The organism is Kitasatospora sp. NPDC127035 (assembly GCF_042726075.1).
In the GTDB taxonomy this organism is placed as follows: domain Bacteria; phylum Actinomycetota; class Actinomycetes; order Streptomycetales; family Streptomycetaceae; genus Kitasatospora.
Window position 1 is genome coordinate 10844 of the sequence record NZ_JBHXDN010000016.1, and the last position, 57146, is coordinate 67989.

The 57146-nt window shown below is 73.4% G+C and carries 49 protein-coding genes (1 of these 49 cut by a window edge); 17 read left to right on the plus strand and 32 right to left on the minus strand.

Annotation, left to right across the window (positions count from 1 at the left end):
* Window positions 1-231 precede the first annotated feature (231 nt).
* Together ACFWIC_RS13800 and ACFWIC_RS13805 are read left to right on the plus strand one after the other, a co-directional pair.
* Window positions 232-1083, plus strand: coding sequence for an HAD family hydrolase (locus tag ACFWIC_RS13800; RefSeq protein ID WP_380518371.1), 852 nt, complete (start codon window positions 232-234; stop codon window positions 1081-1083).
* Between the two features lie 254 nt (window positions 1084-1337).
* Window positions 1338-3122, plus strand: coding sequence for an LCP family protein (locus ACFWIC_RS13805; RefSeq protein ID WP_380518374.1), 1785 nt, complete (start codon window positions 1338-1340; stop codon window positions 3120-3122).
* Between the two features lie 122 nt (window positions 3123-3244).
* Here the strand turns inward: ACFWIC_RS13805 and ACFWIC_RS13810 are convergent, their stop codons facing one another.
* The gene (locus ACFWIC_RS13810; RefSeq protein ID WP_329949685.1) at window positions 3245-4009 is read right to left on the minus strand and encodes a sporulation protein; all 765 of its coding nucleotides are present in this window, start codon (window positions 4007-4009) and stop codon (window positions 3245-3247) included.
* Window positions 4010-4295: 286 nt separating this feature from the next.
* Between ACFWIC_RS13810 and ACFWIC_RS13815 the strand changes: the two genes are divergently transcribed.
* The 3 genes from ACFWIC_RS13815 to ACFWIC_RS13825 all read left to right on the plus strand — a co-directional run bounded on the left by ACFWIC_RS13815 (window position 4296) and on the right by ACFWIC_RS13825 (window position 7380).
* Complete coding sequence (locus tag ACFWIC_RS13815; RefSeq protein ID WP_380518377.1) at window positions 4296-4991, plus strand: hypothetical protein; 696 nt, start codon at window positions 4296-4298, stop codon at window positions 4989-4991.
* A gap of 216 nt (window positions 4992-5207) precedes the next feature.
* Window positions 5208-5948, plus strand: a complete 741-nt coding sequence (locus ACFWIC_RS13820) for a FadR/GntR family transcriptional regulator (protein WP_329884694.1) — start codon at window positions 5208-5210, stop codon at window positions 5946-5948.
* A 124-nt stretch (window positions 5949-6072) separates the two neighbouring features.
* The gene (locus ACFWIC_RS13825) at window positions 6073-7380 is read left to right on the plus strand and encodes a CynX/NimT family MFS transporter (protein WP_380518381.1); all 1308 of its coding nucleotides are present in this window, start codon (window positions 6073-6075) and stop codon (window positions 7378-7380) included.
* A gap of 133 nt (window positions 7381-7513) precedes the next feature.
* Here the strand turns inward: ACFWIC_RS13825 and ACFWIC_RS13830 are convergent, their stop codons facing one another.
* From ACFWIC_RS13830 to ACFWIC_RS13850, 5 genes are all read right to left on the minus strand, one after another.
* Window positions 7514-8230: an ABC transporter permease gene (locus ACFWIC_RS13830; protein ID WP_329949681.1), complete on the minus strand. Its 717-nt coding sequence runs from the start codon at window positions 8228-8230 to the stop codon at window positions 7514-7516.
* Between the two features lie 125 nt (window positions 8231-8355).
* Window positions 8356-9273: an ABC transporter ATP-binding protein gene (locus tag ACFWIC_RS13835; protein WP_329949680.1), complete on the minus strand. Its 918-nt coding sequence runs from the start codon at window positions 9271-9273 to the stop codon at window positions 8356-8358.
* Between the two features lie 25 nt (window positions 9274-9298).
* Entirely contained in the window at window positions 9299-10204 is a 906-nt protein-coding gene (locus ACFWIC_RS13840; protein ID WP_329949679.1) for an ABC-2 transporter permease, read from the minus strand.
* Entirely contained in the window at window positions 10188-11222 is a 1035-nt protein-coding gene (locus ACFWIC_RS13845; protein WP_380518386.1) for an ABC transporter ATP-binding protein, read from the minus strand. Before ACFWIC_RS13845 ends, ACFWIC_RS13840 begins: the two co-directional genes overlap by 17 nt.
* A 189-nt stretch (window positions 11223-11411) precedes the next feature.
* A complete protein-coding gene (locus ACFWIC_RS13850; RefSeq protein WP_380518389.1) occupies window positions 11412-12299 on the minus strand; it encodes an LLM class flavin-dependent oxidoreductase in 888 nt (295 codons plus the stop codon).
* Between the two features lie 62 nt (window positions 12300-12361).
* On the opposite strand from ACFWIC_RS13850, the gene ACFWIC_RS13855 reads away from it, so the two are divergent.
* The 5 genes from ACFWIC_RS13855 to ACFWIC_RS13875 all read left to right on the plus strand — a co-directional run bounded on the left by ACFWIC_RS13855 (window position 12362) and on the right by ACFWIC_RS13875 (window position 15445).
* Entirely contained in the window at window positions 12362-12610 is a 249-nt protein-coding gene (locus ACFWIC_RS13855) for a hypothetical protein (RefSeq protein WP_380518392.1), read from the plus strand.
* Window positions 12607-13008: a DNA-binding protein gene (locus ACFWIC_RS13860; protein ID WP_380518394.1), complete on the plus strand. Its 402-nt coding sequence runs from the start codon at window positions 12607-12609 to the stop codon at window positions 13006-13008. Before ACFWIC_RS13855 ends, ACFWIC_RS13860 begins: the two co-directional genes overlap by 4 nt.
* A 120-nt stretch (window positions 13009-13128) precedes the next feature.
* On the plus strand, window positions 13129-13410 hold the full coding sequence (locus ACFWIC_RS13865) for a hypothetical protein (protein ID WP_329949674.1): 282 nt from the start codon (window positions 13129-13131) through the stop codon (window positions 13408-13410).
* A complete protein-coding gene (locus ACFWIC_RS13870) occupies window positions 13407-13799 on the plus strand; it encodes a PIN domain-containing protein (protein ID WP_380518397.1) in 393 nt (130 codons plus the stop codon). Before ACFWIC_RS13865 ends, ACFWIC_RS13870 begins: the two co-directional genes overlap by 4 nt.
* Before the next feature lie 293 nt (window positions 13800-14092).
* Window positions 14093-15445 (plus strand): hypothetical protein, encoded by a 1353-nt coding sequence (locus ACFWIC_RS13875; RefSeq protein ID WP_380518399.1) that lies wholly within the window; start codon window positions 14093-14095, stop codon window positions 15443-15445.
* A 66-nt stretch (window positions 15446-15511) separates the two neighbouring features.
* Here the strand turns inward: ACFWIC_RS13875 and ACFWIC_RS13880 are convergent, their stop codons facing one another.
* Window positions 15512-15688: a hypothetical protein gene (locus ACFWIC_RS13880; RefSeq protein ID WP_329884706.1), complete on the minus strand. Its 177-nt coding sequence runs from the start codon at window positions 15686-15688 to the stop codon at window positions 15512-15514.
* Window positions 15689-15856: 168 nt separating this feature from the next.
* Between ACFWIC_RS13880 and ACFWIC_RS13885 the strand changes: the two genes are divergently transcribed.
* From ACFWIC_RS13885 to ACFWIC_RS13895, 3 genes are all read left to right on the plus strand, one after another.
* Window positions 15857-16312: a hypothetical protein gene (locus ACFWIC_RS13885; protein WP_380354484.1), complete on the plus strand. Its 456-nt coding sequence runs from the start codon at window positions 15857-15859 to the stop codon at window positions 16310-16312.
* 81 nt (window positions 16313-16393) lie between these two features.
* Window positions 16394-17383: a hypothetical protein gene (locus ACFWIC_RS13890; RefSeq protein WP_380518402.1), complete on the plus strand. Its 990-nt coding sequence runs from the start codon at window positions 16394-16396 to the stop codon at window positions 17381-17383.
* 155 nt (window positions 17384-17538) lie between these two features.
* Window positions 17539-18372, plus strand: coding sequence for a Cof-type HAD-IIB family hydrolase (locus ACFWIC_RS13895; protein ID WP_329884709.1), 834 nt, complete (start codon window positions 17539-17541; stop codon window positions 18370-18372).
* A 209-nt stretch (window positions 18373-18581) separates the two neighbouring features.
* Here the strand turns inward: ACFWIC_RS13895 and ACFWIC_RS13900 are convergent, their stop codons facing one another.
* The 17 genes from ACFWIC_RS13900 to ACFWIC_RS13980 all read right to left on the minus strand — a co-directional run bounded on the left by ACFWIC_RS13900 (window position 18582) and on the right by ACFWIC_RS13980 (window position 43584).
* Window positions 18582-19358, minus strand: a complete 777-nt coding sequence (locus ACFWIC_RS13900; RefSeq protein WP_329884993.1) for a phosphate ABC transporter ATP-binding protein — start codon at window positions 19356-19358, stop codon at window positions 18582-18584.
* Between the two features lie 200 nt (window positions 19359-19558).
* Entirely contained in the window at window positions 19559-20503 is a 945-nt protein-coding gene (locus ACFWIC_RS13905) for a class E sortase (protein WP_329949669.1), read from the minus strand.
* The gene (locus ACFWIC_RS13910; protein WP_329949668.1) at window positions 20500-22434 is read right to left on the minus strand and encodes a phosphate ABC transporter substrate-binding protein PstS; all 1935 of its coding nucleotides are present in this window, start codon (window positions 22432-22434) and stop codon (window positions 20500-20502) included. Before ACFWIC_RS13910 ends, ACFWIC_RS13905 begins: the two co-directional genes overlap by 4 nt.
* A 38-nt stretch (window positions 22435-22472) precedes the next feature.
* A complete protein-coding gene (pstA, locus tag ACFWIC_RS13915; protein ID WP_380354477.1) occupies window positions 22473-23720 on the minus strand; it encodes a phosphate ABC transporter permease PstA in 1248 nt (415 codons plus the stop codon).
* A gap of 143 nt (window positions 23721-23863) precedes the next feature.
* Window positions 23864-24883, minus strand: a complete 1020-nt coding sequence (gene pstC / locus ACFWIC_RS13920) for a phosphate ABC transporter permease subunit PstC (RefSeq protein WP_329884713.1) — start codon at window positions 24881-24883, stop codon at window positions 23864-23866.
* Window positions 24884-25048: 165 nt separating this feature from the next.
* Window positions 25049-27727, minus strand: coding sequence for a hypothetical protein (locus tag ACFWIC_RS13925; RefSeq protein WP_380518406.1), 2679 nt, complete (start codon window positions 27725-27727; stop codon window positions 25049-25051).
* 334 nt (window positions 27728-28061) lie between these two features.
* On the minus strand, window positions 28062-28661 hold the full coding sequence (locus tag ACFWIC_RS13930) for a hypothetical protein (protein ID WP_329949665.1): 600 nt from the start codon (window positions 28659-28661) through the stop codon (window positions 28062-28064).
* A 182-nt stretch (window positions 28662-28843) separates the two neighbouring features.
* Window positions 28844-29890, minus strand: a complete 1047-nt coding sequence (locus ACFWIC_RS13935; RefSeq protein WP_380518409.1) for a substrate-binding domain-containing protein — start codon at window positions 29888-29890, stop codon at window positions 28844-28846.
* A gap of 113 nt (window positions 29891-30003) precedes the next feature.
* Window positions 30004-31068 carry a substrate-binding domain-containing protein gene (locus tag ACFWIC_RS13940; RefSeq protein ID WP_329949663.1) on the minus strand — a complete coding sequence of 355 codons (1065 nt, stop codon included), beginning with the start codon at window positions 31066-31068 and terminating at the stop codon, window positions 30004-30006.
* Window positions 31069-31544: 476 nt separating this feature from the next.
* Window positions 31545-31952: a hypothetical protein gene (locus ACFWIC_RS13945; protein ID WP_329949662.1), complete on the minus strand. Its 408-nt coding sequence runs from the start codon at window positions 31950-31952 to the stop codon at window positions 31545-31547.
* Complete coding sequence (locus ACFWIC_RS13950) at window positions 31942-32355, minus strand: DUF1508 domain-containing protein (RefSeq protein ID WP_380518411.1); 414 nt, start codon at window positions 32353-32355, stop codon at window positions 31942-31944. The genes ACFWIC_RS13945 and ACFWIC_RS13950 overlap by 11 nt, the downstream gene beginning before the upstream one ends.
* 221 nt (window positions 32356-32576) lie before the next feature.
* Window positions 32577-34256, minus strand: coding sequence for a GAF domain-containing protein (locus ACFWIC_RS13955; RefSeq protein ID WP_329884994.1), 1680 nt, complete (start codon window positions 34254-34256; stop codon window positions 32577-32579).
* Window positions 34257-34574: 318 nt separating this feature from the next.
* Window positions 34575-38084 carry a thiol reductant ABC exporter subunit CydD gene (gene cydD, locus ACFWIC_RS13960; RefSeq protein WP_380518414.1) on the minus strand — a complete coding sequence of 1170 codons (3510 nt, stop codon included), beginning with the start codon at window positions 38082-38084 and terminating at the stop codon, window positions 34575-34577.
* A 4-nt stretch (window positions 38085-38088) separates the two neighbouring features.
* Window positions 38089-39114: a cytochrome d ubiquinol oxidase subunit II gene (gene cydB / locus ACFWIC_RS13965; protein WP_380518416.1), complete on the minus strand. Its 1026-nt coding sequence runs from the start codon at window positions 39112-39114 to the stop codon at window positions 38089-38091.
* A gap of 124 nt (window positions 39115-39238) precedes the next feature.
* On the minus strand, window positions 39239-40783 hold the full coding sequence (locus tag ACFWIC_RS13970) for a cytochrome ubiquinol oxidase subunit I (protein ID WP_329949659.1): 1545 nt from the start codon (window positions 40781-40783) through the stop codon (window positions 39239-39241).
* Between the two features lie 369 nt (window positions 40784-41152).
* A complete protein-coding gene (locus ACFWIC_RS13975) occupies window positions 41153-42544 on the minus strand; it encodes an oxygenase MpaB family protein (protein ID WP_380360765.1) in 1392 nt (463 codons plus the stop codon).
* 146 nt (window positions 42545-42690) lie between these two features.
* Window positions 42691-43584 (minus strand): oxidoreductase, encoded by an 894-nt coding sequence (locus tag ACFWIC_RS13980; protein ID WP_329949657.1) that lies wholly within the window; start codon window positions 43582-43584, stop codon window positions 42691-42693.
* A 57-nt stretch (window positions 43585-43641) separates the two neighbouring features.
* On the opposite strand from ACFWIC_RS13980, the gene ACFWIC_RS13985 reads away from it, so the two are divergent.
* The gene (locus ACFWIC_RS13985; protein ID WP_380518421.1) at window positions 43642-44322 is read left to right on the plus strand and encodes a DNA-binding response regulator; all 681 of its coding nucleotides are present in this window, start codon (window positions 43642-43644) and stop codon (window positions 44320-44322) included.
* Here the strand turns inward: ACFWIC_RS13985 and ACFWIC_RS13990 are convergent.
* The 8 genes from ACFWIC_RS13990 to hisC form a co-directional block, all read right to left on the minus strand.
* On the minus strand, window positions 44300-44911 hold the full coding sequence (locus ACFWIC_RS13990) for a Uma2 family endonuclease (protein ID WP_329949655.1): 612 nt from the start codon (window positions 44909-44911) through the stop codon (window positions 44300-44302). The genes ACFWIC_RS13985 and ACFWIC_RS13990 overlap by 23 nt on opposite strands.
* Before the next feature lie 127 nt (window positions 44912-45038).
* Window positions 45039-46592, minus strand: a complete 1554-nt coding sequence (locus tag ACFWIC_RS13995) for a HAMP domain-containing sensor histidine kinase (protein ID WP_329884727.1) — start codon at window positions 46590-46592, stop codon at window positions 45039-45041.
* Between the two features lie 15 nt (window positions 46593-46607).
* The gene (locus ACFWIC_RS14000; protein ID WP_329884728.1) at window positions 46608-47387 is read right to left on the minus strand and encodes a response regulator transcription factor; all 780 of its coding nucleotides are present in this window, start codon (window positions 47385-47387) and stop codon (window positions 46608-46610) included.
* Between the two features lie 290 nt (window positions 47388-47677).
* Window positions 47678-48346: a hypothetical protein gene (locus tag ACFWIC_RS14005; protein ID WP_380518425.1), complete on the minus strand. Its 669-nt coding sequence runs from the start codon at window positions 48344-48346 to the stop codon at window positions 47678-47680.
* Window positions 48347-48362: 16 nt separating this feature from the next.
* On the minus strand, window positions 48363-49574 hold the full coding sequence (locus ACFWIC_RS14010) for an ABC transporter permease (protein ID WP_355398894.1): 1212 nt from the start codon (window positions 49572-49574) through the stop codon (window positions 48363-48365).
* Window positions 49571-50374, minus strand: coding sequence for an ABC transporter ATP-binding protein (locus tag ACFWIC_RS14015; protein ID WP_329949652.1), 804 nt, complete (start codon window positions 50372-50374; stop codon window positions 49571-49573). The genes ACFWIC_RS14010 and ACFWIC_RS14015 overlap by 4 nt, the downstream gene beginning before the upstream one ends.
* Window positions 50374-51867 carry an efflux RND transporter periplasmic adaptor subunit gene (locus ACFWIC_RS14020; protein ID WP_380518428.1) on the minus strand — a complete coding sequence of 498 codons (1494 nt, stop codon included), beginning with the start codon at window positions 51865-51867 and terminating at the stop codon, window positions 50374-50376. The genes ACFWIC_RS14015 and ACFWIC_RS14020 overlap by 1 nt, the downstream gene beginning before the upstream one ends.
* Before the next feature lie 318 nt (window positions 51868-52185).
* Window positions 52186-53256 (minus strand): histidinol-phosphate transaminase, encoded by a 1071-nt coding sequence (gene hisC, locus ACFWIC_RS14025; RefSeq protein WP_329949650.1) that lies wholly within the window; start codon window positions 53254-53256, stop codon window positions 52186-52188.
* Window positions 53257-53588: 332 nt separating this feature from the next.
* On the opposite strand from hisC, the gene ACFWIC_RS14030 reads away from it, so the two are divergent.
* The 3 genes from ACFWIC_RS14030 to ACFWIC_RS14040 all read left to right on the plus strand — a co-directional run.
* Complete coding sequence (locus tag ACFWIC_RS14030) at window positions 53589-54746, plus strand: LacI family DNA-binding transcriptional regulator (protein WP_329884734.1); 1158 nt, start codon at window positions 53589-53591, stop codon at window positions 54744-54746.
* Between the two features lie 148 nt (window positions 54747-54894).
* Window positions 54895-56157, plus strand: coding sequence for a metallophosphoesterase (locus ACFWIC_RS14035; protein ID WP_329949649.1), 1263 nt, complete (start codon window positions 54895-54897; stop codon window positions 56155-56157).
* Between the two features lie 263 nt (window positions 56158-56420).
* On the plus strand, window positions 56421-57146 hold the 5' portion of the coding sequence (locus tag ACFWIC_RS14040) for a hypothetical protein (RefSeq protein ID WP_380518432.1). It continues 15 nt past the right edge of the window; only the first 726 of its 741 coding nucleotides appear in the window; it begins with the start codon at window positions 56421-56423; its stop codon lies beyond the right edge, outside the window.

A 57146-nucleotide genomic window follows, 5' to 3' on the forward strand; every position in this document is an offset into this window, starting at 1 on the left:
TTTTTTGTTTAACAGCCACTGGGCCGGGCCCCCTAACAGTCCCCCCCGGGGGGGGGGGGGGGGGGCCCACACCCCCCCGCCACCGCGGACCGCAGGACGACCGTCGTCCCGCAGGAGCGCGGCACCTCAGGCGCAGCGGCCCCGCAGGACGGCAGGACCAGCAGCACAGCACCGCGGGTCGGCGGAACACCGCGGTGACACCCGAAGCAACTCCCGGGAGACGTACGGCCCATGAGCACCACCAGCCCCAGCCCCGTCTCCCCCGCCGACGGCGGCGGCGGCCTGCCCTTCCGGCTGGTCGCGACCGACCTCGACGGCACCCTGCTGAGCAGTGCGGAGACGGTCTCCGCGCGCACCCGCGCCGCGCTGGCCACCGCCACCGGTGCCGGGGCGCTCCACATCATCGTCACCGGCCGCTCGGCCCCCTGGGCCCGCCCGGTCTTCGACGAGATCGGCTACCGGGGCATAGCGGTCTGCGGCCAGGGCGCCCAGGTCTACGACGCGGGCGCGCACAAGCTGCTCACCTCGCTCACCCTGGACCGGCAGGTGGCCGCGCTGGCCATCGCCAAGATCGAGGCGGAGACCGGCCCGCTGGCCGTCGCCGCCAACCAGGACGGTCTGGAGGGCGCCGTCCTGGCCGGCCCCGGGTACCAGCTGCAGATCGGCTCCGACCTGCCGGTCGTCCGGGCCGCCAAGGACGAGCTGCTCACCGCCCCGATCTCCAAGCTGTACATCCAGCACCGCAGCCTGACCGACGACGCCCTCGCCGAGGCCGCCCGCCGCGCCGCGGGCGATCTGGTCGGCGTGGTGATGGCCGGTGCGGGCATCGTCGAACTGCTGCCGGTCGGTCTCTCCAAGGCCACCGGGCTGGCCGTCGCCGCCCGGCGGCTCGGCGTGACCGCCGCCGACACCATCGCCTTCGGCGACATGCCCAACGACGTGCCGATGTTCGGCTGGGCCGCGCACGGCGTCGCCATGGCCAACGCGCACCAGGAGCTGCTGGCGGTCGCCGACGAGGTCACCGTGAGCAATGACGAGGACGGCGTCGCGGCCGTGCTGGAGCGTCTCTACCCGTTGGGGTGAACTCCGCCGGCGGGCCTCCCGGTTCAGCCGTTGGAGTGAGTCGTGACGGCGAACCGGCGGGTCGGACCGGCGCGGCCGGGTTCGGCGGCCGAGCGGCACCGGAGAAGTTTGTATGCTCCCAGGGTTGCCGCTTCCGCCGCTGAGAGGTCCGCGCCATGTCAGGCCAGTGGAGCGAGAGCCTGCCGGAACCGGGCGGGCGACGGCGCGCCGACGGAGGCGTCCGGACCGACCGGTCCGAGGAGGGTCCCGGCCGCGTGCCGGCACCGCGCCCCGGCGGCCGGGCCGAGGCCCGTCGGGCCGCCCAGAGCCGGGGCACTCCGGGCAAGACCGCCCAGCGCAGCACCACGCAGGGCAGCGGCGTCCAGGGCGGCACCGTTCAGGGCATCGGTGTCCAGGGCGGCGGCGTCCAGGGCCGGCCCGGGCGGGTCGGCCCCGACGGGTGGGCCGGAGGCCGGCCGGGCCGGGACGCCCGGCCGGAGGGACCGCGGAACACCCGCCGGCACCCCGCCCGGAACGCGCGGCGCGGCGCCCGGCGGATCATCGCCTGGTCGGTGGCCGGGGTGCTCGTCGTCCTGGCCGGTGCAGGCGGCGCGGTGTACTACAAACTGAACGGCAACATCCGCTCGTTCGACCCGGACGCCATCGCCACCGACCGTCCGCCCGCGCCAGCCCCCGACGCCCACGGCAACCGGCCCGTCAACGTGCTGCTGATCGGCTCCGACTCGCGCGCCGGACGGAACAGCGACCTCGGCGGCGGCAACGAGGGCGGCGCCCGCTCCGACACCACGATCCTGCTGCACGTCTACGCCGACCACCGGCACGCGGTGGGCATCTCCATCCCGCGCGACGCCCTCGTGACCGTCCCCCGGTGCCGGCTCCCGAACGGGAAGTGGACCAAGGAACAGCCCGGACAGATGTTCAACTCGGCCTTCTCGGTGGGCAACACGGAGTCCGGCAACCCGGCCTGCACGCAGAACACCGTGGAGAAGCTCACCGGCATCCGCGTCGACCACACGATCGAGGTCAACTTCCAGGGTTTCGCCGCGATGACCGGGGCGGTCGGCGGGGTCGACGTCTGCCTGCCCAACGACATCCACGAGGGGAACATCAACCCCGGCCTGGGCCGGAAGGGCAAAGTGGTGCTCGCCAAGGGCCGCCAGCGGGTCTCCGGCCAGCAGGCCCTGGACTACGTCCGGCTGCGGCACGGCATCGGGGACGACTCCGACATCGGCCGGATGAAGCGTCAGCAGGCTTTCCTGTCCTCACTGCTGGCCAAGATCAAGAGCCAGGGCCTGAGCCCCGGAACGCTGCTGCCGCTGGCCGACGCGGCGACCCGGTCGATGACCGTGGATCCGGGGCTCGACTCGGCGGCCAAGCTGGTGGACTTCGCCCTCTCGCTGCAGGACATCGACCTGCACGACGTCAAGTTCCTGACCACGCCGTGGCGTTACAACGGCGCGCGGATCGACCTGGTCCACCCGGCGGTCGACAGCCTGTGGAACACCCTCCAGGCCGACCGGACCATCGACGGCCAGGACGCCACCGGCCGGCAGGACGACGCACCCGGCTCGCCGCCCCCCGAGGCACCCTCCCCCGCGGCGTCGCCCTCGCCCTCGCCGCTCACCACCGACGGCCCGCCGATCCGGGTCGCGGTCCTCAACGGCACCACCGCCCCCGGCCTGGCCGCCCGGGCCGCCGAGACGCTCCGGGCGGCCCGGGTCACCGTCACCGGGGTGCGCAGCGCGAGCAACACCGCCCGGGCGACCACCACGGTCGAGTACGGGACCGGACAGCGGGCCGGTGCGGAGAAGGTCGCCGCCCTGTTCCCCGGCGCGGCGGTGACGCCCGGTCAGGCGGCCGGGATCAGCGTGCTGCTCGGCCGGGACTACGCCGCCGGTGCCGCCGCCTCGGCCGCCTCGGCGTCCACGTCCGCATCCGCCGGCGGTTCGTCCGGTGCCCCGGTCCCGCTGCCCGCCGAGGTGGTCAACGAGGCCCGGTCCGGCGACGACGACATCTGCGGCAACGTCTCCTACGGCTGACCCCCGGCCCGTCCGGGGCCGGGGGTCAGGTCGGGTCGGGTCGGGTCAGCGGCTCAGGTATGGCCTGGCCTGGCCTGGCCTGGCCTGGCCGCCGTACCGACGGGATCAGAGCGCCGAGCGAATCAGAGCGCCGAGCGGATCCAGCCGTCGACCAGCGCGGTGAGGTCCTGGTCGGCCTGGCCGTGGTCGATCGCGTGGGTGCGGATCACGTCCCCGCCGCCCCCGAACAGCCCGCCGCGCTTGTCCGCCTCCAGGACCACCTCCACCCGGTGGGCGGTGGTGACGAAGCTGACCTCCAGCGAGTTGCAGGCGTGCGCGTACTGCGGCGCCGAGGAGTACTCGATCTCCTGGTAGAAGGGCAGCGTCTGAGCGGTGCCGCGGATGTGCCCGGCCTCCAGGTCGGCCGAGCGGAACCGGAAGCCGAGCTGGAGCAGCGACTCCAGGATGCGGCGCTGGGCCGGCAGCGGCTCGACCTCCAGCGGGTCGGAGTCGCCCTTGTCCAGCGCGCCCGCGATGTCGACCTCGGTCCGCACGCCCAGCTGCATGCCGTGGAGGCGCTGCCCCGCGATGGTGGTGACCGGCGTCTCCCACGGCACCTGGACGGCGAACGGGACGGACCGGTTCTCGCCCGGGGCCAGCTTCAGCGGCTGGGTCACCGAGAAGCGGGCGAACGGGTACAGCCCGGTGCTCTCGCCCTCCTCGTGCTCGACCTCCACCCGGGCGACCAGCGTCAGCGTGATCCCCCGGATGTCGGCCTCCACCGTCCCCCCGGTCAGCTCGACCGTCCCTTGCAGGGTCCCACCGGGCTGCACGACCGGCGTGGTCAGAACGGTGTCGACGCCGGGACCGCCGACGCCCAGGGCACCGAGCAGCTTCTTGAACACCATGCGGACGCTCTCCTCGAATCAGGGGTGTGGACCGGCTCCGTCATACCAGACCACCGGTAGGGCCGGCCTCAGGGGCCGCTCGTCGTCGGAGCCGGCCGCCGGGCCGGGGCCGAACGCCGGACGCACGGTTCCACCGCCACGAGGGCAACCACCCGAGCGCCCGGGTACGTCATATCTTCGTCACGCCCGTTCGTCGTCGACACCAGGGGGAGCCTGGCGGACCCCGCGTCGAGGACGGCACGATCACGTATCCACCCGGCGCCAACTTCATGCCTGGAGGCCGTCCTTGATCGCCAGCACGCCCGTAGCGCGATGGTCCTGGGGTGAACCCGGACACCGGACCGACCTGGTGGGCGAGGCCGTGCGCCGGTTCGTCCTGGCCCTGCGGGCCCTCGACCGGCACCGGCTGGGCACCCCGTGCCTGGGGCGGGTGGCCGTGTCCGTTCCGCAGCCGGGTCGCCGGAACTTCCTGGTCCGGTCGGACTTCCGGGTCGGCGCACTCGCCGTGGTGGACTCGGGGGCTCCCGAGTCGCTGACGGCGCAGATCAAGGCGGCTCTCGCCCCCGGCGAGATCGGCACCGTCGAACTGTTCGCGTCCTGCGACGGCATCGTGGAGACCGGCCGCGGCGCCCGGGCGGCGGAGGGGCTGTTCACCCTGGGGGCGGAGGCGTCCGAGGGGTTCTTCAACGTGGGACTCACGACGCACTCCGACGCCTGGCTGCCGTTCGACCTCCGCGGGCGCGGCCAGGACGCGGTGTTCGCCGCGAACGGCCCCCGCCTCGCCTCGGCCCTGGCGGAGATCTCCGCGGCACTGGGCCTGGAGGTCGACCCCGACGACGCGACCTGGTTCGCCGTTCCGACCGGGAGGGGGGCCGAGAACCGGTTCGAGGACGCCGACGGTTCGCCCTCCGACGTGTGGGGGCGGTTCGAGATCCCCTACCGGAACGGGATCTCGAACCGGACCCCGCGCGACGCGACCTGATCGGACGGGCCGGGGCCGCACCGGGGACCCGGCCCGGCGGCTCCCGGCCCCGCCGCCGTCACCGGCCCGGGCCCGACCTCGCCGACCGGGTGTGCCGGTTCGGACGCAACGGTTCCCCCGGCGTTCATCCCCAGTTGTAGGATGACCGGGCAAGCAGTTGTAGGATGACCGATGACCGGCTCCTCCAGGGCAGCCGCAGACCGGGGAGGAACCGCCGTGACCAGTGCGAACAGCAGCAACGACACGCTGCAGACCGCCGGGCGGCGCTCCCTCGTGGACACCGCGATCGAGCAGCTGCGCGAGCAGCTGAGCTCCGGTGTCTGGCCGGTCGGGTCGCAGATCCCGACCGAACACGAACTCGCCGAGCGGCTGGGCGTCGGACGGAACACCGTCCGGGAGGCGATCCGGGTGCTGGCGCACGCGGGCATGCTGGTCTCCCGTCAGGGCGAGGGCACCTTCGTGCGCTCCACCAGTGACCCGGCGTCCGTCCTGCGCGGCGTCCAGCGCTCCGGCGTCCGCGACGTCCTGGAGGTCCGGGCCGCGCTGGAGGCCGAGGGCGCCCGGCTGGCCGCGCTGCGGCACACCCCCGAGGACATCGTCCGGATGCGGGCCGCGCTGGCCCGTGAGGTCGAGGTGATCGCGGCGCACCCCGAGCGGGCCGGCCGCGAGGCGACCGTCGAGCACGACCTGGAGTTCCACACCGCCGTCGTCGAGGCCGCGCACAACCCGGCGCTGGCCGAGGTGTACCGCTACTTCGGCGCCTCGGTGCGCGAGTCGATGCGGACGGCGTTCGGCGACCACGAGATGCCCGAGGTGGTCGTCGCCACCCACGAGGCGCTGGTGGACGCGATCGAGAGCGGTGACCCGGACCGCGCCGAAGCGGCCTGTCGCGCGCTGCTCGCCGAGCCGACCGCGGCCGTCGAGCAGCTCCTCGCCGCCATCGCGGCCCGGAAGTAAGCGGCCCCGAGCCCCTCCGCGCCCGCCCCTCCGCGCCCGCCCCTTCCGCCCTCCGCGTTCCCGCCCCTCGGCATCCCGCCCTTCGGCGTTCCCGGAACCGTTTCCCGAAAGAGCAGCACGCCCCATGGCCGTCACCCGTGCCCAGCAGCCGGTGGTCACCACCTCCTCCGCGCTCCCCGTCCGCAGCCGGCTGGCCCACCCCGCGCTGCTGCTGACCGGCATCCTGCTGGTCGCCCTGAACATGCGCGCCTGCCTGGCGGCGGTGTCCCCGATGGTCGGGGAGATCCAGCGCACCTTCGGGCTGTCCGCCACCGCGAGCGGTCTGATCACCACCGTGCCGGTGCTCTTCCAGGGCGTCGGCGCGCCGCTCACCCCCCGGCTGACCCGGCGGTTCGGCACCGAGCGGGTGGTGCTGGGCGCGGTGCTCGTGCTCGGCGCGGGCGTGCTGCTGCGGGTGCTGCCCTCGGTGTCCGCGCTGTACGCCGGGTGCGTGGTGATCGGCGTGGCCATCGCCGTGCTGAACGTCTCCATGCCCGGCCTGGTCAAGCGCGAGTTCCCGGGCAGGGCCGCCGCGATGACCGGCGTCTACTCGACCACCATGCTGGTCGGCGCGACGCTCGCGGCCGGTACGTCGGTGCCGTTGGAGCACGTGCTCGGAGGCGGGTGGCAGGCCTCGCTCGGCGCCTGGTCGCTGCTCGCCCTGGTCGCCGCGGTGGCCTGGCTGCCGCAGGTGCTGCGGGCGCGGGCCGGCCGGACGGCCGCCGACCCGACGGGTCCCTCGGCGGTGACGGCGACCGCGAGGGCGACCGCGACCGCGACCGCGACGGCTGCGACCGGCCCGGCTTCGGCGAACCGGCCGATCGAGGGAATCTGGCGCTCGCCGCTGGCCTGGCAGATCAGCCTCTTCATGGGCATCTCGTCGCTGCTGGTCTACACCCTGGTCGCCTGGATGCCGACCATCCTGGCCGACCAGGGGATGGACCGCGGCGAGGCCGGCCTGGTCTTCGCCTACTCCAACCTGGTGCAGGTGGTCGGCGCCTTCCTCGTCCCGCTGATGGCCGGCCGGATGACCAGCCAGCGGGCGCTCGCCCTCGTGATGGCCGTGCTGAACGGGGTCGGCGTCGCCGTCCTGCTGATCGCGCCGGTGCCGGGCGCGTGGGTGGCGGCCACCATCCTGGGCGTCGCCCAGGGCGGTTCGCTCGGCCTCGGGCTCGCCTTCATCGTGCTGCGGACCGACAGTGTCGCCGGAGCCGCCCAGCTGGGCGGGATGTCGCAGGCGATCGGCTACCTGGTCGCCGCGGCCGGTCCGGTCGGTGCCGGCGCCCTGCGCCAGCTGACCGGCGGCTGGACCGTGCCGCTGGCGCTGATGCTGGTGCTGGTCACCGTGGTCGCCGCCGCCGGCTGGGGCGCCGGACGCAACCGCACGCTCTGAGGCGACCGCACGGTCCGCGACGGCGGCCGCACGAGGGTCGGCCCCGGCAGCAGCTGCCGGGGCCGACCCCGTCCTCGCTCCGCTTCCGTCGCTCCGCCCGGCCCGGGGCCCGGCGTGCGTCGCCCTCCCGGGGCTACTCCTCGCTCGCCAGGGTCAGCCCGGCCAGCCGCACCGAGGCGAACACCGCCGCCGCCACGGTGGCCACCAGCAGCAGCGGCACGGCCACGCCGAGCGCCACGTCCGCGGTGATCGCGCCCTCCTCGGCCACCGCCTTGGCCACCGACAGCCCCCACTGCTGGACGCTGAGCGTCCGGGCGCCCTCGACGAAGTTGCCGATCAGCGACTCCCAGACCAGCGCGTACGCCAGGCCGGCCACCACCGCGTGCCGGGTGACCACGCCGAGCAGCAGGAACAGCGAGCTGTACGCGGCCCCGGCCACCAGCGTGGCCACGGTGTAGCCGACCGCCAGGCCGTCCCGGGTGCCGTACAGCAGCAGCCCGGCGAGCAGCGTCGGGACGGCCGCGAAGACCCAGGTGGTACCGATCGCCACCACCAGCTTGGTGGTGATGATCTTCCAGCGGGGCAGCGGCTTCGCCAGCAGGTAGACGATCGAACCGTCGTCGATCTCGGTGGCGATGGCGCCGGTGCCGACGACCAGGCCGAGGATCGGCAGCAGGGTGCCGAGGCCGAGCTGGCCGAGGATCTTGACGGTCAGGTCGTGCTTGTCCCCGCTGGCGCCGGCGGCGATCGCCGAGACGAGCAGCAGCAGGGCGGGGACCACCAGCAGCAGCAAGCCGCGGCGGCGGCCCAGCAGGCCGCGCAGCGTCAGCCTGGCGACGGTCGGGTTCATGGTGGGTCGGCCTTCCTGGGGTCCGTGTGGGTCCGGTTCGGCGTGCGGTTCCGGTTCACGCGTCCGGATCCGGCTGCGGAGCCGGGTGCGGCTGTGCGTGCGGCTCCGGGCCGGTACGCCGGGGGCTAGGCGGAGACGAGGTACGAGAAGACGCTCTCCAGCGACTCGTCCGCGGGCGCCACGGTGTACAGCCGGATGCCCGCCTGCTGGGCGACCTTCGGCAACAGGGTGGTGAACCCCTGGAAGTTCACCGCCTGGATGCGCAGCGCCTTCTCCTGGAGGTCGAGCTCGATGCCGGCCGTCGACGGGTCGGCGATGAGCGCCGACGCCAGCCGGCGGTCGTCGCTGGAGCGGACCAGGTAGCGGTGCGGGCGGTCGGTCATCAGCCGGCGGATCTTCCGGAAGTCGCCGGAGGCGGCGTGCCGCCCGGCCACGACGACCTCGATGTGCCGGGCCAGCTGCTCGACCTCCTCCAGGATGTGCGAGGAGAACAGCACCGTGCGGCCGTCCGCCCCGAACCGGCGCAGCAGCTCCATCAGCTGGAGCCGCTGCCGCGGGTCCATCCCGTTGAACGGTTCGTCGAGCAGCAGCACGGCGGGGTCGTGGACCAGGGCCGACGCCATCTTGACGCGCTGTTTCATGCCCTTGGAGTAGGTGCCGGTCTTCCGCTCCTGCGCGTACTCCATCTCGACCAGGGCCAGCGCCTTGCGGGCGGCGGCACCCGGGTGGGGGAGTCCGTGCAGTTCGGCGTTGGCGAGCACGAACTCCCAACCGGTGAGGTAGTCGTACATCGACTCCCGCTCGGGGACGAGCCCGATCTGGCGGTACACCTGCTGGTTGCGCCAGATCGGCGCGCCGTCCAGGGTGACCGCCCCGGTGGAGGGAGCGAGGAATCCGCTCATCATGTGGATGAGGGTCGACTTCCCGGCACCGTTGGGACCGAGCAGACCCGTGACACCGGGACCGATCGCCATGCTGACGTCGTTGACGGCGACCACGTTCCCGAACCAGCGGGAAACCTTGTCGATGGTGATGGTGGCCATGGCGCCCTCTCAGATACTCGGTTGATCAGATGCCGCGGTAGCGGCGCAGCAGCAGCCGGTACGAACCCGCGACCATCACGGCGGCGACGGCGGCGAAGACGACCACACCCAGCCCGCCCGGCGCGTGCAGCCGCTCGGGACCGCTGCCGAGGTCGAACACCTGGTTGGTCAGGCTCTCCACGAGCGCTCCCGGCGAGAGCAGCGCGGCCCACTGCGCGGAGTCCGAGGCCCCTCCGTCGGCGGTGGTGCCGCTGATCCCGATCACGATCGCGACGACCACCGTGCTCACCGCCAGGTAGCCCATGATCGCGGCCACCCCGAAGCCGCGCCGCGGCGTGGCGGCGGCGATGACCACCGCGATCGAGGTCGGCACCAGCGCGTACAGGACCGCCGCGGTCAAGCCGTACAGGAAGTGCTCGGTCTCGTGGCCGAAGCTCAGCCCGCTCAGCAGCGCACCGACGTACAGCACCAGCAACGGCACCAGCATCAGGAGCAGTTGGGCGCAGACCATCGCGGCGTACTTGGCCCGGACGTAGTCGGCGCGGGTGATCGGGCGGGAGAAGTACAGCGGCACGGTGTGGTGCCGGAGGTCCCGCGAGAACAGCACCGGCGCCTGCGAGGCGAGGAAGATCGAGACGACCAGCCCGACCGCGCTCAGGTACTCCGCGTAGTCCATCGACAGCTTGTCCTGCCTGGCCACGACGGTGATCACGACGATCATCACGGCGGGCACGGCGGCCGCGCCCAGCACGAGCATCGGCAGCACCTTGGACTTGCCCGACCGCCCGAGGCCGTACGCGGCGCGCAGGCTCTGGGTGAACAGCGAGCGCGTGGCGTACGCCCGGCCCAGCCGGGGGCCTGCGTAGCCCCGGTAGCCGATGTCGTGGATGACTCCGGTGTCGGTCGGCCTGGTGTCAGGAGACAGCGACATCTGCGGTACCCCCCTCGTTCTGCCGGCGGTCGCCGCCGGCCGGTGCCCTGTCCGCGACGCCGTCCGCATCGCCGTCGGCGCCACTGCCCGCGCCGCCGTCCGTGAACAGCTCGGCCACCCGGTGGCGGCGCTGCTCCAGCCGGACCAGCCCCAGGCCGAGGCCCGCGACCGCGTCCCGGATGGTGTCGTACGTGTCGTCGCCGGCCAGCCGGACCAACAGGATCCGCGGCCCCTCCGTCTCCACCGCGAGCCCGGCCGCGGCCAGCCGCGCGCGCACGGCGGCGCTCGCGTCCAGCCCCGCGTCCTGCGGGTGGTCGGTCACCTCGACCGCCAGGGTGGCCGTCGCACCGGTGAAGGAGGCCGTCGACGAGGACCGCAGCAGCTTGCCGCCGTCGATGATCACCAGGTGGTCGCAGGTCCGCTCCAGCTCACCCAGCAGGTGGGTGGTGACCAGCACCGAGATGCCGAAGTCGGTGTGCACGCGGCGGATCAGCGCCAGCATGTCGTCCCGGCCGACCGGGTCCAGCCCGTTGGTGGGCTCGTCCAGCAGCACCAGCTTCGGGTCGTGCACCAGCGCCTGCGCCAGCTTGACCCGCTGCTTCATGCCCGTCGAGTACCCGCCCATGGGCCGGTAGCGCTCCTCGTACAGCCCGACGTGCCGCAGCGTGTCCGCCGTCCGCTCGCGCGCCGCGGCGGCGGGCAGCCCCGCCATCCGCGCCATGTGCACCACGAACTCGGTGGCCGACACGTCCGGCGGCAGGCAGTCGTGCTCCGGCATGTAGCCGACCTGCTCGCGGATCTCCGAGCCCTGGGTGGCGATGTCGAGACCGAGCACCTGCCCGGTCCCCGAGGTCGCCGGGGCCAGCCCGAGCAGGATCTTGATGAGTGTGGACTTGCCCGCCCCGTTCGCCCCCACCAGACCGACCACCCCGGGCTCAACCTCTACGGTGAGCTGATCGAGGGCGGTGACCCGGGGGAACCTCTTGGTGAGGCCGTCCGTCTTGATGACAGTGGACACGTGGCCCAACGTAGTGCGCACCCGCCACCGGGGCCATGAGCTCCGATGACGAGCCTGTCTGCTGCTGCGGTATGACACCCGGGCCGTCGTCCCCTAGGGGATCCGCGCGGACCCCGCCCGCGGAGCCACCGGCCGGCTCCCCCGGCGCGCGGGATCGGCCGGTGGCCGTCGGGTCCTGCGGACGCGCGGTCAGCCCAGCTGGGCGAGGCCCTCGGTGGCGATCCGCTCGAACACCGCCGGGTCGTTGTCGAAGATCGAGTCCGGCACCGGCCAGTGGATCACCAGCTCGGTGATCCCCAGCTCCCGGTACCTGCCCGCCCAGTCGACGAAGGCGTCCACCGAGGCCAGCGGCTTCTCCGCCGTGGACCCCTGGAGCAGCACCTTCTCCAGCTCACCGGCGTCCCGCCCGGCCGCCCCGCAGGCCGCCCGGAGCTTCTCGATCTGCGCGGCGATCACGGCCGGCGCCTGCTCCACCGGCACGTCCGCCGGCCCGCGCGGGTCCCCGTACGTCACCCAGCCCTGCCCGTACTCCGCCGCCAGCCTCAGCCCGCGCGGTCCGGTCGCCGCCACGTAGAACGGCACCCGCGGCGTCTGCACGCAGCCGGGGATGTTCCGCGCCTCGACCGCCGAGTAGTACGTACCCTCGCGGGTCGTGGCATCGGTGCGCAGCAGCTCGTCCAGCAGCGGCAGGAACTCCCCGAACCGGTCCGCCCGCTCCCGCGGCGACCACGCCTCCTGGCCGGTCGCCGTCGCGTCGAAGCCGGTCCCGCCGGCCCCGATCCCCACGGTCAGCCGCCCGCCCGAGACGTCGTCGACCGTGATCAGCTCCTTCGCCAGCGTCACCGGATGCCGGAAGTTCGGCGAGGTGACCAGCGTGCCGAGGCGGATCCGCTCGGTCGCCGTGGCCGCCGCCGTCAGCGTCGGCACCGCCCCGAACCACGGCTCGTCCCGGAACGACCGCCACGACAGGTGGTCATAGGTGTACGCGGCATGGAACCCGAGGTCCTCGGCCCGCCGCCAGATCTTCTGTCCTTCGGCCCACCGGTGGATGGGCAGGATCACCGTGCTCAAGCGCATGGCAACGACCCTACGGCCCGATGCACCGCCCACGCGGGCGCATATCGCAGTATGCTCTCTTTATGGCTGCCACCACACGTATCACCGTCACCCTCCCGACAGAACAGGTGAACGAGCTGAGAAGGCTCACCGACAACGTCTCCGGGTACGTCGCGGAGGCAGTCGCCCGCCGGATTCGCCACCAACTGCTCGCGGACGACCTCCGCCGCTACCAGGTCGACCAGGGCGCCTTCACCGACGAGGAGCTGTCCGAAGCGCACGCCAGGATCTTCGGCTCCGCAGGGTCGACGGGCTCGGCGAGCGCCGCGTGACCGAACGCTTCGAGACGGTCGTGCTGGACTCCGAGGGACTGTCCTCGTGGATCACCCAGGACCGCGGCGTGTTGGCGATGCTTCAGGTCTTCCACACCATGGGAGCCGACTTCGTGGTCGGCGCGAACACGATCGTCGAAGTCACGCACGCCCGGGTGAACGAAGCCCGGCTGAACTGGACGCTCTCCCGGGTCAAGGTCGAGGCGGTCACCGATCAGGCCGCACGGGCCTCGGCCAGGCTGCTGAAGCAGGCCGGACTGCACGGACACAAGTACGCGATCGACGCGACCGTGGCAGAGATGGCGCTGCGGCAACCGGGGCCGGTAGCCATGCTCACCTCCGACGTCGACGACATGGCCAGGCTCTGCGGCCCCCGCGTGCGACTCATCGCCATCTGAGGCCGGGCGGGACTTCGGACCCTCCCGACGGGTTCTCCCGCAGTTCAGGCTGTGGCGGGCGAGAAAGGCTGCGGGCCGGACGCTCCGCCGCACTCACACATCATGTACTACACTTCTGCTATGGACACGCCTCGCCCCGGCAAGACCCGAGTCACCAGCGTCTCCCTGCAAGCCGAGACCTTGGAGGCGATTCGCGCGCGCGCCGGCAAGCAGGGCGTCTCCTCCTACATCGAGGAGGCTGTGCAGCGGCAGCTCCAGCGCGAGGCCATCGACGAGTTCATCGCAGCCTCCGAGGCCGAGCACGGTCCGGTCGACGCGGCCGACGTGGCGGCCAAGGCCGAACGCATCCGCGCGCACCATGCCGCTCACCGCGCAGACACCGCCCCGGCGGACGCCGCGTGAGTGGCACCCTCGTGCTCGACAGCGAGGCACTGTCCAAGCTCTCCCGCCGGGAGCGCGACATGACCGCTTGGCTGGACGTCGCGCGAACGCTGGACCTCCTGGTCGTGACGAGCGCGGCCACACTGGTCGAAGCACGCGACCCCAAGGTGCCCCAGGCGGCGTTCGACCACGCCGTGTCCCTGGCCAAGGTGCGGCCGATCACGGAAGAGATCGCACGGGCGGCGAGCAAGCTGCTCGCGTCCGAGGGGCTGCACGGCCACAAGTACGCCATCGACGCGATGCTGGCAGCGACCGCGCACCTCGAACACGGCGATGTGACGATCGTGACCAGTGACCCCGAGGACCTGCGCCGACTGTGTCGCCGCCGCATCGCGATCGAGCCGATCTGACGTCTTCGCACCCGGTCGTTCGACTCCGACCGTGCGAGGCCGGACGCCGGTCTCGATGTGCCATCACCTCATGGCGCCGACATCGCCCTTGGGGACTTGGCTCGGCCTACCGATGGCGCGGTCTCACGAGCTCTGTGACCGAAGCGCCGACCGGGCGGCCATCTGCCCTTCGGCCCACCGGTGGACGGGGAGGATAGCGCTACTCGAGCGCATGGGATGACGATACGCGCGCGGATCGGCGCACTTTCGGACTGCGCGCGAGAGCGCCCGGGCAGATCGGCTAGCGTGCCGCCATGGGCACGTTGAGCAGGCGAGAACTCGCCGCACTGGTCGACGAGGCGACGGTCGACACCTACGACGAGCACGAGCAGGTAGGTCGGAACCTCAAGACCGGGAGGGCTCGCATGACTGCTGTCGTACGGAGTGAGGACGAGGCGTCGTTGCGAGGTCTGATCGAGCGAAGTTCCGAACTCAAGGGCGACCTCGTCGTCTTCGCCCAGAGCGCGCGCTTCGAGCGGTGGTTGAACCCCCTCCTACTGGAGGCGGCGGGCCCCGAAGGGCAGTTGGACGAGGGCGCGGCGATCCGGATCATCGACCACTTCATCCTCCGGTACCGCTTGCCGGGCGATTCGACCGTGGTGGACCGGTTCGTCGCCGCACGGCGGGACTTGACCGAGGCCGACCGGGCGATGCTGCTCGGCTGGCGTGACCCGGTCGAGGGCGTCTTCGAGGTCCGGCGCAAGGACGGGGACGCCGTCGTCCTGCTGAACCTGGTCGACGACCTGGAGTACCGCACGTACTCGAACGTCGGGCGGGCGGCGTTCCGGGGAGTGTCGAAGGGCGGGTTCCTCCTCGCGTGCGTCGTGCCCGTCCACTCGGCAGACGGGACGTGGCTGATCTCCGGGGCGATGTCGTACTACCCCAGGTCCAGCGCCGCCGACATCGCCCGGGCCGCCCTGCAGTTGGCGACCGGCCACCCCGAACTGGTCTTCCGCAACCCCGAGAAGATCGAGCAGGGATGGGCGTCGATGCGGGAGGACCGGGCCGCGTTCATCTCGTTCTGCGGCAGCGACGAGCTGGTCCTTCCGCCGGCCGAGGTCGAAGAGCGTCTCGACGCCTACTACCGGCACCGCCAGGAGGCCGCCGTCGCCGAGCGGCCCGAGCGGGCCCGGGGACGGCGGTTGCCGGGAATCGATCTGCCGGCCTTCTCACTGCCGCAAGCCCTCGCGGACTCGGACACGGTCGGCGTCATCTACGACGAGGTCGACGGACTCAATTTCTACGCCGACTACGGGATGCTGCGGAGCCTCTTCGGCGACCCGGCCCGCGCGGGTCGCCGTCAGTACCAGGACGTGCTGCGCGCCTACCTGCGCGAGGAGTCGATCGCGCCGCTGCCGATCCGCCGCTTGGCCGCTGCCCACCCGGAGACGGTCGACGCGGTGTTCCGGAAGCTGCTGCGAAAGCCCGGGTTCACCTGGAGCGAGCACGGTGAGGACCTGTTGCGCCGACGCAAGCCCTGGTACTACGAACGGGAGCCCCGTCCTGGCGTCTCAGTGATCGGCGAGCGCCTCGGCGAGCTCGCCGCCGGCACCGGACGGCAGAGGTTCACCAGGGCGCGGCGCCCCTCGACGCCCTCGTCGGGGTGAAATGCCGGCGAGCCCGATGCCAGTGCGACGTGAGGTGGTCGCCACCGCCGAGTCGGGCCTGCGGGGTCAGGGGTGGGGGCGCTGGGCGGGGAGGCGGACGGGGGTGGTCGGGGTGCCGCGGCGGGCGAGGTCGGTGAGGGTCTCGAAGAGGATGTCGCCGATCAGGACCGGTTCGCGGGACGGCGACGGGTCCTCCTCGGGAGTGGTCGGTGGGCGCTCGTCTCGAAGCTGGCGAGTTGGCATGGCTCTTCCTGCCGACGGGGTGGCCGAGGAGAGTCCTGCCCGGTCAGCGGGGGCGGGACACCCCGGGAACAGGCGAATCGGCCGGAACTGGCGCAGCGGGGACCGAAACGTGGCCGCGCCGCGCGTGCTTACGGGGGCCGAATACCGGCCGGGGGTATTCTCGGGCGCGTGACGGCAGACGGTGGGCGGGCGCGGGTGCGGGCGGGGGTGCGGCACGGGGCCGTGGCCCGGTCGCTGCTGCTCTGCGCGCTGCTCGCCGGGCTGTTCCTGATGCACGGCTCGCCGACGGCGGCCGGGGGCTGCCACGCGCCGGCCGTGCCCTCGGTGCCGGCGGTCGCCGGGCACCACCACGCGCCGGACGCGCCCGACGGGCCGCCCGGGAGCGACCCCCGGGCGGCCGGGCCGCGAACGGCTCACGGGGACGCGCCGCAGGCGGCGTCCTGCGTCACCGCCCGCGACCGGGACGGCGCCGGGCTGCCCGCCGCCCCGCTGTCGGCCGGGGCGGCCGTCGTGCTGATCGCGCTGCGCCCGCCGGACGGGCCGCGCGGGCGGCGGGCCGACGGTCCGCGTGCTCCGCCCGCCGGACGGCGGCTGCTCTCCCAGGTGTGCGTCTCCCGGACCTGACCGGGCCCGCGCCGGGCTCCCCGTCGACGGGGCCCGGGCGCGCCGCGTCCTGCCCGCACACACCGGAAGACACCTCGAACGATGACTCACCACTCCCGTCCGCACGCCCACCCCCGCGCACGCGCCCTGGCGCTCGCCGCAGGCGCCGCCGCCCTGGCGGTCACGCTGACCGCCTGCGGCTCCGCCGCGACGAGCGGGACCGACCACGGCGGGGCGGCGCACGGCACCACCACGGCCGCCGCCGCCCCCACCGCCGGTACCACCACCACGGCCGCCGCCCCCACCGGCGCCCACCAGGGCCACGGCGTGCCCGCCGTGCCGGAGCCGGCCGCCTCCTCCACCCCCACGACGGCCGCCCCGTCCGCCGAGCGGAACGGCTACCGCCTCACCTCCGACACCGGGACGCTCACCGCGGGGACCCCCGCCGCGTACCGGTTCGCCGTCACCGCGCCGGACGGCACCCGGCTCACCGCCTACCGGACCGAGCAGACCGAGCGGATGCACTTCTACGCCGTCCGGTCGGACCTGACCGGCTTCCAGCACCTCCACCCCGAGATGGCCGCCGACGGCACCTGGACCGCCCCGCTGGCCGCGCTCACCCCCGGCACCTGGCGGACGTACGCCTCGTTCGTCCCGGACAGCGGCCCCGGCAGCGGCAGCGGCCTGGTGCTCAGCCGGACGGTGACCGTCCCCGGCGAGGGCGCCGACGCCGCCGCCGGGCTGCCCGCCGCGACCGGCACCACGACGGTGGACGGGTACACCGTCACGGTCGAGGGCTCCCCGGTCGCGGGCAGGGCGGGCGAGCTGAAGGTGGCCTTCGCCAGGGACGGCGCCCCGGTCACCGACCTCCAGCCGTACCTGGAGACCTTCGCCCACCTGACCGCGTTCCGCGCCGGTGACCAGGCCTTCGCCCACCTCCACCCGGAGACGAGGGCGGAGGCGAACGGCACCGGCGGCCCGACGCTGACGTTCCACGCCGAGATGCCGGCCGCCGGGGACTGGCGGCTCTTCCTGCAGTTCCGGACCGGCGGGCAGCTGCACACCGCCGGCCTGACCCTCACCGTGGCGTAGCACCGCCGCGGCACCGCACGGCACCACGGCGCCACGGCAGCACGGCGCCACCCACCGCACGGCCGGACACCCGGACGCCGGGAGGTCACCGCGACGAGGGCCACATCGGCCCCCGCGCCGGTGACCTCCCGGCACCGGTGGGCGAAGATGGACCGGTGACCACACCGCGCACCGCTCCCCGGCTGATAGCCACCGACCTGGACGGCACCCTGCTCTGCTCGGGCGGAACCGTCACCGAGCGCACCGCCGCCGCCCTGGCAGCCGCGGAGGCGGCCGGGGTCCAGGTGGTGTTCGTGACCGGCCGCCCGCCGCGCTGGATGAAGCAGGTGAGCACGCACATCGGCGGCCACGGGGTGGCGATCTGCTCGAACGGCGGCGCGGTGGTGGACGTGCGGCGCGGCGAGCTGCTGGAGTCGTTCCCGCTGGCGGCCGAGGCCGCGCTCGCCGTGGTCGAGCGGCTGCGCAAGAAGCTCCCGGGCACCGCGTTCGCCTTCGAGTACCCGGCCGGGTTCGCCCGCGAGCCCGGGTACGAGGTCCGGATGTGGGGCCAGGACGAGAACCACCCGATCGGTCCGGCGGAGGAGCTGCTGGGCACGGGCGGGGCGGTGCAGGGGCTGTTCAAGCTGCTCGCCAAGCACCCGGACCTGGACCCGGACAAGCTGCTCGGCGAGGCCCGGGAGGCGGCCGGCCACCTGGCCGAGATCACCCGCTCGGCGCCGATCCCGCTGCTGGAGATCAGTGCGCCCGGCGTCACCAAGGCCAGCACGCTGGCTCGTTGGTGCGCGGCGCGCGGGATCGACCGGAGCGAGGTGGTGGCTTTCGGCGACATGCCGAACGACCTGGAGATGCTCGCCTGGGCCGGCACCGCGTACGCCGTGGCCAACGCCCATCCGCAGGTGCTGGCGGCGGTGCCGCTGCACACCGTGAGCAACGAGCAGGACGGTGTGGCGGCGGTGCTGGAGCAGCTGCTCGACCACCCCCGACGCTGACCCCGGCCCGACCGTCCCCACCGCCGGCCCCGGCCCCGGCCCCGGCCACCGTCACCGTCACCGTCACCGGTCCACCGTCCCCGGCCCGCCGAGCGGTCGTCCGGGCCCCCGAACGACCGCACCGGCCGGCGGAAGGGACCCGCCGGCCGGTGCACGAGCGACTCCCGCGGGAAGCCCCCCGCAGGGGACTTCCGCAGGGCTCCGGGGGACTACCCGAAGCGCCCGTTGACGTAGTCCGAGGTCCGCTGGTCGCGCGGGTTCTGGAACACCTGCTCGGTCGGACCGGCCTCCACGATCCGGCCGGGCGTGTCGTGGGTGGCCAGGAAGAACGCGCAGGACTGCGAAACCCGCTGCGCCTGCTGCATGTTGTGGGTGACGATCACGATGGTGAGCCGCCCGCGCAGCTCCGCGATGGTCTCCTCGACGCGCCGGGTGGAGGTCGGGTCGAGCGCCGAGCACGGCTCGTCCATCAGCAGGATGTCCGGCGAGACGGCCAGCGACCGTGCGATGCAGAGGCGCTGCTGCTGTCCGCCGGAGAGCGAACCGCCGGGGGTGTGCAGCCGGCTGGCGACCTCGTCCCAGAGGCCGGCCCGGCGCAGGCTCGTCTCCACCAGGTGCTCGCGCTCGTCCCTGGCGACCTTGATGCCGGCCAGCTTCAGCCCGCTGGAGACGTTGTCCTGGATGGACATCGCCGGGAACGGGTTCGGCCGCTGGAACACCATGCCGATCCGGCGGCGGACCTCGGTCGGGCGCCGGCCGGGCCGGTAGACGTCGTCGCCGTCCAGCAGCACCTCGCCGGAGAGCGCGGCGCCGCGGATCATCTCGTGCATCCGGTTGAGGATGCGCAGGTAGGTGGACTTGCCGCAGCCGGACGGGCCGATCAGTGCGGTCACCTCACCGGCCGGCATGGCGAGCGAGACCCGCTCCAGCACCTTGTGGGAGCCGAACCAGGCGGAGACGTCACGGGTCTCCAGCCCGGCCAGCACCGGCTCCTCGCCGTGGGTCTCGTAGTGCGCGTCCTGCGGGTACAGCAGCTGCTGCCCCTCGTACCCGGCGTACGCGCCGGGGCCGGGCGGGACGGCGGGAAGGGTGATCGTGGTCTCGGACGGTCCGGCCCCCGTGGCCTGGCCGGGCGGTACGTCGGTCATCGGTGCATCCGTCATCGGTACGGTCCTCCGGGCGCGCGTCAGTAGAGGTTGGGCAGCAGGGCGGCGGCGTTCTCGTAGACCGCCCAGAGCAGCGCGCCGACCACCGGCGCGAGGCTGAGGTAGGCCGCCGAGCGGTGCCAGTACCGGGCCAGCACGATCGCGGCGACCACCGCGCCGAGCAGGCCGAGCGTCCACAGCTGCAGCGTGGCCAGCGCGCCCTTGTCGGCGGCCAGCGCCTTGTCGTAGGGCACGGTGCGGGGCCGGCCGCCCGGGTTGGCCTGCGGCTCGCCGTCCAGCCGGGCGCCGATCATCACCGTCGAACGCGGGATCCAGTCGGAGTCCCCGGTGACCAGCACCATCCGGTTGCGGGCCGGGTCCGCGATCGGGTGGTCCTCGTCGCCGTACACGTTGACGGTGTAGGTGAACTTGCCCTGCCCGGTGGTGGCTTCGATCTTGTCCCCGACCCGGAGCTTGGTCAGTTCGGCGAACGGCGCCCCGAAGGTCGCGCCGCGGCCGAAGAGCACCGCGACGCCGGTCTGCCCGGGCAGCGCGGTGTCCCGCCGGTGGCCGGGACCGCGCATGAGGTCCCGGCCGGTGGTGCCCTCCACCACGACCACGTGGTGCAGCCCGATCGCCGGGATGTCCAGCAGCGCGACCGGATCGCCGCTCCCGGCCGCGCCGGTCGGGGCGGTGGCCTTGGCCAGCTGGTCCCGGAAGGACTTGTAGGCGGTCGACTGGAAGTGCTTCTCCTGGACGTGCGAGAGGGTGAAGAGGTAGCCGACGAAGCCCAGGGTGAGCGCCGCCAGCAGGCTCACCGCCCAGGCCCCCTGGAGGAACCGGATCCGCCCTGCGGTCCGCCCGGGGCCGGACGGCCCGTCCGGCCCGTCCGGCTTGGGCGCGGTCCCGGGGGTGTCCGGCTCGACGGCCGGGGCCGGCGCGGGCTGCGCCGGGGCCGTCGGCTTCTCCAGCGCCGGGGCCGTCATGACCGGCCGCCGTTGTTCGCGCGACGGCGCAGCAGGCGCCGTCCGAGCAGCGGCGGGACGATCACCACGGCGAGCAGTTCGAGCGCGGTGAGGGTGCTCAGCGTCCAGTCCTCGGGGCGTCCGCCGACCTCCACGACGTTGGCCGCGACCTCGGTGGCGGCACCGCCGCGGCCGCGCGCGACCACCTGACCGGTCTGCGGGTCGACGACGTCCTCGGCCGCGGCCTCGCCGTCGGCCGGAGCGCCGTTCGGGTCGGCGGCCGCGGCGGGATCGCCGGGCGCGACCTCGCCCGTGCCGCCGGTGGCCGCCGCACCGCCGGTGGCCGCGGCGCCGCCGGCTGCCGCACCGCCCGCTGCCGCACCGCCCGCGCCGGTGGAGCCGGGCGTCTGGGTGTTGCCGGTCTTGCCGGTGCCGGCCTTGTTGCCGGTGGTCCCGGTGGAGCCGGTGGCCGCCGCGCCGCCGCCGGTCGCCGCCGCGCCGCCCGAGGCGGCGGTGCCACCCGCTGCCGCGCCGCCGCCGGTGGCCGCGGCCCCGCCGGAGCTGCCGCCCGAGCTGCCGGCGCCGCCCGTCGACGGCTTGCCGTCCACGATCTTGCAGTCCAGCGGCTGGCCCTTGGCGTCACAGGCGCTGGGCTGCGGGGCGCTGTCCAGGATGGTCAGCCGGCCGGCGGCGTTGAAGGTCGGGTTGTTGCAGTTGGAGAGGGTGTTGGGGTCGACCGGGCTGGCGTTGCCGGGGATGTGCTGAGCCTGGAGCAGTCCGCCGCGGACCAGGCCGCGCGGGATGGGCGAGTAGCCGAGGTCGTCGGCCTCGCCCTGGCCCTGGCAGAGCACGTAGGAGAGGAACTTGCTCAGTGCGCCGCCCTTGTCGTTGCTGAAACGCGGGAGCGCCTTGAGGGAGTTGGCCCGCGGCACCACCAGGTAGCTGTAGCTGGAGAGCGGGTAGGAGCGGGCGTCCGAGTTGGTGTAGACCTCGTCCAGGTTCTGCTGGAGGTAGTTCGGGTCGTCCGGCGAGGTGTTGTCGTCGACACCGCGGATCTTCGCGGCGGTGAGCGCGATGGCGACGTTGGGGGCGGTCGGCAGGACGTAGTAGCCGGCCGGGTTGAGGACCTTCACCACCGGCCAGTCGCTGCGCTTGGCGAACGCGTACTCGTCGTAGCCGATGGTGCCGTCGCCCGAGCTGGCCTTGATGTAACCGGCCACCGTGTCCGAGCCGTTCTGGGCCGTCATCCGGCCGGACGGCGGGAAGAACTCGGTGAACTCACCGCAGGAGACCTTGTTGACGGACTTGCAGTACTCCTCCCACTGGGCGGGGAAGGTGTGGCTCATCCACCGGGTGAACTGGGCCGTCGCGCCGGAGCCGTCCGAACGGATCACCGGGGTGATCGGCAGGTTGGGCAGCGTCCGGCCGTAGTCGGCGGTGACCTTCGGGTCGTTCCAGTTGGTGATCTTGCTGGTGAAGATGTCCATGATGGTCTGGGGCGAGAGCCGCAGGTCGCGGACCTGCTTGCCACCGATCTTCAGGTTGTACATCAGCGCCGTGCCACCGGCGGTGATCGGGACGTAGGAGTAGCCGTACACCGGGTTCTCCACGCCGCCGCCGCCGCTGCGCAGGACCTCCTCGCTCGCACCGGTGTCGATCTTGGTGCGGAACGGCACGTCGGAGGCGGTGAAGTCGTTCTGGCCGATGGACCACTCCTGGCGGCCACGGGCCGAGCCGACGGCGCTGAAGTCGATCTGGATGCCCTGGGGCCCGACGTCCTGGCGCCACTGGTCGATCGCCGGGTACGCCCAGCTGGAGCCGCTGGCGGTCAGCGCGACGGCCGCGTGCGCCGGGGTGGCCTGCCCCAGCAGCAGCGAACCGGCCGCGAGCAGGGTGGACATCAGCACGGCCAACGGGCGTGCCAGGGGGCGGCGTTCGGCCTCCCGCGACATGGGAACTCCTCCGGTACTGAGGGTGGTCGATCGGAACATCAGTGCTCCACGGTGGCGACGACGGGACCGCCGAGGTGGGCGGGGGTGGGCTGCTCCGGCCGGGGGGCCCGAGCGGGTTGGGCGGCGCGGGCGAGCTTGCGCTTCTGGCGCCGGCTCATCTCTCCGGGGCCTCGACCGCCGAGCAGACGCGCGGTGACGAAGAGGATCATCACCACCGCCATCAGGGTCAGACCGGCGGCGAAGGCGCGCGCGGTCATCTCGGGGACCGGCAGCTTGACGTAGCTCCAGATGTAGAGCGGCAGCGAGATCTGCTGCCCCTCCAGGGGGTTGGCGTTGAGGCGCGAGGTGAAACCGGCCGTCAGCAGGACCGGCGAGGTCTCGCCCACCGCGCGCGCCATACCCAGCACGACGGCGGTCACCAGACCGCGCCGCGCGGTCGGCAGCACGACGTTCCAGACGGTCCGCCACTGGCTGCCGCCGAGCGCGTACGAGGCCTCCCGCAGGGTGCCCGGCACCAGGCGGATGACGACCTCGGCGGCCCGGGTGACGATCGGCATCATCATCACCATCAGCGCCAGGGAGGCCGCGAAACCGCTCTTCTCGAACCCGAAGGTGAGGATGACGACGCCCAGGATGAAGAGGCCCGCGACGATCGACGGCAGCGCCGTCATCGCCTCCACCAGCGTCCGGACCGGACGGGCCAGCCGGCCGCCGATCTCCGACATGAAGACGGCTGCGGCGATGCCCAGCGGGACGGCGAACAGCGTGGCCAGGCCGAGCTGTTCGAGCGACCCGACGACCGCGTGGAGTGCGCCGCCGGAGGTGATCGGGGAGAGCGAGGCCGTGCTCACCATCGTCTCGGTGAAGAAGTTGCTGTGCTGGGCCGCCTCGAACCCCTTCGAGGCGACGTAGCCGATCTGGTCGGCGATCAGCCCGACGACGAACAGGCCGGAGCTCCAGGCGACCACGGCCACCAGTCGCTCACGGACCAGGAGCGGGCCCCACTGCATCCGGCCGAGGAGGAAGTAGCCGACGAGGAAGAGCACGTACCAGCAGAACAGGAAGCCCAGGGCGCCGCTGAACGGGAGCACCCGCTCGTACAGCACCCAGTCCAGTCCCAGCGCGCCGACCAGCGCGCCGGCGATCGTGAAGAAGTCGTCGCGGGTGGTCCCGCCGAGCTTCAGTTTCCGCTCCGGACGCGGGTCCTTCCGGTCCGGTTCGGCGTGCGGCTCGTCCGGCAGGGGCGTCGCGGGTGCCACGGCGGGCGGCCTGTCGAGGGTGGTCATCGGTGCGTCCCTTCACGGCGGAGCGGAAGCGGTCGGCGGGCCCGGCGGCGGGTGCTCCGGCCCGCCCCGGGGTCCTGGTCGGCCGCGGCGCCCTTTCGGGGCGGCCGCCCCCGGTCGGTCGTGCTTCTCTGGTCGGCCACGGCTCAGTCCACCGTCGCCGAGCCGGAACGGGAGCGCGAGATCACGAAGCTCGCCGCCACGTTGACCAGCAGGGTGATCCCGAACAGGACCAGGCCGGCCAGCATCAGCGCGGAGAGGGCCAGCCTGTCCGACTCGCCGAACCGCAGCGCGATCAGCGCGGAGATCGAGTTGCCGCCGTTCTCCAGCACGTGGGTCATGGTCTTGAAGCTCGGCGAGATGATCAGCGCGACGGCGATGGTCTCGCCCATCGCGCGGCCGAAGCCGAGCATCACGGCCCCGATCACACCCCCGCGCCCGAACGGCAGGACCACCGTGCGCACCATCCCCCAGCGGGTGGAGCCGAGCGCGTACGCGCCCTCGCGTTCGCCCTGCGGGGCCTGCGAGAACACCTCACGGCTGAGCGAGATGATGATCGGAATGATCATCAGGGAGACCACCACGCCCGCGACGAAGGTCGACGAGGTGTAGGAGGTGGCGATGTCCCCGGTGCGCACCTTGAGGAAGGGGATCACGTCACCGAGGTGGTTGGAGGCCCAGCGCGCGAGCCCGATGATCTGCGGCTGGAGGAAGAACAGCCCCCAGAGCCCGTAGACGATGCTGGGGATCGCCGCCATCAGGTCGACCAGTGAGATCAGCGTCGCGCGCAGCCGCACCGGTGCGTACTCGGAGATGAAGACCGCCGTGGTGATGGCGACCGGAACGGCGATCGCCAGCGCGATCACGGCGATCAGGATGCCGTTCGGCAGAACGGCCGCGATGCCGAAGTTACCGGCCTGGGTCTGCCACTTCTGTTCCGTGAAGAAGTCGAAACCGACCACGCGCAGGGCATCGGCGCCGCGCAGGATCAGGAAGAACGCGATCAGCCCCATGATCACGAAGACCGAGAGGCCCGCGGTCCGCAGCATGCCGCGGAACACCCGGTCGCCGGGCGTGGCGGGGGCGGTGATGGTGCGGGGTACGTCGGGGTCGGGCTGGCGTGGAGCCTCGGCGAACGGTGCCGCGGGCTCGGCGGCGGCTGTCATGGTCTGCTCTCCGGCGCACTCGGTGGGAACTGCTCGGTCCAGGGATCACGGTGGTCGGGGGAGGACGCCGGGCGCGATTCCCCGGGGAAGGGCGCCCGGCGACGGGAAGCGGACTCGGCGGGGCCGGGACGGCGGCCCCGCCGAGTCCTCACCGACCGGGCGGCGTCAGGGGCTGCGGCGGATCCGCGCCCAGACCCCGCGGGTGGCGGCGGTCAGCCGCGCACCGGCCGGGGTACCGCCCAGAACGAGCGCCGCCGGGCCGCCGACCAGCAGCACCAGGCCGGCGATCAGGGCGATCGGCAGCAGCAGCCGGGCACTGCCCGAGCGGTCCGCCGACGGCGAACCGGCCGCCACCGGCGCCGCCGCGAGCGGCCCGCCGTTCTGGCTCGGTGCGGCGCTCGGCGCCGGCTTGGCGGCGGCCGGTGCGGTCGCCGCCGGAGCGGGCGCGCCGCCCGCCGTTGCGCCGGAACCGCCGGTGGCCGAGCCGCCGACGCCTCCCGACGTGCCGGAGCTCCCCGACGTGCCGGAGCCGCCGGACGTGCCGGAGGTGCCGGACGTGCCCGACGAACCGGAGGACGAGGCGCTGCCGTCGGTCACCGGCGTACCCGTCGTCCCGGTACTGCCCGTCGTGCCGGTGCCCCCGGTCGTGCCGGTGCCGCCCGTGCCCGAGCTGCCGCCGGTCGAGGCACCACCGGTCGACGTGCCGCCGGTCGTCCCGGCCCCGCCGTCCGTGCCACCGGTCCCGGAGGGGTTCTCCCCGCCGCCCGGTGTGGTCGGCGGCTTCTGGTTGCCCGGCCACTTGCCGTCCTGCGCGGTCACGTGCTGGACCGCGTCCTGGGCCTGCGCCCGCTGCTCCTTGGTCAGCGCGAGGAAGCCCTCGGGCAGCCGGCCCGGCTCGACGCCGTACAGCTGGCCGGTGTCGGTGACGGTCTTGAGGAACGTCCCGATCGCCGCCGCCTTCTCCGCCGGCACACCGCCGGTCGGCACCATCGCGTACTGCACCGTGGTCAGCGGGTACGCCCGCTGGTCACGGGCGTAGGCGCTGTCCGTGGCGCCGTAGGGCAGCAGCTGCGTCCCGGTCGCGGGGTCCACCGGCATGTCCGCGACGGCGGACTGCAGGGTGTCCCGGGACGGCGAGACGAAGGCACCGGCCGCGTTCTTGAGCGAGGCCTCGGGGATCGCGTAGGCCTTCGCCTGGGCGCTGTCCAGGATCGCGAACAGCATCCGCTCGCCGATCACCTGCGGGTAGAACGACGGGTGGTTGCCCTGGGCGTCCGGGTTGGCCTGCTTGGCCGTCACCTGGCCCTGCTGGATGAACCGCAGCACCTGGTTGAGGCTGGTCTGCAGCGGGTTCCACTCGAACTGCTTCCAGTGCTTCACGTGGTCCGGCAGCGGCGTGCCTCCGGGCGTCTCCACCCCGCCGCTGTCGTCCTCCCGGACCAGCTGGTCGGTCGGGTAGCCGCCGAACTCGGGCCGCATGTAGCGCGTGTTGACCCGGGTGCCCCAGGGGTCCTGCTCGCCCTCCAGGAACCGCGCCGCCTCCGGGTCGCTCGCGATCCACGAGGTCAGCTGGTAGGTCAGGTCGGTCGAGGTGCCCAGCACGATCGGCAGGGACTTCTCCGGGCCGCCGCCGCACTCGGGCCAGGCGAGGCCGCTCGTCGGGGGCAGCGGGTTCAGCGAGCGGAACTCCTCGTCGGCGAAGATGCAGTTCGGGTTGTTGCCGACCGTGGGCATCTCGATCCCGGGGGCCCGGTAGCTCTGGGTCAGCAGCTTCGCGACCAGCCGGGCGTTGAGCTTCATGTCCCGGATCTGCCGACCGGTCGGCGAGTCGACCAGGAAGGCCACCGAGATCCCGGTCGTCGCCAGCGGCGCGTAGACGTACGGCCGCGTCGGCGGATCCCGGTCAGGGAGCGCGGTGAGGCCGACGTCGCGGGTCCCCCGCAGGAACGACTGCCGGGCCTGCGGCTCGCCGCCGCCGGAGGAGTACTGGACGGTCAGCGGGGTCTTGCCGAGGCACAGCCCCGTGATCCACTGCTGCATGGCGCGGTTGAGCATCTCAAGGCCGGACACCACGAAGTCGTTGGCCCGGACGCCGCAGTCCTCGGGAGTGGCGTTGAAGGTGAGCGGGATGACGACCCGGTTGGCCCACGCGCACTGCTCGTTGCCGTTCATCCCCGTGAACGGGTTCTCGTACCCGGTCATGATCACGTCGGTGGCCGTGTAGAAGATCGCCCCGTCGTTGTCGATCATGTGGTCGGCGCAGTCCGGCTGGCCGTTCCGCATCCCGTAGAGGTCCAGCGGATCGCCGCCGTAGTTGGCCTCGACCACGATCGAGCAGGGGTGGGCGGCGTCGCAGCCGAGCGAGGGGCTCAACCGCGAGGACCGCACCTCGATCGGCGCCGTACCGGAGCCGTCCGCCCCGGTGACCGCGATCGCCATGTTGCTCGGCAGGTCGGGGGCGGTGGTGCCCTGGGGGGGGTACTTCTGCTCGAAGCCGGCCGCCGGGTCGGCACCGAACATGGTGCTGCCGTAGCAGTCCATGACCTTCGGGTCGGTCCCGCGGCACTGGTAGATCCGGACCGGGTACATCACCTGGTCGGAGTTCTGCTGCACGGCCGTGGCCTGTTCCCCGGTCCTCAGCACGCTCGGCGTGAAGCCGCTCCAGGAGACCTGGATCACCTGGTCGGTGAGGCTCTCCGTCTGCGAGACGGTGACGCTCCCGTTGGAACCGTACGTTCCCGTACCCGGCTCCGCGCCCGGTATCCAGACCTTCGGCCCGGTCACCGTCTTCGCCGAGGCCGCCAGGGCCTGCGGGGCGGTGCCGAGCCCGATCGGCACCGTCACCAGGGCACCCACCACGGCGAGGACGAGTGTGAGCGAGGGTAGTCGCCGGCGCCACCGCCCTCTTTCTCTCGGGTCGGGTACGCGGATTCTCATGGCGGGTACCTCCGGGAATCGCGAGCCGCACACGAGGGCGGCACGAGGGAATGGTCGCGTTGAGGGGTGACGGCTCCGGTTGCCTACTATTCGGCCATCCGGACATGGCCGGATCAGGTCGACCGGATGTACGAGAACACAACGCGACGACTCCGTACCGGAGTTGGGAACTCCGCATACGAGCGGGCCCGCGCCGGAGCGCGGGCCCGTCATGGTGCGGCGATCACTGACGGGCCGCGGTTCAGCTGCCCTGAGTGAACGTCAGGGCGAAGGTGCCGACCGACTGGCCGGCCTTGAAGAAGCTGGTCTTGAGCTTGGAGTCCAGGTACTCCGCGCCGGCGGCGTCCAGCTGGAGGTCGGTGGTGTTGAGCGTCTGGACGGCGCCGTTGCGGCCGATCTGGCTGTCGCCGGCCGGGTCCAGCAGGGCGACGGGCGCGGTGCCGCCGACCGGCACGCCGGAGATCTGCCAGGAGTCGACACTGAAGTGGAGCTGCTTGAAGGTGGCGCTCTTGCCGGTGAAGACGTTGATGAAGAGCAGGCCGCCACCGAGGTCGATGTCGCCGTAGTAGCCGGAGAGGTTCGCCGAACCGCCGGTCACCGGGAAGGTGGTGGAGATGCCCGTGGTGCTGTCGTACGACGGGGCGGCGGTCGGCAGCGGGATGACGACGATGCCGTTGAGCGCCTGGTCCTTCAGGAAGGTGGTGCTGGAGTTGACCACCGCGCTGCCGGTGGACGGCGTGCTCGCCGGGGCCGTGTCGGCGACGGCCGCACCACTCATGCCGGTGACGGCGAGGACGACGGCGGTACCAGTGGCGGCGAGACGGGCGCGGGTACGGGACATGCTGGACTCCTAAGGAGAGGTGAAAGGTTGTGCTGGGTGGAGCAGACGACCAGGAGGTCGCCTCGTCGGCGCCGGCCCCGCACTGCCCGGCGGGGTCGGCGGCCGAAGATCTGGCCCGGGACCGGCGCCGCGGCCCGGCTGCGGGCCCGGCGGCCGGTGCGCCCGGCGCGGCCGGAAGCCGGTCAGGAGAGGGTGCCGCAGAGGCCGGCGGGCAGCGGGAGGAAGCCGTGGGTCTTGATGTCGGTCACCGCGGTCGCGTTCCCGCAGATCCAGCCGGTGGTCCCGAGGAAGTTCCGTAGGGCGGTGCCCTGGGGGGTGTTCGCGACGTAGGCGGCCTGCCGGACCACGTCGTGCACCAGCCCCCCGTAGAGCGACCCGGCGAACGGCGCGTTGATCGCGGTGGTCGTGGTGTCGACCGGCGGGATCCCGTTCACCGCGCGGACGGTCAGCGGGCCCGGCGCGTCGCCCGGGAGGCTGCGGCCGAAGTACACCTGGCCGATGTAGTGGCCGACCGAGTAGGGGAACACCGCGTCCGGGTCGTTGAGCAGCGGGTGGAGGCCCTGGTTCTCGACCGGGGTGGTCGTGACACACCCGCCCGGGATCACCGAGGTGCCTCCGCCGACGGCCCTCAGGAAGCGCAGCCGGGTGCCGGAGTCGGCCGGCGGCAGGAAGGGCTTGATGACGGCGTTCGGCAGCAACGGGTTGATCTGCTGCCAGTTGGTGAAGGTGCACTCGTAGATGCCCTTCAGCTCGGTCGAGGTCAGACCGACCGGCGCGTTGCCGCCCGACGTGGCCGCCCAGGAGACCGCGTCCTTGGCCAGGGCCACGAAGCTGTTGGTCGCGGGGTCGGAGGGCAGCCGGCCCCGGTCCGACCTGACGAAGTCGACCCCGTTGGGGTTCGCCTGGAGCGCGACCAGACCGTTCTGGAGTCCGAGGGGCCGGGAGGCGGCGGGGAGGCCCGTCTTCAGCGTGATGATCGGCGTTCCGACCGCGTCGAAGCTGTACGCCCGCGGCGCGGTCACGTTGCCCAGGGACGCCAGGTAGGCGTTGTAGTCGGCGGTCAGCTGGTTGAGCAGCGGGGCGGTGGTCTGCGAGCCGACGCCGACGATGGAGTTCGGTGCGGGGACGACTCCCCCGGGCGGGTCCGCGGCGGCGGAGCCGCTCCCCAGGCCCGCCAGTGAGGCGGTGACCGCCGTGACGGCGAGCAGCTTGCCCAAGACTGTGCGCATCGTTCCCCTGCTCCCTGTGCGGCGGTCGTCCGGTGGGGCCGGCGGCCACGGGCGCGAGGCCCGTGACCGCCGGGTGGTGCACTCGGTGCGGATCGTGCGGGTGGCGCGGTGGATCAGATGTGGGTGGTGGAGCCGCAGGCGCCGTTCGGGAGGGCCAGGAAGCCGTAGTCCTTGATGATCGTGGAACCGGCACCACCGTTGGTGCAGATCCAGCCGCCGACACCGAAGATGGCGCGCAGCGCGACACCGTGGGCGTCGGTCGCGGTCCACTCGGCCTCGCGGACCACGTTGTAGATCACGCGGCCGTAGGCGGTGGCGGCGAAGGTGGAGTTGATGACCTTCGGGGTGGCGGTGCTGACCGGCACGATGCTGTTGATGTCACGGATGGTCAGCGGGCCCTGGGCGTCGCTGCCCGAGGCGTGGCCGTTGAAGACCTGGCCGATGTAGTGGGCGACGGAGTAGGGAACGACCGCGTTGGCGTCGTTCAGGACCGGGTCGGTGCCCTGGTTCTCCTGGACGAGCGGGTTGGCCGTGACGCAGGCGCCCGGGACGACGGCGGTGGCGCCGCCGATGGCCTTCAGGAAGAAGGACCGGGTGCCGGAGTTGGTCTGCGGCAGGAAGGGCTTGATGGTGGCGTTCGGCAGGGTCGCGCTGATCTGCGTCCAGTTGGTGATGGTGCACTCGTAGATGCCCTTGAGCTGGGCGGTGGTCAGGTTGGACGGCGCGTTGCCGCCCGACTTGGCCGCCCAGGAGACCGCGTCCTTGCCCAGGGTGACGAAGATGTCGGTGGCCGGGTCGCCGAGCTGCGGGCCACGCGAGGAGCGGGCGAAGTCGACCGTGGTGCTGGTGTTGGTGTTCAGCGCGTTGATGCCGGCGCCGGAGCCGTTCGGGCGGGCGATCGAGGTCGCACCGGTCTTGGTGGTGATCGGCGAGGAGCCGGTCGCGTCCCAGCTGTAGAGGCGCGGCAGGGTGCTGCCGGCCGGCAGGGAGGCGTTGTAGCCGACCGAGAGGCCGTTCAGGACGGCCTGGGTGGTGTCCGAGCCGACGCCCACGATGTCCTGGGCGAGCGGCAGGGTCGGCAGCGTCGACGGGTCGGCGACGGCGGTGCCGCTCGCGACGGTGACGACCGAGGTCGCGATGGCGGCGGCGGCGAGCAGCTTGGCAGCGGTCTTGCGCATGTTCCGGTTCCTCCGGTGGGAGAGACGTACATCGCTTGCCCGGGTACTGGTTGTCAGTCCCGGGGCCGGGTGACCGCGTCCGCGGCGGCCTCTCCGGCAGTGCCGATCCTGTCGGTCGGCGCGGTTCCGTCGGAAGGGTGGTCAGTGACCCGGGGGGATTGTCGATATCTCGGTTCGGAGAGGTTTAGCGACTGGTCAGGATGGTCGAGCAGGGTGGTAAATCCGCAGGTGGGAGGCCGGTTACGTTCTTCTCCAGGTGGCGACTCGGGGGTTTGCCGGAAACCTGCGCTTCACCGGAAAAGGGGGGAAGGGGAGAGGTGGGGCGAGCGGGAACGGGCACGGGACCGCGACGAGCAGGAAGAACGGGCCGCACCGGCGAACGGGCCACCGGGAGGAGCACGGGCGCAGCTCCGCAGCGGCACCGGGGCGGGCGCGGCGGGCGCGGCGGGGAGAGGAGGGGCGACCGGAGGCCCGGACTACCAGGGCCAGGTGCCGTCTCGCCCGAGCCGGCGCAACTCCTGGCCCAGGTGCTGGAGCCCGGCGCGGAAGCCCTCCACGCCGGCCTGGCACTGGTCCCGTCTCAGGTAGCCGCGCGCGCTGCGCGCCACCGGGCCGGCCGCGTCGGCGGCGCCCGGACGGGTGGTGCGGACCGGCAGGTAGGCCGTCCAGACCCAGAGCCGCGCGTCGGACTGGCCGACGGTACATCGCAGCACGGTCCGTTCGATGATCAGTTCCCGGAGGGCGTCGGCGAGTTCCGCCTCGCTCCGGTAGGTCCGCACGCCGACGCCGAGTTGCCGCCCGTTGGCGGCGCGCAGCGCCCAGCCGAGGCAGCGGTCCCCGGCCGGGACGGTCAGCAGCTTCGGTCCGCGTCGTTCAGCGGACATCGGGGAACCTCAACAACACTCCACGGTCCGGGAGTTCGAGAGCGGGTTGCTTGGCCAGCAGCACCACGAAGCGACGGAAGGCGTTCTGACAGGTCGCGTACCGCTCGTACGCGCGGCTGGACCGGACCTCCGGGAGGGCGCGCGAGCCGGGGATGACCCAGACCCACCCGATGCCGTCCCGGACGTGCGTGATCCGGGCGGTGAGGCTCTCGGCCCCGGCCCGTAAGCCGTCGAAGCCGCGCTCCGCCTCCCCGGCCGTGTCGTACGCCGCCGCGGTCACGGCCACCACCCGGCCGTTGGGCGCCTTCAACTGCCAGCGGTACCGCCCGTCCGGTGCACGTTCTGCTCGAAACCCCCCTCGACTTGCCCCCGCTGCGGTGTGACCGCGGCCAGACGCGTCCACTGCTCCCCCACAGTCCGGTACCTCTCCGAGACGGGAGTAAAGCTATGTGTGCACACGAGACCGCCGGAAGCCCAGGAAATGCACAACTTGCTCCGTTGGCCGGGAAGTTCTCTCTCGTTAAACTTTCACCGGGTGCACACCAACCGCGCGCCAACCACTCCCGGAGCCGCTCCGCACCGTCCACAAACAGTTCGAACCGGGCCCATCACCTGCACGGGTGTTCAGAGCCGGGCCGTCCAGCGCACCCTGGTGCCCCGCCCGTAGGGCCCGGGCTCGTGCCAGGCGTCGCCGCCGAGTGCCTCGGCGCGCCGGGTCAGGTTGCGCAGGCCGCTGCGCCGGCCGCCCTCGGGGATGCCGACGCCGTCGTCGGTGACGGTCAGCAGCACGCCGGGCCGGCCGCCGCGGTCGAGGGACTCCGGGTCCCCGCCCACCGGGTGCCCGGCGTCGTCCAGGTGCACGGTCGCCTCGACCTCCACCCCGACCCGGGACGCCCGCGCGTGACGGGCCGTATTGGAGAGCATCTCCCTCAGCGCCGCCAGGAGTTGACGACCCGGTTTCTCGCCGACCAGGCTCTCCACCGGCCCCATGAAGGAGACCGAGGGCTTGAAGCCGAGCGCCGCCGCGGCCTGGCTGCACTCGCGCAGCACCCGGGTGCGCAGGGTGTCGGGCGCGTCGCCGTGGTTGTCGTGCTGGAGGGCGTAGATCGTGGTGCGGACCTCCTGGATGGTGGCGTCCAGCTCGTCCACCGCCTGGCCGATCCGGACCCTCACCTCCGGCACCACGGCCCGCCGGGCGGCGCCCTCCAGCATCATCCCGGTGGCGAACAGCCGCTGGATCACCAGGTCGTGCAGGTCGCGGGCGATCCGGTCGCGGTCCTGGAAGACGGCGAGGCGCTGCTGGTCCCGCTGGCCCTCGGCGAGCCGCAGGGCGAGCGCAGCCTGCGAGGCGAAGGTCTCGGCGAGCTGCTTCTCGGCCTCGGTGAACGGCAGTGCGCCGCGCGGGCGCCAGACGCAGAGCCCGCCGAGCACCCGGCCGGCGGCGACCATCGGCACCGCCAGCGACGGGCCGAAGCTGCGGGCCGCCCGGATCACCACGCTCGGGTCGGTGGACATGTCGTCGAGGTGGACGCTCTCCCCCTTGAGCAGCCGGGCCGCGAAACTGTCCGGCGGGAGCAGCTCGCCGCGGACGAACTCGGCGGCCTCGCCGGAGGCGTGGGCGATCCGCATCTGTGCGGCCTCGGCGCCTGCGTCGGCGTCCACGTCCGCGGTCGGCAGCAGGATCATGCCGAGCGCCGCGTCGGCCAGCTCGCGGACCTGCTCGGCGGCGACGGTCAGCGCGACCTCCGCCTCCTCGGTGGAGAGCAGCGCGGTGGTGACGGCGGCGGCGCCGGCGATCCAGCGCTCGCGGCGCCGCCCCTCCTCGTAGAGGCGGGAGTTCTCGATCGCGACGCCGGCGGCGGCGGCGAGCGCGTGCACCACCTGCTCGTCCTCGGGGGTGAAGGCCCCGCCGCCCTTCTTCTCGGTGAGGTAGAGGTTGCCGAACACCTCGTCCCGGATCCGGATCGGCTCGCCGAGGAAGGTCCGCATCGCCGGGTGGTGCGGCGGGAAGCCGTACGAGCGCGGGTCGGCGCCGAGGTCGCTCAGCCGCAGGGGCTCGGGGCGGTCGATCAGGACGCCGAGGATGCCCCGTCCGACCGGCAGCTCGCCGATCTCGGCGGCGTTGCCGTCGTCGATCCCCACGTGGATGAAGTCGGACAGTCCGTGCCCGCCCGGGGCGATCACGCCGAGGGCCGCGTACCGGGCGTCGACGAGTTCGGCGGCGCCGGTGGCGATCCGGTGCAGGGTGGCGTGCAGGTCGAGCCCGGCTCCGACCGAGACCACCGCCTCCAGCAGCCGCTGCATCCGGTCGGTGACGGCGGCGGCGGACTGCAGCCGCTCGGCGACCTCGGTGACCAGGGTGTCCAGGCCGAGCGAGGCGATCTCGGGCACCCGGTGCGGGGCCGGGTCGGTGCCGGGTTCGGGCGCCGGCTCCGGCCCGGCGACCGCGGCAGGCACGACGGGCACGGCACGGCCGGTCGGGCCCGGTGTCACAACGGGGTCGGCGGGAACGACGGGGTCGGCGGGAACGGCGGGGTCGGGCGGCAGGGATGGCGAGGGGTCCATGGTGACGAGCGTAGTTTGTACGGTTTTCCGCCGAAGTAGCGACGCGACCGTCGCCGGTCAGGCCGCCACCGGCACCAGCAGGCCGTCCGCCTCCCGCTCGCGCTCCCGCATCGCCCGCAGCCGCCCGCCCGGCTCGGCCACCAGCTCCGACCACCGGCCCCGCTCGACCACCCGGCCGGCGTCCAGCACCAGCACCTCGTCCACCGTGGAGTCGTCCAGCCCGGCCAGCCGGTGGGTGATCAGGACGGTCGTCCGCCCGGCGGTGGCGGCCAGCAGGTCCGCGGTGAGCGCGTCGGCGGTGGGCAGGTCCAGGTGCTCGGCGGGCTCGTCGAGGACCAGCACCGGGAAGTCCGCGAGCAGCGCCCGGGCCAGCGCCAGCCGCTGCCGCTGACCGCCGGAGAGACGGGCGCCGTGCTCGCCGACCATGGTGTCCAGCCCGTCCGGCAGGGTCAGCGTCCAGTCCAGCAGCCGGGCCGCGGCGAGCGCGGCCCGCAGCTCCGCCTCGCCCGCCGAGGGCCGGGCGAGGCGCAGGTTCTCCCGGAGCGAGCTGTCGAAGACGTGCGCGTCCTGGGCGCAGAGGCCGATCACCCGGCGGACGTCGTCCCCCGCGAGCTCCCGGCTGTCCACAGCCTGTGGACAGCCGGCGGCGAGGACCACGCTGCCGGCGCTCTGGTCCAGGAAGCGGAGCAGCGCCTGGGCGAGCGTCGTCTTGCCGGAGCCGGACGCCCCGACCACGGCGATCCGCCGGCCGGGGGTGAGGTCGAGGTCGAGACCGGCCAGCGCGTCGACCCGCTGCCCCGGGTACCGGGCGGTCAGCCCGCGCACCGCGATCGGGAGCGGCCGCTCCGGCAGCGTCGCCGGGGCGGCCGGCTCGGCGACGGCGGGCGGCGCGTCCAGCACCTCGGCCAGCCGCGCCGAGGCCGCCCGGCTTCGCCGGCGGGCCTGGACGGCGAGCGGCATCCCGGTGACCGCCTCGAAGGCCGCCAGCGGGGTGAGCACGACCACCGCGAGGCAGACCGGCGCCAGTGTGCCCGCCTGGACCCCGCGCAGGCCGACGGCCGCCGCGGCGGCCACCGTGACGCCGGTGAGCAGGGAGATCAGGCCGGTGCCGAGCGCGGCCGTGGTCGCCGAGCGGGCGGCGAGACCGGTCAGCGTGGCGTCGGCGGCCCGGACGGCGGCGAGCCGACCGGGCAGGGCCCCGGCCACGGTGAGCTCGGCCGTCCCGCTGAGGGCGTCGACCACGGTGGTGGCGAGCCGGCCCCGGGCGGGCGCCTGGCGACGCTCGGCGCCGGCCGACCAGCGGGCGGCCAGTGCCGGGACGACGGCGCCGGCCAGCAGCAGGCCGAGTCCGAGGACCAGCCCGGCGGCGGGCAGGAAGGCGCCCATCGCCGCCGCCGCGGCCAGCGACACCACGGCGGCCACGGCGGCCGGGAGCCGCCAGCGCAGGTAGTGGTCCTGGACGGCGTCGACGTCGGCGACCAGCCGGGAGAGCAGGTCGCCGCGCCGGAAGGCGGGCAGCCCGGCCGGGGCGAGCACGGTGAGCCTGCGGTAGACGGCGGCGCGCAGGGTGCCGAGGGTGCGCAGCACGGCGTCGTGCGAGACCAGCCGCTCGGCGTAGCGGAAGACGCTGCGGCCGATGCCGAAGGCGCGCACGGAGGTGACGGCCATCATCAGGTAGAGGACGGGCGGCATCTCGGAGGCGTAGGAGATGAGGTAGCCGGAGGTGGCCATCAGGGCGACGGCGCACCCGAGGGCGAGCGCGCCGAGCAGGACGGAGAGCGCCAGCCGGGGTCGGACCACGTCCGGCCCCGGTGCGTCGTCCTCCGCCGGGCCGCCCGGGGTCGGCCGTCCGCTGTGCGCGAGCACGTCCGCCGGAGCGGCGACCGGGGCCCCGGGAGCGACCGCCGGACCGGCCAGGTGGGCCCGCCGGTCGGCCGCCGCGAGCAGCGCGGGCCGGTGCGCCACCAGCAGCACGGTGCGCGCCGGGTCGGCGGACAGCTCCCGTACGGCGTCGACGACCGCCGCCTCGGAGGCGCCGTCCAGGTTGGCGGTCGGCTCGTCGAGCAGGACGAGCGGCCGGTCACCGGCGAGCAGGACCCGGGCGAGCGCGAGCCGCTGCCGCTGCCCGGCGGAGAGTCCGGCGCCGTCCTCGCCGAGCACGGTGGCGAGCCCCTGCGGCAGCCGCTCCACGAAGTCGAGGGCGTGCGCGGCCCGCAGCGCCTCCCGCAGCTCCGCGTCGGGGGCGTCCGGCCGGTAGAGCGCCACGTTCTCGGCGACGGTGCCGGCGAAGAGGTGCGGGTGCTGCGGCACCCAGGCGATCTGCCGCCGCCAGCTCTCCGGGGCGAGCTCGGCGAGGTCGTACGTCCGCCCGTCGGCGGCGGTGATCCGGACGGTGCCGGCGTCCGGGGCGGTGAGGCCGAGCAGGACGCCGAGCAGGGTGGACTTGCCGGCCCCGCTCGGTCCGGTGAGGGCGACGGTCTCGCCCGGGCGCAGGGTGAGCGAGGCGTCGTCGAGGGCGGGCGCGGTGCGGCCGGGGAAGGCGACGGTGAGCCCCTCCAGCCGGACGGTCGCCCCGGCCAGGGCGGGCGCCGGGGTGACGCCGACGGCCGGCCGGTCGGTCTCCAGCACCCGGAAGATCTCGTCGGCGGCGGTCAGCCCCTCGACGCTGGAGTGGTAGAGCGCGCCGACCTGCCGGATCGGGGCGTAGACCTCGGGGGCGAGGATCAGGATCAGCAGCCCGGTCTCCAGGTCGAGCGTGCCGTCGACCAGCCGGAAGCCGATCGAGACGGCGACCAGCGCGACCGACAGGGTGGAGAGCAGCTCCAGCGCGAAGGAGGAGATGAAGGCGATCCGCAGGGTGCGCAGGGTGGCCCGGCGGTAGTCGGCGGTGATCCGGGCGATGGTGGCGGCCTGGGCGCGGGCCCGGTTGAACACCTTGAGCGTGGGCAGCCCCGCGACCACGTCCAGGAAGTGGTGCGAGAGCCGTGACAGGACGGACCACTGCCGGTCCATCCGCGACTGGGTGGCCAGACCGATCAGCACCATGAAGAGCGGGATCAGCGGCAGCGTGCCCGCGATGATCGCGGCGGAGGCGAAGTCGGCGCCGACGATCCGCAGCAGCACGATCACCGGGACGACGACGGCGAGCGCCAGTTGCGGCAGGTAGCGGGCGAAGTAGTCGTCGAGCGCGTCCACGCCCCGGGTGGCGAGGGCGGTGAGCTCGCCGGTGCGCCGGCCCGCCAGGTAGGCCGGGCCGAGCGCGGTGGCGTGGTCGAGCAGCCGGCGCCGCAGGGTGGACTTCACCCGGGCGACGGACCGGTGGGCGGTCAGTTCGGTGAGCCAGCCGACCAGCCCGCGGCCCACCGCGGTGAGCACCAGCAGCGCCAGCGGCGTGCCGAGCTCGTCCAGCCCGGCCCCCTGCTGGAAGCCGCGGACCACGATCTCGGCGATCAGGCTCGCCTGGACGACCACCAGGGCGGCGCCGGCCGCACCGAGCAGGACCGATCCGGCGAGGAAGGCCCGGGTGGTGCGGGCGTACCCGAGGAGTCGGGGGTCGACGGGCTTCACGGCGTCAGACCTGGTCGAGCGCGGCGGCCGGGTCGTGCCCGGGGATGTGCTGGACGCCGATCCGCTTGCGGAACACCCAGTACGTCCAGCCCTGGTAGAGCAGCACGAGCGGGGTGAAGACGGCGGCCACCACGGTCATCAGCTTGAGCGTGTAGGCCGAGGAGGCGGCGTTGGTCACGGTCAGGCTCCAGCTCTCGTTCAGGGTGGACGGCATGACGTCCGGGAAGAGCGAGAGGAAGAGCATCGCGACCGCGGCCACGACGGTCGCCCCGGAGAGGACGAAGGCCCAGCCCTCGCGGCCCAGCTGGTTGGCGACCAGCGCACCGACCAGGGCGAGCACGGCGACCACCAGGGCGGCGAGGCTCCAGCCGTTGCCGCTGTCGGCCTGGGTCCAGATCAGGAAGACCGCGGCGAGCGCCGCCGCCGTCAGGCCGATCCCGAGCGCCATGGCCCGCGCCCGGTCGCGGATCTCGCCGACCGTCTTCAGCGCGGCGAACACCGCGCCGTGGAAGGTGAACAGGCTGAGCGTGACCAGCCCGCCGAGCAGCGCGTACGGGTTGAGGAGGTCCCAGAAGGTGCCGACGTAGTTCTTCTGCGCGTCGATGTCGACGCCGTGGACGATGTTGGCGAAGGCGACGCCCCACAGGAAGGCGGGGATCAGCGAGGTCCAGAAGATCGCCTCCTCCCAGTTCCGCTGCCAGCGCGGCTCCGGCCGCTTGGCCCGGTACTCGAAGGCCACGCCGCGGACGATCAGGCAGACCAGGATCAGCAGCAGCGGGATGTAGAAGCCGCTGAACAGCGTCGCGTACCAGTCCGGGAAGGCCGCGAAGGTCGCGCCGCCGGCGGTCAGCAGCCAGACCTCGTTGCCGTCCCAGACCGGGCCGATGGTGTTGATCAGCACCCGCCGCTCGGCGGTGTTGCGGGCGAGCGGCTTGGTGAGGATGCCGATGCCGAAGTCGAAGCCCTCCAGGAAGAAGTAGCCGACCCAGAGGACGGCGATCAGGACGAACCAGACGTCGTGGAGTTCCATGGTCAATCGGTCCTATCGATCCTCAGTAGTCCTCAGTGGTCCTCGGTGGTCCGCGGTGGCTCGCGGTCGGCCCGCGGTCGGCCCGCGGTGCTGCCCGGGGCCGGCCGGTGCAGCTGCCGGGGCGTCAGTAGGCGAAGGCGAGCGGCTTGTCGGCGTCGTCGTCCGAGGACGGCCCCCGCAGCGACGGGTCCTCGGTGGGCGGCTGCTCGGAGGTCACCGGGCCGGCCTTCGCGTACTTGACGAGCAGCCGCACCTCGACGACGGCGAGGATCGCGTAGAGCGTGGTGAAGGTGGCCAGCGCGCCGATCTGGGTGCCGATGCCGACGTTCGGCGAGACCGCGCTGGCGGTCGTCATCAGCCCGAAGACCGCCCAGGGCTGACGGCCCATCTCGGTGAAGATCCAGCCGAAGCTGTTGGCGATCAGCGGGAATCCCATGGTGAGGATGCCGATCCGCCAGCTCCACTTGGTGAGGGACGGACCGAGCTCGCGCTTCGGGGTGAGCATCAGCCGCGGCACCTCGGTGTCCCCGGTGCGGAACTCCGGGGCCAGGAGCCACTTCCGCCGGGTGGTCCAGAGCCCGATCACCCCCGCCACGAAGGAGGTCATCCCGAAGCCGATCATGAGGCGGAAGCCCCAGTAGGTGACGAAGATGCTCGGGATGTAGTCCTTCGGGTCGCCGCCGTACTTGGCCGCCTCGGCGTTGGCGGTGTCGTTGATGCCGGGGACGGAGGAGCTGAAGTCGCTGTTGGCGAGGAAGGACAGTATCCCGGGGATCTCCAGCTCCACCGAGTTGTGGCCCTTGCCGACGTCGCCGACCGCGAAGATCGAGAACGGCGCGGGGGCCTGGGCGTCCCAGAGCGCCTCGGCGGCGGCCATCTTCATCGGCTGCTGGCGGAACATCACCTTGGCGAGCGAGTCGCCGCTGAGTGCGGTGCCCAGACCGAAGACCACCGCGAGGACGAGGCCGAGCCGCAGCGAGGTCCGCATCACCGCGACCTTCTTGACGTCCGCGGTCTCCGGCTTGCGCTTGGCCTTCCAGAGGTGGAACGAGGCGATGCCGACCATGAACGCCGCGCCGGTGAGGAAGGCAGCGGTCAGGGTGTGCAGCACGACGGTGACGGTGGTGTCCTGGAAGAGCACCCGGACGATGTCGGTGAGCTGGGCCTTCCCGGTGACCGGGTCGACCGTGTAGCCCACCGGGTGCTGCATCCAGGAGTTGGCCGCCAGGATGAAGTAGGCGGAGAGCACGGTGCCGAGCGACACCATCCACATGCAGGCGCAGTGCAGCTTCCTCGGCAGCTTGTCCCAGCCGAAGATCCAGAGCCCGATGAAGGTCGACTCGAAGAAGAAGGCGATCAGCGCCTCCATCGCGAGCGGGGCGCCGAACACGTCACCCACGAAGCGGGAGTAGTCGGACCAGTTCATGCCGAACTGGAACTCCTGGACGATGCCGGTGACCACGCCCATCGCGATGTTGATCAGGAAGAGCTTGCCCCAGAACTTGGTGGCGTGGAAGTACTTCTCCTTGTCCGTCCGCACCCAGGCGGTCTCCAGCCCCGCCACGATGGCGGCGAGGCTGATGGTGAGCGGGACGAAGAGGAAGTGGTAGACGGTGGTGATGCCGAATTGCCATCGCGCAATGGTTTCGTGAGCGATTGCCAGTTCCACGTCGCCCTCTCTCCAACCGACCTGTCGAGGTCACATTTCGGACAAACTTCATCTATAGCTGTAGACCGCTGCCCAACCGCGCATGCTTGTCCGCTTGTGAACGTGAACACGTTCACAAGCATCAGTATCCATCATCCTTACGAGTGATTGGTGGGCGGGGTGCGTGAGGCCCGCCACTGACCGGCGGCGATGCCGTGCGCACAGTCTGCGAAGCCGACCGCCCGGCCACAACGAGCGGCCGGGCGGGTGGAGGTGGCTTCCTGGACGATCCGGCACATTGACAACGTCCGGACCGTACGGAACGACGCAATCCCGGGGAGGCGCCGCTCCGCGCGGGGGCGTGCCGCCGGGCCTGCGCGGCGGGACCGGCTAGGCCCGGCCGAGCAGCTGGGTGCCGGGGGCGGAGGGGGCCCGGGCGGTGAAGTAGTCGACGAACGCACGGAGGAACTCGTCCGCCGTGATGACACCGTCGCCGTCGGTGTCCAACTGGCGGAACCCGTGCGACAGTTCGGCCGGGTGAACGCGCCGGCTGCCGAACAGCACGCGGTACTCGGCGAAGTCCAGCCGCCCGTCCTGGTCGGTGTCGGCGGCGGCCAGCACGGCCCGCAGCGCGGGGAGCAGCCCGCCCTCCAGGTAGGCCGGGTCCCGGTCGCACCCGGCCAGGGTCGCGGCGACGAACTCGGCCCGGCTGATCCGGCCGTCGCCGTCGGCGTCCATGGTCGCGCGCAGCTGCTCCCACCAGACCTCGAAGGCGGTGTACACGCGCGCCTCGCCGTCCTCGGAGAGTTCCAGCTGCCAGCAGACGTTGTGCGCCATGGCCTGCAGGTCGCGCACGGTGAGGTGGCCGTCGCCGGTCTGGTCGAGGACCTCGCGGAAGAAGCGGTCCAACCGGGGCGGCCGGGTGTCCCGGCCGGACGGCCGCCGGGGCGCGGCGGGCGGCCGTCCGGCGGCGGAGCGGTAGCGGTAGCGGTCGGGCAGCCCGGTCATCAGGACGCGCCCGCCGCGGTGCAGCAGCCGGGAGAGGAGGGCCGCGCGGCGCGTGCGGACCAGCCCGAACCGCTCCCGGTAGACCGGCGGGAGGTCGGCGACGGTCAGCTCGGTGACCAGCCGCCCGACCACCGCCCGCAGCAGCCGCCAGCCGACCGGCCCGAGGAACCGCAGCCGGCGCGGGCAGGGGGCCTCGTGCAGCATCTCGTACAGCAGGTGCCGCGCCGCGTCCGTGAACTCCAGCTCCTCGGCCGCCGTCCGGACCAGGTAGGCCGGAAGGTCGGCGGCGGTCGGCGGCAACGCGCCGTCGGGCAGCCCGAAAACGCCCACGACATCCCTGAACTCCCGGTACAGCTCTTCGAGTTCATCTCCGCTGTACGGGTCTCCGCCCAACTCCCGCATGGTGACGACGGATTCGAAGAGGGTGAGGAGCACCCAGGCCCGGGTGCCGGGGTCGTGGGCGTCGTACGGGCGACCGTCCCCGCCCGTCCCGCGGATCCGCCGGTGCGCCCGGTCGAGGCGCTGCACCTCCCGCCACAGCTGCTCCTCGTCCGCCTGGAACAGGCGGCGCCCGCTGCCGAGGGTGTGTTCGATCCGGCGCCACGGGTGGCCCCGGTAGGTGGAGTGCTCGGCCATCCCGGCCCCGACGACCGGGTGGGAGGCCTGCAGCACCAGCAGCCGCCAGGCGACGAGCCCGATCCGCCACTCGCCGAGGTCGCGCCGGAACGAGACCGCTGGACCGGCCGCCGGGCTGGTGGGGGGTTTCGACGCCATCAGGACTCTCCAAGGGGCTGCTGGGCCTTCCCGTGCCGGGGGCGGCATTCCCGGCGGTCCGTCGGGGAAACGCGCACAGGATTAGTCGGATCGTCCTACCGGCTGGCGCTCTGCCGGCCCCCGGGAGACCTCGCCCCGGGCCCCGCTCACGTCCTCGCGACGGGCTCCGCGGCGAGCGCCCCCAGCTCCGCGAGGTCCGCGGCGTCCAGGTGCAGCCCCGCGGCGGCGATGTTCTCCACCAGGTGGGCCGGCGAGGAGGTGCCCGGGATCGCGAGGATCACCGGTGAGAGGGCGAGCAGCCAGGCCACCATCACCTGGGCCCGGGTGGCGCCGTGGCGCTCCGCGACCCGGCGCAGGGCCGGGTGGTCGGGCACCCCGGTGCCACCGAGCGGGTAGAAGGGGACGAACGCGATGCCCTTCGCCTCGCAGTCGGCCAACAGCCGGTCGCCCGCCTCGGTGTGCTCCAGCACGCTGAACTTGTTCTGCACGGCGACCACCGGCGCGAGCGCCTCCGCCTCGGCGAGCTGGGCGGCGTCGACGTTGCTGACGCCGAGGTGCCGGATCAGGCCCTCCGCCCGCAGCTCGGCCAGGGCCGCGAAGGGCTCCGCGATCGAGGACTGACTGGGCATCCGGCGCAGGTAGACGAGGTCCAGCCGGTCCACGCCGAGCTCCCGCAGGTTGCGGTGGACGGCCGCGCGCAGGCCCTCCCGGTCGGCCGGGAGGAGCCAGTTCCCCTCCGGGTCGCGGCCCGGTCCGACCTTGGTGGCGATCACCAGGTCGTCCCGGTACGGGTGCAGGGCCTGCCGGATCAGACCGTTGGCGGAGACGTCCCGGTGGAAGTAGAACCAGGCGGTGTCGATGTGGTCGATGCCGAGCTCGACCGCCCGGCGCAGCACCTCGCGGCTCTGCCCGGGGTCGCAGGCGGGGCCGTCCCAGTCGTGGGAGGGCAGCTTCATCGCGCCGAATCCCATCCGGGACACCGGCAGGTCGCCGCCGAGGTGGAAGGTGCCGGCCGCGGAGACATCGGGTGTGGTCGTCATGGCACCAAGCCTCGGGCGGGCTCGCGGGGCCGCCCTCCGATCTGGCAGGTTGCTGCCATGAGCACCGATCGGATCATCACCCTGCACGGCGAGAGCGAACTCGTCCGACGGGCCGGCCACCTCTTCGTCGCCTCGCACGAGGAGTTCCTGGTCGCCGCCGCCGATCTGATGACCTGGTCGGCCGGCGTCAACGCGGCCTTCCGCGAGGGCAAGCGGCCGCACGTCGTCCCCGGCCTCACCATGCGCAAGCTCTACACCCGGCGTGCCCTCGCCGATCCCGAGTCGCACCGGCGGCTGCTGCGGATCGCCGCCTCCGGCATCGAGGTCCGGATCTCCGACGGCCCGCTCACCCGCGAGGCGATCATCATCGACCGGCGCACCGCGATCCTGGCCGGAGCCCCCGTCCGCGGCGTCCGCACGTACACCGTGGTGAACACCCCGGAGGTCGTCGACGGCGTGCGCTCCCTCTTCCGCGCCACCTGGGAGACGGCCACCGACCTCGCCGACTGCACCGCCGCCCCGCCCCCGCTGACCGAACAGGCCCGCCGCATCCTGCGCGCCCTCGCCGCCGGCCACACCGACGAGACCGGCGCCCGCCTGCTCGGCGTCTCGCTGCGCACTTACCGCCGCCGGGTCGCCGACCTGATGACGTCCCTCGGCGCCACCTCCCGCTTCCAGGCCGGCCTGCTCGCCCAGGGACTCCTCGACGAGCCGCTCACCCCCGACGCGCCCCGGTGACGTCCGGCCCGATCACGAAGCCCTTCGCCGGCCCCTCGGGGATCACCGCGCCCTCCCCGTACGGGGTCCGCACCGAGCAGGCGTAGGCGCCGCGCCCGGGATCGGGGCCGGTGAGGACGGTGACGGCGCCGCCGTCGTCGAAGTCGTCGACGATCACGTACACCGGGATGCCGGCGGTGGCGTAGGCACGAAGCTTGAGGACCCGGTCGCGCTGGCGATTCGTGTGACCGGGCGAAACGGTCTCGACCATCAGAGCGACGCCCGACGCCAGAATCCCCAGACCCTCGGGGTGCACGATCTCCTCCAGGTCGTCGGGCGCGACGTAGACATCGGGGATCGTGACCTTGAGACCGCTGATGACGTTGCCGTCGTTCCCCGGAGCCCACCCGGTACCCCGCAGATGGTCGTGCAACGCGAGCAGGATCCGCCGGTTGACCGTCATGTGCCGGGCCCCGCCCGCGGGTGACATCTGGATGGCTCCCTCAATGATCTCCGCGTGGAAGCCCTCGGGAACATCCATGGCCCTCCACACCTGCCACAACGCCTGGTCCAGGTCCACGACGGTCTCCTCGGCTACGAGCGCGAACATTGAGACACCCCTCATTCCCGTCCAGTGTCATCAGCCCGCACGATCCCGCACAAGCCGCAGCCGTACGGTCGCACGCGACCGGCGGGGTGGCGGCGTGGACGATCGAGGTTCACCCGATCGGGGGGTTTCAGCGCTGGTGGGGAAGTTCCAGGCGGAAGGTGGCGCCGGCGCCCGGGGCGGTGTGGAGGGTGAGGGTGCCGCCGTGGGCGTGGGTGAGGGCCGTCGCGATGGCGAGGCCGAGACCGGCCCCGCCGCGCTTGTCGGGGCGGCTGCGGGAGGCGTCCACCCGGTAGAAGCGGTGGAACACCAGGGCCGCCTGGTCCGCGGTGAGACCGGGCCCGGAGTCGGCGACCTCCAGCAGGCAGAGACCGCCGTCGGTGCCGACGCCGATCCGTACCGGGGTGCCGGGCGGGGTGTGCTTGACGGCGTTGCCGACCAGGTTGGTGACCACCTGGCGGAGCCGGGCCTCGTCGCCGAGCACGGGCGCGGGTCCGGGCGCGCCGGTGCCGGCGGGGCCGGTGAGCGCGACCGGGCGGGACGGGTCGAGGGCGGTGAGGTCGTGCAGGGCGTCCGCGGCGAGGGTGCGCAGGTCCATGGGGGCGAGGTCGAGCGGGCGCTCCTCGTCGAGCCGGGCCAGCACCAGCAGGTCCTCGACCAGCGTGCCCATCCGGACGGCCTCGTTCTCGATCCGCCCCATGGTGCGCTTGACGTCGGCCTCGGTGGGGAGCGCGCCCATCCGGTAGAGCTCGGCGAAGCCGCGGATCCCGGCCAGCGGGGTGCGCAGCTCGTGCGAGGCGTCGGCGACGAACCGCCGCATCCGGGCCTCGGACTCGGCCCGGGCGGCGAACGCGGCCTCGATCTGGGTGAGCATGCCGTTGAGCGCGACGGACAGCCGGCCGACCTCCGTCCGCGGGTCGAACTCGGGCATCCGGTGGGAGAGCTCCCCGGCGGCGATCCGCTCGGCGCCCTCCTCGATCCGGCTCAGCGGACGCAGCCCGGCCCGGACGGCGAAGAAGCCGAGCGCGGCGATCAGGACGAGCACCGCGCCGCCGATGCCGACGAAGGCGGTGTGCAGCCGGGCGACGGTGCCGTCGATGTCCTCGCGGGAGACGGCGACCATCAGGTAGGCGGGGGTGGGCGCGGGGGCGGCGAACATGCTGGGCTGGGCCGGCGGGCGCTGGAGCGGCAGGACCAGTGCCCGCCAGGTGCGCCGGCCGCGCTGGTCGGGCAGGTCGAAGGGGGTGTCGGGGTCGGTGGCGGCCGGTTCGAGGCCGGCCAGCTGCGGTGCCGGGTCGTTCTCGGAGACGGGCTGGCGGACGACCAGCTGCACCTTGCCGTCCGCCGAGAGGTACTGGACCAGGTACTGGCTGGGCAGCGCGGCCAGGTACTGCGGGGCGGCGCGCTTGGCGCCGGGGGAGGGCGACTGCTGCTTGTTCTCCTGCCAGTTCACCCGGGACGGGGCGCGGTGCGCGAGCGGTTCGCCGAACCGCTGCAGCTGCTCGTCGAGCCGCTGGACCAGCTGGACCCGCACCGTGCCGAGGACCACGGCGTCGCTGACCACCAGGCCGGTGGTGACCAGGACGAGCACGAGGACCAGCAGGCGGGCGCGCAGCGACAGCCGGCCGAGCGTCCGGGACGGACGGCGGAGCAGGGCGGGCAGCGAGAGCAGCAGGCGGCGCATACGGGGGCGGGGCGATCAGGCCTGCGGCGGACGGCGCAGCGCGTAGCCGATGCCGCGCACGGTGTGGATCAGCTTGGGGCCGTGGGCCGGGCCCGAGTCGAGCTTGCGGCGCAGGTAGGAGATGTACGACTCGACGATGGAGAGGTCGCCGCCGAAGTCGTAGGCCCACACGTGGTCGAGGATCTGAGCCTTGGAGACCACCCGGCCGACGTTGGCCATCAGGTAGTGCAGCAGCTTGAACTCGGTCGGGGAGAGCGCGACGGGGGCGCCGCCGCGGGTGACCTCGTGGGCGACCGGGTCGAGGGTCAGGTCGGCGACGATCAGCCGGCCGTCCTCGGCCGGTCCGCCGGAGCGGCGCAGGATCGCGCGGATCCGGGCGATCAGCTCCTCCAGGCTGAACGGCTTGGTGACGTAGTCGTCGGCGCCGACGGCCAGGCCCTGGACCTTGTCACCGACCCCGTCCTTGGCCGTGAGGAACAGCACCGGCAGGTGGTCGCCGGGATGGCCGTGGACGGGCCCGGCTATGAGGCCGCGGCTGGTCTGCTCGCGGAGCCGTTCGACGACGGTGAAGCCGTCGAGGTCGGGGAGCATCACGTCGAGGACGACCAGGTCGGGCCGCTCGGCCGCGATCAGTTCGAGCGCCTCGGCGCCGCTGGCGGCGGAGGCGACCCGGAAGCCCGAGAAGCGGAGCGAGGCGGAGAGCAGCTCGCGGATGTTCGGTTCGTCGTCGACGACCAGGAGGAAGGCCTCCCCAGGACCGCCGCCGTTCACCGCCGGGGTTCCTGCTGTGGACACAGTGCCTTGCACGGGGGTTCCGCCTCCCGGTCGGACGATGACATTCGGATCGAGGCTAGCCCGGGGAGGGTATGAGCCATCGATGAATGTTGGATTAACACCTTATCGGGCGGTTTTAGGCGGCCGGGCCCACAGGGTCGGCCTGGATGGTGTGCGCACGGGTCCGGGAGGCCCCCGGGCCGGGAGCGAACGGCCCGGGGGCGGGCGGTCCGGGAGCCGCGCGGCCCGGCCCCCCGGGGAGGTTTCGGCCGGGCCGCGCGGGGTCGTCGTCCGGGGTTGCCGGGCCGGGTTCAGCCCCCGGACGGGTTCCTGGTGCCGGCTCCGGCTCCGGCACCGGGTACGGCACCGGCACCGGCGAAGCCGCCCGCCCCGAAACCGGTGGCGCCCTGGACCAGCTGGGTCGCGGCGTAGCCGCCGTCGGCGGCCGGGGTGCCGACCACGGTGACGCTCTGCCCGGGCTGGAGGTCGGCGACCTTGCCCTCCTTGTTGAGCTGGACCTTGGTGGTGTCGCCCGTGGTCACCTTCACGGTGTTGCCGTTGGCGTCGGTCAGGTAGACGGTGGTGCCGTCCACGGCCTTGACGGTGCCCCGGGTGAAGCCGCCCTGACCGCCCTGACCGGCCCCCGTTCCCTGGCCGCCCTGGCCGCCCTGACCACCCTGACCGCCCTGGCCGTTCCTGCGGTTGCCGTTGGCCCCGAAGCCGCTCGCCGCCGCCCGGGGCTGCTGCCCGCCGGAGGCGGCCGTCCGCCCGGAGCCCTCGGAGCCGTGGTCCCGCTGGTACCAGGCGCCACCGGCGAACGCGGCCGTGGCGATCACCGCCCCGGCGAGGACGAGCGTCACCCAGGGCAGCCGGCGGCGTGGCGGTGCGGCCAGCTCCGCGGAGACGTCCCGGGCGTCCGGCGGGGTGGCGAGCAGGGTGACCTGCTCGGCGGGGGTGCGCGGCTCGATCTCGTGGCTCATGGTCAGCGGTCCTTGGTCACTCGTGGCGGAGGGCGTCGATGGGGCGCAGCGAGGCGGCCCGGTTGGCGGGGTAGCTGCCGAAGAACAGGCCGATGGCGACGGCGATGCCGAACGCTCCGAGCACCGACTCGGGGATCACCACCGGCTCGATGCCGACGATCCTGACGTGCGAGCCGGCGATCCCGACCAGCACCCCGAGCCCGGCGCCGATCACCGACAGCAGGGTCGCCTCGGTGAGGAACTGCCCGAGGATCACCCCGCGCGGGGCGCCGAGCGCCTTGCGGATGCCGATCTCCCTGGTCCGCTCGGTGACGGTGACCAGCATGATGTTGGTGATGCCGATGCCGCCGACCAGCAGCGAGATCGCCGCGACCGCGCCGAGCAGGACCGTGAAGGTCCTGGTGGTGGACTCGCGGGCGGTGAGCAGCGAGGCCTGGCTGCTGATCCGGAAGTCCGCCCTGCTCGGGTCGGCGATCGCGTGGGTGCCGAGCAGGACGCGGGTGATCTCGGCCTGCGCCGCGGTGGTGGACTCCGCCGAACTCGCCTGCACCAGGATCTGGTTGACGGCGCCGAAGCCGGTGAACGCGTTCTGCACCGTCGGCAGCGGGGCGATCAGCACGTCGTCCGGGTCGGTGAAGCCGGAGCCGCCCTTGGCCCGGAGCACGCCGACCACCGTGAGCGGCGTTCCCCCGACGGTGACCGTCTTCCCGACCGGGTCGGCGGCGGCGAAGAGCTGCCGGGCGGTGGTCGACCCGAGCACCGCGACCTTGCGGGAGTTGAGGACGTCGTCCGGGGTGAAGTACTCGCCGTGCGCGATCCTCTGGTTGGCGGTCTCGAAGTACGCGGGGTAGGTGCCGACGATCGACCCGGGGCTGTACGAGATGTCGCCGTACAGGGCGGTGCCGGAGGCCGTCACCACGGGGGCGACGGACTTGACCGCCTGCGCGTCCGCGTCGGTCGCCAGTGCCCTGGCGTCGGCGACCGTGAGCTTCTTGGCCCCGGCGGCGGCCCGCTGCCCGCCGGAGGACGCCCCGGACGTGACGGTCAGCGCGTTGGTGCCGAGCGAGGTGATCGACTCCTTGACCGCGACCGAGGACCCGTTGCCCACGGCGAGCAGCAGGATCACCGCGGCGACGCCGATCAGCACGCCCAGCACGGTGAGGGCGGAGCGCACCTTGTTGGCGGCGAGACCGCCGACGGCGAAGCGGAGCATCTGCCAGACGATCACGCGGACACCTCCGCCCGGCGCAGGGCGGGCGGCGGCCCGTCCGCCGGGGCCTGCCGGACGTCGGCGACGACCGCGCCGTCCACCAGCCGGATCACCCGCTTGGCGTGCCGCGCGACCTCGTCCTCGTGGGTGATCAGGACGATCGTGCGGCCGGTGGCGTTGAGGCCGTCGATGATCGCGAGCACCTCGCCGGTCGAGCGGCTGTCCAGGTTGCCGGTGGGCTCGTCGGCGAGCAGCATCGCGGGTGCGGTGACCAGCGCCCGGGCCACGGCCACGCGCTGCTGCTGACCGCCGGAGAGCTCGTTGGGCCGGTGCCCGGCGCGCTCGGCCAGGCCGACCAGTGAGAGCGCCGCGAGAGCCCGGCGGCGCCGCTCGGCGGCCCGGACGCCCGCGTAGGCGAGCGGGAGCTCGACCTGGGCCAGGGCGGTGGTGCGGGGGACGAGGTTGAAGGACTGGAAGATGAAGCCGATCTTGCGGTTGCGGACCAGCGAGAGCTGCCGCTCGTCCAGGTGACCGACGTCGGTGCCGTCCAGCAGGTAGTGGCCGGAGGTGGGCACGTCGAGGCAGCCGAGGATGTTCATCAGCGTGGACTTGCCGGATCCCGAGCTGCCCATCACCGCGACGAAGTCACCCTGCTCGATGTCGAGGTCGACGCCCTGGGGCGCGCCGGTGGCCGGGTCGTCCGGGCCCCGCAGGGCGTGCACGGTCGCGTCGCCGTGGCCGTAGGACTTGGTGAGCCGGCGGATCCGGATGACCGGCGGAGCCGTGCCCGTCCGGGCCGGGAGGGTCCCGCGCGCCATCAGCGGCCACCGCCCCGGCCGGTGCCCGCGCCGCCCGCAGCGCCGCCGACTCCGGCCACACCCGCACCGGCGCCCCCCGCACCCGCACCCGCACCGGCTCCGGCTCCGTTCCGGCCGCCCTGACCCCCGCCGGCGCCCGGGAAGGAGCCGTTGGGGAACCCGTTCGACCCGCTGGTCGAGGCCAGCTCGACCTGGTCGCCCTCGCTCAGCCCGGAGACCACCTGCACGGTGGTGTCACCCTCGACGCCCACGCCCACGGTGATCCGCTCGGTGGCGCCGTCGGGGTGGACCAGGGTGGCCGTCCGGTCGGCGCCGGTGCCGGACAGGGCCGCCGTGGGCAGCGAGAGCGCGTCGGCCGCCTCGCCGGTGACCACCGAGACGGTCGCGCTGAGACCGGTGCGCAGCTTGCTGGTGTCCCCGGTGATCCCGAGCGTCGCCGCGTACTGGACGGCGGCCGAGCCCCCGCCGCTGCCGCTCACCGGCAGCGGGCTGACCGCCAGCACGGTGGCGCCGAGCTTGGTGTCGGACTGCGCGTTCAGCGTGACGGTGGCCGCCTCGCCCTTCTTCAGCTTCAGCGAGTCCAACTCGGAGAAGTTGGCGGTGACCTGCATCCCGGTCGGGTTGGTCAGCACGATGAAGCCGCTGGGCGCGCTGGTGCCGGAGGAGGCGGACTTGGCGGCGGTGGAGCCGCTGCCGGTCGCACCGACGGTGTCGCCGGCCTTCGCCGAGACGGAGGCGACCGTGCCGTCCACCGAGGCGGTGAGCGTCGTCCCGGCCAGGGCCGCCTGGGCGTTGGCCAGGTTGGTCCGGGCGGTGGCGAGCTGCTGCTCGGCCTGGGCGACGGCCGCCGCGTCGACCTTGGTGGTGCTGATCGTCGTGGTCTGCGGCTCCGGCACGGCGGCCTGCGGCGCCTGGACGGCGGCCTGCGCGGACGGACTGGCCTGCGCGGACGGGTCGGCCTGCGGGGCGGACGCGCTGCTCCCGCCCGCCCCTCGGCCGCCCGCTCCGCCGCCCGCCGAACCGCCGCCCGCCGAACCCGCGGACGAACCGGACCCCGCGGCGGCGGCCTTCACCGGCAACTGCTGGACGGTCGTCGTGGTGACGCCCGCCCGGGCCTTGGTCAGGTTGGCGTCGGCCGTGGTCAGCGCCGACTGCGCGGCGTCCACCTGCTGCTGGGCCGCGGTGGTGTCGACCGTCGCCAACACCTGGCCCTTGGTCACCGTGTCGCCGACCGCGACGCTGACGGCGGTGAGCCGGCCACCGGTGGCGAAGTCCTGGGCCGCGTCGGTCGGCGACGCCAGGGTGCCGGTTCCGGACACCGTGGCCAGGACGGTGCCCCTGGTCACGGTCGCCGTGCGGACCGGGGCCTTGGCGGTCTGCCGGGCGGCGCCGTCGTCCAACGTGGTGTACGCCAGGGCGGCCGCACCGAGCAGGGCCACGCCGAGCGCGGAGTTGACGAGGACGGCACCTCGCCGTCGCGGGAACACCTTCATGGCGGACAGCTTCCCGGGGCGCTCTTGGGTCGTCCTGTACGCCGGCTGGGAGAACGCTGACCGGCCGAACCGGGGCAATCCCGCACGGCCCACCCGGCCCGGGCACCCGGCTTGGCCGCCGTCGCACCGGTCGTTGACCGATCTCCCAGCAGCCTCCCAGCCATCCACAGCCTCTCCCGATCCTCCCGGGGGTCCTCCCGGGGTCCTCCCGGCCGACGCGGCGCGCCGGGAGGGCGGAGCGGGGCCGGAACGGGAGGAGCCGGGTCCGGCAGCTGCTGCCGGACCCGGCTCCCGGGGCCACCGCCGCGGACCGGACGGTCAGAGCTCCTTGCGGAACGCCTCCGCCACCGCGAGGAAGATCGAGTTGCCCTCGACCTCGCCGATCGAGATCCGCACGCCCTCCGGGAACGGCCGGACGATCACGCCGGCCTCGGCGCACGCGGCCGCGAAGTCCTGCGAGCGCTCGCCGAGCGCCAGCCAGACGAAGTTGGCCTGCGAGTCCGGGATCTCCCAGCCCTGGGCGCGCAGCCCGGCGACCACCCGGTTCCGCTCCTCGACCAGCGCCTCCACCCGGACCATCAGGGCGTCCTCGGCGCGCAGCGAGGCGACGGCCGCGTCCTGGGAGAGCTGGGTGACGCCGAACGGCACCGCGGTCTTGCGCAGCGCGTTGGCGACCGGCTCGTGCGCGATGGCGAAGCCGACCCGCAGGCCGGCCAGGCCGTACGCCTTGGAGAAGGTGCGCAGCACGCAGACGTTGGGGCGGTCCCGGTAGAGGTCGATGCCGTTGGGCACCTCGGGGTCGCGGATGAACTCGATGTACGCCTCGTCGATGACGATCAGTATCTCGGCCGGGACCGCGTCCAGGAAGCGCTCCAGCTCGGCGCGGTGGATCACGTTGCCGGTCGGGTTGTTCGGGTTGCAGACGAAGATCAGCCGGGTCCGCTCGGTGACGGCGGCGAGCATCGCGTCGAGGTCGTGGTCACCGCCCTCGGTCAGCGGCACCGGCACCGGGGTCGCGCCGGCGACCTGGGTGATGATCGGGTAGGCCTCGAAGGAGCGCCAGGCGAACATCACCTCGTCGCCGGGGCCGGCGGTCGAGAGGATCAGCGACTGGGCGACGCCGACCGAGCCGGTGCCGGTGGCGATGTGCTCGGCCGGGACGCCGAAGTGCTTCGCCAGCTCGGCGGTCAGCTCGGTGACGGCCATGTCCGGGTACCGGTTGAGCTTGCCGGCGGCGGTGACCGCGGCCTCCAGCACGCCGGGCAGCGGCTCGTACGGGTTCTCGTTGGAGGACAGCTTGTAGGCGTCGGCGCCGGCGGGCTTGCCGGGCTTGTAGGTGGGGATGCCGTCCAGGGTCGGCCTGAGGCGGGGGCCCTGTGCTGCGGTCACGGTCGTTCTCCTTCGTTGTATCCGCTGCGTTCGCCCGCCACGGTCGGGATCGCCGCCGTGCCCGGGAAGTCGGAACGCACCCGGTCCACCCCGGTCGGGTGCCTTGAACGATACCGACAGCGCTCACCCGTAGGAGTGAGATGCCCGGTCGGGTTACCGGCGCAGATCAGCCATTCTGTCGGGTTCCTATGGCACATGTCAGAGGTAAGACGGCTGGTTTCGTGCGGGTATCGAAGGGGCGCGCACCGGCTCACTCGTGGAGAAACGTATCTCCGAGGGCTCCCGATGCGCCGGTCACAGACCCTTGTCAGGAGCCATACGATCGGTCCGCCATGACAGCAGCAGCCAACCAGAGCGGTCGGCGGCCCACCACCTCACGGCGTCTTGAGCGGGCCGGCATCCGGGATGTGGCAGCAGCCGCCGGAGTGTCGATCACCACCGTCTCCGACGCGCTGAACGGGAAGGGCCGCCTGCCCGACGAGACCAGAAGCCGGGTGCGCGAAGTCGCCGAGCGCCTCGGCTACCGCCCCTCGGCGGCCGCCCGAACCCTGCGCACCGGACGGTCCGGCCTGATCGGGCTGACCGTCACCACCTACGGCGAAGAGCCGTTCACCTTCACCGAATTCGCCTACTTCGCCGAGATGGCCCGGGCCGCCACCAGCGCGGCCCTCGGCCGTGGCTACGCGCTGGTGGTGCTGCCCGCGTCCTCCCGGCACGACGTCTGGGGCAACATCGCGCTCGACGGCACCGTGGTGATCGACCCGCCGGACCAGGACCCGCTGGTCAGCGAGCTGTACCGGTCCGGCGTCCCGGTGGTCAGCGACGGCAAGCCCGGCAACTGCCCGGTCACCGCCTGGGTCGACAACGACCACGAGGCCGCCGTGCTCGGCATCCTCGACCACCTCTCCGAGGCCGGCGCCCGCCGGATCGGCCTGCTCACCGGGACCAGCACCGACACCTACACCCGGCTCTCCACCGAGGCCTACCTCGGCTGGTGCGCCAAGGTCGGCCAGGAGCCGGTCTACGAGACCTACCCCGCGCACGACCCGGCCGCCGGCGCCGTCGCCGCCGACCGGCTGCTCGCCCGCCCCGACCGCCCCGACGCCGTCTACGGCCTCTTCGACCCCAACGGCACCGACCTGCTCGCCGCAGCCCGCCGGTACGGCCTGCGGGTGCCGGACGACCTGCTCCTGGTCTGCTGCAGCGAGAGCGACGTCTACGCCACCACCGAGCCGCCGATCACCACGCTCTCGCTCAAGCCGCGCCGGATCGGCACCACCGTGGTGAACCTGCTCATCGACGCCATCGAAGGAGTGGACTCCGGCACCGGCGTCGACATCGCCCGGCTCTTCCCGCCCCGTTTCCGCACCGCCGGCACCGGCCCGCCGCCCGGCACCCTGATGCCCACCGAGCTCATCGTCCGCGCCTCCTCGCAACGACGGAGCCCGCGCACCACGGTCAGCCCGCCCCGCTTGCCGGGCGAGGTGTGACCCCGGGACGGCGCCCCCTCGGGGTCGCGGTCTAGACCATGCCCAGTCGGGACAAAACGGACCTGACGGACCGCCCGGCTGACGCTCCGGAGGATTGGATACCCACCAGGTGACGACGCCGGGAGAGTGGTCTTCCTATGATGGGCGAATGACACCCGAGGACCGCTTCCCCGGGCCTGAACACCCGGACTCAGGCCCCCGCCACCAGCCGGACCTCGACGTGCTGCCATACGGCACCTATTACGAACCAGAGCCCGCCAGCGGCTACTCCGAGGCCCCGTACGAGGCCGAGACGTACAGCGGCTACGGCGGCGCCCGCTACCTCGAACAACACTGGCCGGTCCCCGGGACCGAACACGGCCCCGGGGCCGGGGACAGCCACGGGGCCGGGGACGGCCACGGCGGCCACGGCGGGCACCAGGGCTACGAGCCGCCGGCCCTGTCCGACCACCCCGCGACCGCCCACGGCGGCAACGGCGGCCACCAGGGCCACCCCGAGCAGCGGGAACGGCAGAGCGACGACCCGCCGACCATCGAACTCGGCCCCCCGCTCGCCGAACCCGGCCTGCCCTACCACCCCTACCCGGCCCCCGGCCCCGGCGAGCCGCCCGGCCCGCTCTACGTCGTCGGTGACGTCCACGGCTACCTCGACGAACTCCTCGCCGCCCTGCGCCACCAGGGACTGGTCGACGCCGACGGCCACTGGTCCGCCGGACGCTCCCGGATCTGGTTCCTCGGCGACTTCACCGACCGCGGCCCGGACGGCATCGGCGTCATCGACCTCGTCATGCAGCTCGCCGCCGAGGCCGCCGCCGCCGGCGGCTACTGCCGCGCGCTGATGGGCAATCACGAGCTGCTCTTCCTCGGCGCGGCCAGGTACGGCGACGAGCCCGTCCAGTCCACCGCCGGCACCGCCTCCTTCCTCGCCGCCTGGCGGCTCAACGGCGGCCAGCAGCACGACCTGGAACGGCTGGAGACGCACCACATCAGCTGGCTCTCCCGGCTGCCCGCGATCGCGCTGGAGGACGACCACCTGCTGCTGCACTCCGACACCACCGCGTACCTGGAGTACGGCGAGTCCATCGCCGAGGTCAACGACGCCGTCCACGACCTGCTCGCCGACGAGGGCGTCGACGAGTGGTGGGACTGCTTCCGGCGGTTCACCAAGCGGTTCGCCTTCCGCGGCGACGCCGGCCCGACGGCCGTCCGCGAACTGCTGGCCTCCTACGGCGGCGCGCGCGTCGTGCACGGGCACAGCCCGATCCCGTACCTCACCGGCGCGGTCCACTCGGACGACGGCATGCCGCCGCACATCCCCGGCCCGTACGTCTACGCGGACGACCTCGCCGTCGCCATGGACGGCGGCGTCACCATGGACGGCCGCCTGCTCGTCGCACGGCTGCCCATCTGACGTCCGGCCGGGCACCCGGCAGCAGGGACCGGACCGTTCACGGTCCGGTCCCTGCCGTTTGACGCGGCGTCAACCGAACAGGCGTTCCCGGCGCCCGGGCGGTCGCGCCCGCGCGGCCGGGGCGCGAAATTCCGGAAAGCCACTGTCGATCCGGCCCCACCCGCCCCTACCATCAGGGACACACCACGCCCGGCCGCCCGTGTGGCGGCCCGTCTCCCGTGCCCCGCCCCCACGCCCACGAGGCGGAGCGAACGGGGTTCTGCATGAACGGGGTCCCCATGAACGACGCCCCGCACCTGCTCGCCGAGGACCGCCCGGACTTCGAGCGCCTCCTGGACGAAGCACTGCGCGACGACACCGTCCTCACCGTCCTCCGCGCGCCCGGCGCGCCCACCACCGACCGACTGCGCGACCGCGCACTGCACGACGCCGACACCGCCGCCGCGCCCGCGGCCACCGAGTACGAGCACTACCTGCGGCTGCGCGAGAACCTGCGCAGCACACCGCGCCCCGACGGGCCGGTCGGCCCGTCCGGCGAAGCCACCGCGCCCGGCCTGCTCGCCCAGCTGAGCTCGTCCGACGGCGGTGCCGGACTCCTCCCGGTGCTCACCGTGCTCACCCCGATCCTCGCCTGGGCCGCCGCGCTGGTGCTGCTCCTGCTCGGCTACGGCCTCCGGGCCGCCGACCCGGACCTCGCCCTGGGCCGCTCCCTGCTCACCGCGGGGTGGCTGGCGCTCGCCACCGGGGTGGCCGCGATGGCCGTGGGCATCGTCGGACTGATCCTCACCGCCCTGCGGGACGGCTCCGCCGCACCCGTCCCGGCCGGCGCCGACCCTGACCTCGCCGCCGAACTCGCCGACGCCCGGCGCGACTGGCAGCGCGCGCTGCGCGAACGGGCCCTGCCCTCGTACCTGGCCGCCGCCGCCCGGGCCGGCGGGCCGGACGGCGCCCCCGGAGGCAACGGGCTCACCTCGCGCGCCCTCACCGGC

Coding starts and splice junctions, on each gene's coding strand:
- ACFWIC_RS13890 (WP_380518402.1), top strand. CDS start 16,394: ATGACTCACCACTCCCGTCCGCACGCCCACCCCCGCGCACGCGCCCTG.
- ACFWIC_RS13800 (WP_380518371.1), top strand. CDS start 232: ATGAGCACCACCAGCCCCAGCCCCGTCTCCCCCGCCGACGGCGGCGGC.
- ACFWIC_RS13935 (WP_380518409.1), bottom strand. CDS start 29,890: ATGCGCACAGTCTTGGGCAAGCTGCTCGCCGTCACGGCGGTCACCGCC.
- ACFWIC_RS13985 (WP_380518421.1), top strand. CDS start 43,642: ATGAGCACCGATCGGATCATCACCCTGCACGGCGAGAGCGAACTCGTC.
- ACFWIC_RS13905 (WP_329949669.1), bottom strand. CDS start 20,503: ATGACGGCCCCGGCGCTGGAGAAGCCGACGGCCCCGGCGCAGCCCGCG.
- ACFWIC_RS14020 (WP_380518428.1), bottom strand. CDS start 51,867: ATGAAGGTGTTCCCGCGACGGCGAGGTGCCGTCCTCGTCAACTCCGCG.
- ACFWIC_RS13875 (WP_380518399.1), top strand. CDS start 14,093: ATGGGCACGTTGAGCAGGCGAGAACTCGCCGCACTGGTCGACGAGGCG.
- ACFWIC_RS13810 (WP_329949685.1), bottom strand. CDS start 4,009: ATGGTGTTCAAGAAGCTGCTCGGTGCCCTGGGCGTCGGCGGTCCCGGC.
- ACFWIC_RS13945 (WP_329949662.1), bottom strand. CDS start 31,952: ATGTCCGCTGAACGACGCGGACCGAAGCTGCTGACCGTCCCGGCCGGG.
- ACFWIC_RS13980 (WP_329949657.1), bottom strand. CDS start 43,584: ATGACGACCACACCCGATGTCTCCGCGGCCGGCACCTTCCACCTCGGC.
- ACFWIC_RS13840 (WP_329949679.1), bottom strand. CDS start 10,204: ATGTCGCTGTCTCCTGACACCAGGCCGACCGACACCGGAGTCATCCAC.
- ACFWIC_RS13855 (WP_380518392.1), top strand. CDS start 12,362: ATGGCTGCCACCACACGTATCACCGTCACCCTCCCGACAGAACAGGTG.
- ACFWIC_RS13975 (WP_380360765.1), bottom strand. CDS start 42,544: ATGGCGTCGAAACCCCCCACCAGCCCGGCGGCCGGTCCAGCGGTCTCG.
- ACFWIC_RS13880 (WP_329884706.1), bottom strand. CDS start 15,688: ATGCCAACTCGCCAGCTTCGAGACGAGCGCCCACCGACCACTCCCGAG.
- pstC (WP_329884713.1), bottom strand. CDS start 24,883: ATGACAGCCGCCGCCGAGCCCGCGGCACCGTTCGCCGAGGCTCCACGC.
- ACFWIC_RS13835 (WP_329949680.1), bottom strand. CDS start 9,273: ATGGCCACCATCACCATCGACAAGGTTTCCCGCTGGTTCGGGAACGTG.
- cydB (WP_380518416.1), bottom strand. CDS start 39,114: ATGGAACTCCACGACGTCTGGTTCGTCCTGATCGCCGTCCTCTGGGTC.
- ACFWIC_RS13825 (WP_380518381.1), top strand. CDS start 6,073: ATGGCCGTCACCCGTGCCCAGCAGCCGGTGGTCACCACCTCCTCCGCG.
- ACFWIC_RS13990 (WP_329949655.1), bottom strand. CDS start 44,911: ATGTTCGCGCTCGTAGCCGAGGAGACCGTCGTGGACCTGGACCAGGCG.
- ACFWIC_RS13940 (WP_329949663.1), bottom strand. CDS start 31,068: ATGCGCAAGACCGCTGCCAAGCTGCTCGCCGCCGCCGCCATCGCGACC.
- ACFWIC_RS13830 (WP_329949681.1), bottom strand. CDS start 8,230: ATGAACCCGACCGTCGCCAGGCTGACGCTGCGCGGCCTGCTGGGCCGC.
- ACFWIC_RS13865 (WP_329949674.1), top strand. CDS start 13,129: ATGGACACGCCTCGCCCCGGCAAGACCCGAGTCACCAGCGTCTCCCTG.
- ACFWIC_RS14035 (WP_329949649.1), top strand. CDS start 54,895: ATGACACCCGAGGACCGCTTCCCCGGGCCTGAACACCCGGACTCAGGC.
- ACFWIC_RS14005 (WP_380518425.1), bottom strand. CDS start 48,346: ATGAGCCACGAGATCGAGCCGCGCACCCCCGCCGAGCAGGTCACCCTG.
- pstA (WP_380354477.1), bottom strand. CDS start 23,720: ATGACCACCCTCGACAGGCCGCCCGCCGTGGCACCCGCGACGCCCCTG.
- ACFWIC_RS13910 (WP_329949668.1), bottom strand. CDS start 22,434: ATGTCGCGGGAGGCCGAACGCCGCCCCCTGGCACGCCCGTTGGCCGTG.
- ACFWIC_RS13995 (WP_329884727.1), bottom strand. CDS start 46,592: ATGCGCCGCCTGCTGCTCTCGCTGCCCGCCCTGCTCCGCCGTCCGTCC.
- ACFWIC_RS13955 (WP_329884994.1), bottom strand. CDS start 34,256: ATGCAGCGGCTGCTGGAGGCGGTGGTCTCGGTCGGAGCCGGGCTCGAC.
- ACFWIC_RS13930 (WP_329949665.1), bottom strand. CDS start 28,661: ATGTCCCGTACCCGCGCCCGTCTCGCCGCCACTGGTACCGCCGTCGTC.
- ACFWIC_RS13850 (WP_380518389.1), bottom strand. CDS start 12,299: ATGCGCTTGAGCACGGTGATCCTGCCCATCCACCGGTGGGCCGAAGGA.
- ACFWIC_RS14030 (WP_329884734.1), top strand. CDS start 53,589: ATGACAGCAGCAGCCAACCAGAGCGGTCGGCGGCCCACCACCTCACGG.
- ACFWIC_RS14015 (WP_329949652.1), bottom strand. CDS start 50,374: ATGGCGCGCGGGACCCTCCCGGCCCGGACGGGCACGGCTCCGCCGGTC.